Here is a 57,671-nt window from a genome sequence, read left to right as displayed (position 1 = left end):
TTGTAATTTAGTTTGAACTGAAAATTTTTATTCCAAATCGATGAATTCTGTATAAATGTTTTGTATTTTTAACAGGAAAATGAATAATATTAAAATCGTAAAAGATTAATATGATATTAAGGTTATTTTAAATGTTTATGGCATTCAATAGGAGTTACCATGAGATTTTAGGTCTGATATTTGTATTGAATAGCCCAATTAAATGACGAACTTTATTTATGAGAAGAAACACAACTTTGAAAAAATCATTTTTATACACGATAGTATTTGCCGTGCTTTTGGTTTCCTGCAAAAAAGAAATTGAAAAAGTAAGCGATGCTATTCAGGGAACTGCAGATTCTATTGTGGAAGAAGCTCCAGTTGTCGAGCAGGATTCTCTGGAAAAAGAACCTGTAGTAGAAAAAGAAGCTCTGCCCCCTCCAATGCAGGAAGATGGTTTTTATAATGCTTTTATTTTCCCAAAAGATAAAAAACTGAAAGACTCTTTGTTTTCTGTTTTTAATAAAAAATATACTGAAAAAGAGCGTTATGCAATTTTTGCTCTGAACAGATTAGACTCAAAAAATAAATGGAATGCGGATACTTTGGTTGTTCCTGCCAAAATAGATACAACGTTGATGGAATATTCACCGTTTCCTATGCAGCTTGATGTTTTGAGTCCGGTGAAAAAGTTTGTAGTCTTTTCTTATCCTATCCAAGCTTATGGAGTATATTCGAATGGAAGTTTGGTAAAATGGGGACCAACAAGTATGGGGAAAAAAGCGGCACAGACAAAGAGAGGTCTTACGTTCGCCAATTGGAAAAAGAAACTGGCAATTTCCACAGTAGACAGTGAGTGGAAATTACCCTATAATTTCAACATTTTTAATACAGACGGAATCGGATGGCATCAGTATGATCTTCCCGGTTATCCGGCATCACATTCATGTCTGAGATTATTGCTAAAAGATGCACAATGGTTGTATTCTTACGCAGATACATGGGTGTTGAATCCGGGTGGTGCAACAACGAAAGCAAAAGGTACCGCAGTTTTGGTGTATGGAGATTATAAATGGGGGGGAAGAAAGCCTTGGAGAAAGCTATTAGATGATCCAAATGCGAATAGTGTGTCTGTCGAAGAAATGACTAAAATGATAGAACCTAACATTGAAAAAATAGTAAAGGAACAGGACAACCGACAAGTTGTAGTAGACTCTATTAAAGCTGCAAAAGCTGTTGTGGAGCAAATGCCTTTAAATCCTAAAACAGAAGCTCCTTAATTAGTTTTTCTTTTCAAATTGTAAAGTAGATTCTTCAGCAAATCTTCTTAATTTTTGCATTTCTTCTTTGCCCTTATGCTGTCCAAATCTTGCTGCAGCATAGGTAAGCGCTATACAAAGCAACATCATGAAAGATGCATTGAGAGCCCACGGAAATTCGTGGCTATTGATTTGATTCTCCACATAATGCATGGTGAAAAAAGTCATCCAAAGAATTGAAAAAGAAAAATATAAAAACATAAAGAAAGTCCAAACTGCAGAACTAGGCCCAAAAACACCCCGTATTGCAGTTTGTTCATCTTCAATCTCTATTCTTAAAGATAATCTTGGCTTCCAGTAATTATCGTATTCCGTTTCTACCTGAATGGTAGCTACTTCATGATTAATATTTCCTGAAAATTCATCTTTGTGTTCACTAAGGTAGTTTTTAAGATTCTGAGCATACTCTTCTTTGCTGAGATGGGTAAACATTTTAAATCGGGGTCTGCTTCTTATTTTGTCTAAAGTAGTTTCTTCGGTATTCATATTATTCTTGTTCTTGGTATGGGATTGGATCTTCTAAATCGAAGCTTAAGGTCATTTCTTTATTGTTTCTTTGAATCTGCATGTTAATTGTTTTTCCTTCCTCAGATTTCATCATTTCCATTATTTTTTCCATCGTCATGTCTAGTGTTTTTCTTCCGTTTATGCTGATCAGTCTATCGTCTTTTTTTAATCCTGCTTTGTATGCCGGAGAATCTTTTCGCACGCCGGCAATTGCAAAAATAGGTTTTAGAACAAAATTATATTGCAGACTGTTGTTGATGACCTCAATACCTCCATTGGTATTTTCTCTGTTTTTTGTTGGAAGATTTACCAGATCTTTAGACCATTCCATACCATCTTGTCTAAAATCCAGCCCGCTCATATTGAAATGAAATGGATCATTAAAATTCTTGTTTTTTCTCAGATAGAGCTTTTGGTTTGCATAGTCGAAAGCAACCGTAAAACGCCTCATAATATCACCTCCAACAGACCCTTTTCTGTTTTCGACCATATTTACATGCTGGATGGAATATTCATCAGGCATTGCAGTAAGTGGTTTTTCAAACTTAAAATTTCCTAAATAAAAATTATGAATTCTGCTTCTTTTACCATAAATGTCCCCATTAAAGCCTCTTCCTAAAAAATCATCAATATTAGGACGGTTATATACGAAGTTTTTAATTAATGTAGGAAATAACCAAATGGCATCACTATTTCCGAGGTCTATTAATAATTTAGAATCTTTCTTTTCGGTGGTCATTTCTACCTCTGCAACGATATAGGGTTTGTTTTTTTCAACGGTAATATCAATTGCATCAAATTTTTTCACCTTTTTCTTAAATAGATCTTCATTATTATATATAGTGATTTTCTTTGAAGAATAATCAATAACAACTGGGTGATTTTTAAAAAAATGATATCCGATGATTCCGTTTACAGGAATTCCGATGTGGGATGAAATATTAAAATCCTGATCAGTGATTATATAAAGTGTAGATGTATAGTTGACATAGTCTTTTCCGATTCTTGCAATATTGCTGTCTGATCGAAAAGCATCGATACTTGCATTGCCCCCCAATCCTGAAAGTCTTATTTTTTCGAGATTGGGAAGTTTTAATTCTTTATTCTCAAGACTGAAAATGGAAGTTTCTGCAATTCCGGTATCTAAGAGAAAGGTTAATTCTACACCATTTATGTTGACCGGAATGAAAATTAAATTATTGATTAATTTAAAAGGAATAACAGTTTTTTCGGTATTCTGTAGTTCAAATGAATTCTGAGCATTTAGTAAAATGCTGAACCAAATCATTACTATAGAATACCAGAATTTCATATAATGAATTTAGTGAATTTATCCTTATCATAAATAAAAAACATTCTCAAATGTGAGAATGTTTGCTAATCGTTCATTTAGAACGGGATATTGTTGATGTTTTCTTAATTTATTTTGAGAAAAATTCCATCAGATCCATATAATTTTTTTGATTGACTCCATGTCCGCTCATATATTCTCTGAACGTGAAGTAGCAACTCAGATCATAAAGAAGATCGGCAGCTTTTCTTCCCCATTCTAACGGAATTACAGCGTCATCTGTTCCATGGGAAACGAAAAAGCGTAATTTTTCCAGTTTCTTCTTATCTTTTACAATATTGGTTAATATTTTCTCTTCAGGATAACTGCTTAAACAAGCTACATAATTGAACATTTCTGGATATCTTAAAGCTAAAGAGTAGCATAAAATTCCTCCTTGGCTGAAACCACAAAGATGCGTTTTGCCATCAACAAGTCCGTAATGATTGACAATTTTTAAAATATTTTCTAAAACCGACTGTAACGACTCTTCTGCTTGTGGAACATCGATGAAGTTTTCCGGGTTATTGAAGTCAATATCATACCAGGAAAAGCCTTCAAACTGTGTGGTTTTAGGAGCTCTGAAACTTACAATGATCCAATCTTTTGGAAGGGTTTCTCTAAAGCTGAAAAGGTCTTGTTCATTACTTCCGTATCCGTGTAGCATAAAAAGGATTGGGGTACTGGAAGTTATATTTTCGGGTTCTCTTACAATGTAATCTAAATTCATGAGGACAAAGATAAATAATTAATCAAATGGATTGAATTGGAAATCATGATTATATAAGTAAATTGGTTTCCAAGTAATTTTTCATAATTATATAAAAGCCCTAAAATCTTATTGGTGGGTTTTAATGATTTGATATTTTTTGGAAATCTTTGTTGGAAAATTTTCATAAAAGTTATTTTTATATTGATAAAAAGCCTATATTTGAAACATAAAAATTTATTTGGAGAAATGAAGCAATTTTACAAATCAAAAAATTTACTTAGACTTTCTTTTTTATTTGCTGTACTATTTTCAGTAATTGTAGTGGTTAATTCTTGTAAAGATGACGACGATGATGAATACGTAGATCACGTTGTTCAATTTGAAGCAAAAATAGTTCCTGGTGGAAGTACTCCTCCAACCGCTCCTATTCATATCTTTAAAACGATTGTTACTCAGGTAGGAACAAACCAACAGACTCAGTTTGATACTGAAGGGTTAACTTGGACAAGTGGAGAGTTTTTCGTGAATTCTAGTCAATCACAATTAAATTTGGCAGCTAATGCAGATCTTCCAAACCCTGATTCTAAGCTAACAGTTACCATCTGGATAGATGGAGAAGTTGCTGAAACAGCTACTGTAACAGGAAACGGAATTAAAAGTGCTGCTGTAGCTCACAGTTTCCTTGAATTATAAAAAATATTTTTTATATACATAAAAACCACCTTATTCAGGTGGTTTTTTATTTGTTAATCATATTATGCTGAATAGCCAGACTGATGAGTTCCGTAGAGTTTTTTGCCTGAAATTTCTGAAGTAGATTTTTCCTGTGAGTATCTACGGTTAACGGGCTTAAAAATAATTCATCAGCGATCAAAGCACTGGTTTTTCCTTCGGCGACTAATTTTAAAATTTCCTTTTCCCTTTTTGTTAACCTTGGAAGTGTAATTTCCGTATGGGATAGTTTATTGATAATTTGCTTGGTCTCGTTACAGAAAACAATATTTCCGGAAAGCGCACCTCTTAAACATTCTATAAGCTCATCTATAGAAGTGTTTTTTAGTAAATATCCACTCGCTCCGTTTTGGATACATTGCATGATAATACTTCTCTCAGATCGATTACTGAACATTATTACCGATGTATTGGGAGTTGTTTTTTTTATTTCATGGCAAAGTTCAATTCCGTTACAGTCGGGAAGAGTAATGTCTAAGAGAATAATATCTATAGTATGTTCCTTTATAAAATCAATGATTTCTGAACCTGTAGTGAAGCTTTGCGAAATATGAAAATACGACTGATTGCCAAGCATCATTTTTAAGCCTTCAATTACAATAGGGTGGTCATCTACAATGACAATATTTATTTTTTCAGTCTGCATGCGTATTAAGTTCAATGTTAATAGTTGTTCCTTCATTATCGGAACTGATTTCCATTTTTCCTTTCAGATAATCTACTCTGTTTTTGAGATTTCGAAGTCCAAGACTTTTCGTTTTTTCTGCACTGTTTTTTGCAAATCCTTTTCCGTTGTCTTCAATCGTAATGAAGAAGTTGTCCTCAGATTGTGAACATTGGAGTAAAATATTACTGGCTCCAGAGTGTTTTACTGCATTGGCTAAAAGTTCCTGTACAATTCTGTAAATATTAAGCTGAATATTAAGGGGTAATTTTTTCTCAATATTGATCGGCTGAAAATCAATATCAAGGTCTTTTCTGATATAAAAATCACAAAGATCATTTAAAGCAGTTTCCAGTCCGAAATTAAGTAAGGATTCGGGCATAAGGTTTCTGGCAACATGACGGAGTTCCCCCACAGAATTGTCAAGTTGTGACAAAATTCTGTAAAATTCTTTATCCTTTTCAGGATTGAGATGGTTGGAAGACCATGTTGAGAAATTAATTTTTACTCCGGCAAGCATTCCTCCCAAACCATCGTGAAGATCTCTGGCAATACGCTCTCTTTCTCTTTCTTCTCCTTCAAGTATCGCTTTAGTAAGGCTTAGTTCTTCTTTTTGTTTTATATCAGTGATTTTTTGCTGAAGATTGATTTCCTTTTGTTCAGATATTTTTTTGTTTTTTCGGTAGATAATAAAGAAGAAAATGAAAAAGATAATAAGAAGGAGTAATGCGAGGCTTAATCCCATCAAATAAGAGTTTTTCTTATTTACTTCCAGCTCTCTTTGTTTTTTTTCGGCATTCAGGTTTGCTATTTTTTTCTCTTTTTGTGCGGTATTAAACTTAGTTTCAATTTTATTGATCTCTAATTTTACACTTTCTGTATTCAGGCTGTCATTCAGTTTAGAATATTTTTGTTCCCACAGCAAAGCCTCCTTTGGATTTCCCATTTCTTGATTTAATAAAGAAAGCTGTTTGTAGATCGTTTTTTTATTATTGAGATCAGAAGCCAAAGATTGCTCTGCAAGGATATCTTCAAGCGTTTTCTTTGCTTCATCGTACCTTTTCAATTTTTTTAAAATATCATACTTATTGAAGTAGAACATCTGAGCCAACAAATTCTGACTGAATTTTGTAGAGTAAAAAATACCTTTCTGAATAACCGGTAAAGCTTCTTCATTTCTTTGTTTGGTGATTAGGTAAAGCGTTTTTCCATAATAATAAAAAGCATTGGCTGAAGATTCAGGGTAGGGCTGTATCAGTTTTTCGGCTTTATCGAGAAACTTTTTCGCTTCATCACCTTTCGCCTGATAACAGAAATTACTGGCTGAATTTAAGTAAGTATAAAACAATTCAGCAGAATAAGGATATGACTTTTCTAAGATTGCCAACGCTTTCTTATTATAGTTTCCTGCCTTCTCAAATTCTGCATTATAGGTAAGAATAATGGCAAGCTGAGTATATAGAAAACCTAGGCTTTTGTTGTTTTCATACTTCTCAACCAAAGGAATACTTTTCTCAAGGATTGTTTTCAGCAAAAACGGGTATCCTTCTTTATTTTTTTGTGTTACTCCGTAATTATACCATGCGAGAGCTTGTAAAAAAGCTGATTCTTCGGTTTTAAATTTGGATAATTCTTTAATAGAACGCTGATAAGAAAGTGCTGCTTTTTCTTTATCATGATCTAAGTTATATTGCCCCTCAAAATAATAATATTTCGCAAGAAGGTAAGGTTTGTTTTTAGTCAGTTTTTTTGCCTGTTCCAGATATTTCTTGCTGAGAGAAGAATCTGTATTTCTAAAATAATTAGATAAAAGAAAAGCAGATTCAGTAATAGACTGAGTATTTCCTTTAGCACTCACTACATTTTTTAAACTATCTATATAAGGTTTTTCATTGAGTGGAATGATCTGTTGAGCCTGTAACGTAAAAGATATTAATATACTTAAGAAAATAAGTAGCCTATTCATGAGTGTTGATTCGGTGGTTTGAAACGATAATTTTATAAAACGCCCAATTTACCTAAAAAAAACAGCATAAAAAATACCTTGTTTTAGGTATAAAAAAATACTTGTTTTTTAGGATTGATAGATTTTGCATCTACTGATAGCTTTGCAGGTATCAAATCACTAATTATAGAATATTTAACTAAAGTAGCAAAATTTAACAAAAAAACTTATGAAAAAAATGAAATTCGTTCATGTCTTAAAAGGAACTTTTCTAGCATTAATGGCAACTATGCTTATTGGTTTAGTCTCATCTTGTAAAAATGATGACGACGACGATATTCCGGGAGCCGGCAAATCTCATAAAGTTGTTTTTAAAGCAATAGCTTCCTCAGGAAGTGATATCGACGTTGCTGTTTATGGAATCGATGGAAATCCTACAACAGCATCCAGTCTTAGTGGAACCACTTGGACAAGCCCGGAAGTTACTTCTGAAGCCGGTGCTTACGGTGCAAATGTTGCGGTAGGTGCTACAGGAGTAAATGCATCATCTACTTTAAAAGTTCAAATCTGGGTAGATGGAGAATTGAAAAAAGAAGGAACATCTAGCGGCCAGGTTTTATCAGCTTCAGCTTCTTATACTTTCTAAAAAAATACATAAAAAATACAGAGTTTTTGATGAAAAAAAGCGGCGAGATTTATCTCGCCGCTTTTTGTATATATCTTTTGTAAAGATTAAATCACTTTTACAATGAAGTAGCTTTTCTTTCCTTTTTGTAAAAGAAGGAATTTTCCGTCAATTAAATCACTTTCATTAGCAGTATACACTTCATTTACCTTTTGTTTGTTGACAGAAATTGAATTTCCTTTCAATTCTCTTGCCGCTTCACTTTTAGACTTTAAAAAACCTGATTTTTCAGAAAGAAGATCTACGATATTTACTCCTAAAACATCATCTTTTGCCACTTCTTTTTGAGGAACTCCATCGAAAATTTCAAGGAAAATTTCTTCATCAAGACTTACAAGATCTTCAGCAGTTGAACGTCCAAAAAGAATTTCAGAAGCCTTCAATGCTTTTTCATATTCTTCTCTTCCGTGAACCCATACTGTTACTTCTTCAGCCAATTTTTTCTGAAGTTTTCTTTCGTGGGGAGCTGTTTTATGTTCTTCAATTAAAGCGTCAATTTCTTCTTTACCTAAGAAAGTATAGAATTTGATGAATCTTTCTGCATCGGCATCCGTAGCATTCAACCAGAATTGGTAGAATTTATAAGGTGAAGTTTTCTTTTTGTCTAACCAATAGTTTTCTCCACTCTCAGATTTTCCAAATTTAGAACCATCTGCTTTGGTAATCAAAGGAACGGTTAATGCAAATGCCTCTCCCTGAGCTTTTCTTCTGATTAATTCAGTTCCTGTCGTGATATTTCCCCACTGATCAGAACCTCCCATCTGAAGCTTGACATTATTATTCTGGTATAAATGTAAAAAGTCATACCCTTGAATCAATTGGTAAGTAAATTCCGTAAAACTCATCCCATCTGCACCGGATTCTCCTGAAAATCTTTTCTTCACAGAATCTTTCGCCATCATATAATTTACGGTAATATTTTTCCCTACATTTTTCGCAAAATCAAGGAAAGAAATATTTTTCATCCAGTCGTAGTTGTTCACCAATTCTGCCTTATTGGTTTCATTTCCTTCAAAATTTAAAAATCTTGAAAGTTGGTTTTTCAAACAGTCAACATAGTGAAGAAGGGTAGCTTCATCCAACAGGTTTCTTTCTGCAGACTTTCCTGAAGGGTCACCAATCATTCCTGTAGCACCGCCAACCAAAGCAATTGGCTTATGACCGTGCTGTTGAAAATGTGCCAAAATTTTGATCTGAATAAGACTTCCGATATGTAAAGAATCTGCGGTAGGATCAAAACCGATATAGGCTGTTGTCATTTCCTTATCCAGTTGCTCATCCGTTCCGGGCATCATGTCGGCAAAAAGCCCGCGCCATTTCAGTTCTTCAATAAAAGAGTTCATTATTTTCTGCTTTAAAATTTAATGTGCAAAGATAAGAAATTCAATAGGAAAGGAATAAATACTGAGCATAAAATGTACAGTTCTTGATAATATATATTTAAATAATCAATCTGAAACCGATACATCTGCATTTTTGCGGATATGGAACAAATCAGTTATATTTGTTAGTAATGAACGACGAACAATTATTCCTGCTTATTGCTAAAGCTAAAGAAAAAGACCAGAAAGCTCAGACCAAGCTTATCAACATCTTTTGGGTTGATACTTTTTCTTTTGTGATGAAAAAGGTAATGGATGAAAATGATGCAGATGAAATCACGGTGAATGTTTTCTCAAAAGTTCTGTCTAAACTGGATATGTACGATCCTCATTTTCAGTTTAAAACCTGGGTGTTGACGATTGCTCAAAATACAATCATTGATTTTTGGCGAAAAAAGGCAAGAGAAAATCAGGATCCGACGGAGAATCTGGATGAAGTAAAAAACCAGTACGCAAAATCTCCTGAAGAATTAATGATCTCCGATGAAGAGCAAAAGAAAATCATTAAAACAATCGAATCTTTAGACGCCAATTATCAGGATATTATCCGATTAAGATTCTTTGAAGAAAAAAGCATTAAAGAAATTGCGGAAGAACTGGGAATTTCTGTTGCCAATACCAAAGTCCGCGTGATGCGTGCAAAAAAAGTCTTGGCAGAATTGCTGAAAAACAATGAGTTTGAGGATAATTAATGAGAAAGACTCTTATAATAAATCGAGGTCTTATTAATCCATTCAGATTGTCATTCCGTAGGAATCTAGGCTTATTTACTAGCTATTAAATTTAAATGGCTGCTTAGATTCCTACGGAATGACAAAGGAAAAGTCGAAATTTTACTTTTAATTACAAATAAACTTTTTCCTTAGTTTTAGGAAGCACAATTTCTATTCTTTCCTTCTCATTTCTATTTTGAAGATTTAATTTTATTCCTTTTTTAATAAAGACTTCTTTTTTAGAACTTCCATATTCCTTCGTATTTTCAACTTCCTTATCAAAATTGATTTGTCCTGTTGAGAGATTAAAATCAACATCCGTCCAGTATTCTTCAGGTTTTCCGCTGCTTGATGAATGACCTATCAGTTCAAAATGCCCGTTCTGAAACCTGTATTTATCCGTATATCCCCATTTCCAGCTGCTTCCTCCGGCTTGGGTAATCAATAAAATTCCTTTTTCAATCTGAGTATCCTGATAAGGGTCGCCCATCATTCCACCTTCGCCGCTTTTAAGAACAGCATTTATTGATTTTTCTAAAATGGTCCACTTTCCGTTTACTTTTTGCAGAATTTGAATTTCACGGATGGTTCCGAAATCGGTGCTGTCTTTGGTATTGTAAATAATAACTTTTTCAGGAATTTTGTCACCGTCAAGATCACCATCAACGGTTTCCATGATTGTTGAACCTTGGGGTTGGAATTCTTTTTGTGCAAAACAAAATGTTCCGAAAACCAAGGATAGGATGCAGAATGTCGTCTTCATAAAATATTTTGAGTTTTAAAATTACAAAATTATCTGTTTCATCAATGTCGGTCTTTGATTGTTTCGATAAAAAAATCACTAACTTTGAACCTCAATTTGAGAAATAAATGGAAAATTTAGTTCAAGATACTACCGTTCAAAAACCAAAATGGATTCGTGTAAAACTTCCTACCGGAAAGAATTACAGAGAATTAAGAACCTTGGTTGATAAATATAAATTAAATACGATTTGCCAGAGTGGAAGCTGTCCGAATATGGGTGAATGTTGGGGAGAAGGAACAGCGACTTTCATGATCTTAGGAAATATCTGTACAAGAAGCTGCGGATTTTGCGGGGTAAAAACCGGAAAGCCTATGGATGTGAACTGGGATGAGCCTGAAAAAGTAGCACGTTCTATCAAGTTAATGAAAATCAAACATGCGGTCCTGACTTCTGTTGACCGTGATGACTTGAAAGATATGGGTTCTATTCTTTGGGGAGAAACTGTAAATGCAGTAAGAAGAATTTCTCCGGGAACCACAATGGAAACATTGATTCCTGATTTTCAGGGGATTACAAAACACCTGGACAGAATGGTAGAAGTTGCTCCTGAAGTGATTTCTCACAACATGGAAACGGTAAAACGTTTGACAAGAGAAGTAAGAATTCAGGCGAAATATGAAAGAAGTCTTGAAGTGCTGAGATATTTAAAAGAAGCAGGTCAGAGAAGAACAAAAACCGGTGTAATGCTTGGTTTAGGTGAAACCAGAGACGAGGTTTTTCAGACGATTGAAGATATCAGAAATGCGAATGTAGATGTCATTACTTTAGGACAATACTTACAGCCGACAAAGAAACACCTTCCTGTAAAAAAATTCATTACTCCGGAAGAGTTTGATGAGTTTGGAGATTTTGCAAGAAGCTTAGGGTTCAGACACGTTGAAAGTTCACCTTTAGTAAGAAGTTCTTACCACGCAGAAAAACATATTCATTAAAAAATACAATCGCTTCAGAAATGAAGCGATTTTTTATTCATATAGAGTTGGCTTAATACTGCATCCTTGTTATTCTGAATAAAGTAAAGCGTAATGAAGAATCTGTAAAAAAATCTTTAGATTACTCCTTTGTCGGAATGACACTTATATAGACTCAACAATATTACTCAGATGTTTTTTCTTGAATTCTGAAGGCGTTTTTCCTGTATGATGTTTGAATAATTTATTGAAATAAGAAAGACTTTCAAATCCAACATGAAAACAAACTTCCGTCACGGAATAATCTTTTAACAAGAATATTTGCGCCTGATTGATTCTGTAATTATTGACAAAATCGGTAAAGGTCATATTGGTTTGTTTTTTAAAATAGCGACAAAAAGCGGGAGTGCTTAAACTTACTGTTTGCGCGATCTCATTTACATTTGGCTTTTTATCATAATTCTCGTGAATATAACTGTAAATTGTTCCCATTCTGATTTTATCATTCAAGAACCATTTTATTCGGGTGTCTTCGCTATTCAGTTCCTTTACTTCGGTAGAATGGGCAAGAATCTGTAAAATTTCCATCAAACCTATTAAAGATTCGAAAGTATTTTTATCCTTAATGCTGTGAAGCTTTTCCACCACGGTTTGTTTTGTTTTTCCTGAAAAAGAAAGACCAAGATGAGATTTTTCCAATAATTTTTTGATCGTTTCGAATTCGGGAATGCTAAGAATGAGATCATGGAGAAAATTTTCTCTCATCTGTAAAACCAGCTGTTTACATTCGGTTTGAATTCCATAATCAAAGTTAAGATGGGGAACATTGGATCCTATTAACAGCAGATCACTGTCTACAAAGCTGGAAATATCTTTACCTACGTGACGGATTCCCTTTGAAGCTTCTACATAAACAAGCTCAATTTCAGGATGATAATGCCAGAAGAAGCAGTTTTTAAGTGAAGGAGAAAAAAGCTTGAAAGACTTATCTTTTTCAAATTCTATTATTTCTTTCTGAATTTTCATTTTGTCCTGATTTGATTATTTAAGAGTATAAAATTAATAAAAAAGGTTAATATGGAGCAAATTAATATCATCAGAGTGGAGGTGAAAACCATATTTTCTGTCGATTTTTGCATTTTCAAATTAGAATCGGGTGTTGTCATCGGTTCTTTCAAAAAATTCAAAAAAGGTTTAGATATATGGGATTGGATAAAAGAATTTTGCCGCTTGCGATAGGAGGGTTAGGAATCGGGACTACAGAGTTTACGGTAATGGGCTTACTTCCTGATATTGCAAAATCACTTCAGATTTCTATTCCTGAAGCAGGACATTTAATTTCTGCTTATGCGATGGGAGTTGTAATTGGAGCGCCTATTTTAATTGGGTATTCTGTAAAATTTCCTCCTAAAAAAGTGTTGATTGCATTGATGGTAATTTTTACCTTGTTTAATGCTTTATCAGCAATCGCACCTGATTATACAACGATGTTGATTATCAGATTTCTGTCCGGATTGCCACATGGAGCATTTTTCGGGGTGGGAACGGTGGTTGCCGCTAGAATGGCGGGGAAAGGAAAAGAAGCCTTCTATATTTCTTTAATGTTTACCGGACTTACAGTTGCGAATCTTGCGATGGTTCCGTTGGTGACTTATATCGGTCATACCTTTCACTGGAGATGGTATTTTGCAATTGTTGCGGTAATTGGATTATTAACGTTAATCTCTCTAAAACTCTGGCTTCCTGTCCTGGAAAGAAAAGAAGACAGTCACTTTTTAGAAGAACTGAAATTCCTTAAAAGCAGACAGTCATGGCTGGTTCTGCTGATCACAGCAATAGGTTTTGGAGGATTGTTTACATGGTTCAGTTATATTACGCCTTTAATGACCATTGTAGCAGGAATTAAAGAAAGTCAGATGGCTTATGTAATGGTTCTTGCAGGAGGAGGAATGGTGGTAGGAAATCTGGTTGGAGGTTATATTTCCGACAGAATGAGCCCGGAAAAGACGTGTATACTATTGATATTTTTAATGATGTGTGCTTTGGCAGGTGTATTTTTCTTTTCAAACAACCAAACCACAGCATTAATCTTGACATTTGTTTGTGGAGCTTTATCCATGTCGGTTTCGGCGCCGATCAATATCATGATGATGAAAGCAGCGCCTAAAAGTGAAATGATGGCGGCAGCGTTTATGCAGGCAGCGTTTAATATTGCAAATGCGATGGGAGCTTTCTTGGGAGGTATTCCTTTAGAAAAAGGGTTGTCATTTAATTATCCGTCATTGGTAGGAGTGGGAATGACATTCATCGGATTGATGATTGCTTTAAGATATAAATACTTGTATGGTTCACAACAGCGAGACGAAGATGATCTTGCTATGGAATGTGTACCGTCTGATAAATAAAAAAAGAGAAGCAAATTTTGCTTCTCTTTTCTTTTATGGTAGATCATGCTTCTACTTCGTTGCCATTTTTGCACCAATATAGGGCATTGTACAGGTTTTCTTTTGGAAAAGATTTGAATTCTCCGGGCATCAGAACACTGAAAATATCTGTGAAATTCTGAATTCCTTTTTCATCGGTGACAATGGCGGCTCTATTCCAATTAATTAAATTTTTTAATCCTAAAAGCACATCTTCAAACCAGGCTCCTATCGTAAAATTATCAATATCTGTATCTAAATAAAGCAAATAATTCAGTTGATGAAAATGCTCTACTTTGGCTTTTACTATGGGAAACACAAGGTTTTCAAAATCTTCTTTCGTTACTTCTCCTGTTACATTGAATGCTGCAACATTTTCCGGAGCTTCTGGGATAATCGTTATCATATTGTTATTATTTAGTGATTTGATGTTGGATTTTAACAACAAAAATTAAACCATTATTTAATTTTAATAAAAATGAAAAGGCTTGATTGTTGATACTATAAAGAAAAAATAATCTTGTGGATCTTAAATCAAACGAACCTTTCTGGCTTTTAAAAAATGGATTGCTACAATCGTATCCTTCATTGAAATCTGATGAAGAATGTGATGTTTTAATTATCGGTGGCGGAATTACGGGAAGTTTAATTGCCCATCAAATGGTAAAAGACGGTTATAAAACAATTCTTATTGATAAACGGGAATTGTGCAATGGAAGTACTTCAGCAACGACTTCAATGCTACAATATGAAATTGACATTCCTCTTTATGAATTGATCGGACAAATAGGAGAGAAGGGAGCTGTAGAAAGTTATAAAGCCTGTTCTGATGCTATTGATAGGATTGAAAAACTAACCAAAGAAATTAAATCTGATGCCGGATTCAAAAGAAAGGAATCTCTGTACTTTGCTTCAAAAAAGAAAGATACGGACTGGTTAAAAAAAGAATTTGTGGCCAGAAAAAATGCAGGTTTCAAAGTGAAATGGCTGGAAGCTGATGAGATTGTAAAAAGATTTGGTTTTGAAAATACATATGGCGGGATTTTATCAAAACAGGGCGCAAGTATTGATGCCTTTAAGTTTGCTCATGAATTATTCGAAGTGAATACCCGAAAAGGACTGAAGATCTATGACAAAACTGAAATGATAAGAGTGGAATATCATAAAGGTTTTAATATTATCACGGTAGATTCAGGTTTTAAGATTAAAGCAAAGAAAATAATCTATTGTATTGGCTATGAAAGCAAAAATATGATCAAAGAAAATTTTGTTGACCTGAAAAGTACTTATGCGATTGTTTCGGAAGTGGCACCGGAAAAGTATAAAAATATCGGAAACACGTTGGTTTGGAATACAAATGATCCATACATGTATATGCGTACCACAGATGATGACAGATTGCTGATTGGAGGAGGCGATGAAGATTTTTATGATGCGAAAAAACGGGATGCTCTTTTAAATAAAAAAGAAAAAGAAATTCTCAGAACCTTAAAGAAAATAAAACCCGATTACCAGTTCTATACAGATTTTGTCTGGGCCGGAACTTTTGGCGAAACAAAAGACGGACTTCCGTATATCGGAACCCATGAAAAGTTTAAAAATTCCTATTTCGTGCTTGGTTTTGGAGGCAACGGAATTACTTTTTCTGTAATAGGAATGGAAATGGCTTCCCTGTTTCTGAAAGGTAAAAAACATCCGCTTTCAAAGTATTTTCAATTTAAAAGATAGGTTTCGGCGGCGGCAAAGCCGCCGAAACTTTAAAGCCTGCAGATTCGGCAAGATCTCTAACATTATAAACTATATCCGTTTTTCTTAGCCAGTTCAAGAACCGATTTTTCTATGGCTTTTCCAAGATCATCAGCATCTGTGTTTCCTCTTTTTTTCATCTCTTCATCAATGAAAGTCTGACGTTTCTTAGACAATTCTTCAATTTCTTTCTGGATTTTTTCACGTTCGGCAGATTTTGCAGCAACAGCTTTGGTGATTTCTTCTTTGCTCTTACCTTTCAGCTCTTTCGGAAGTTCCTCTGCTTTTACCGATGACATGAAATTAGCATCCTTTTCAGCACGGTCTACCAGATCCCAATGATCATTTTTGTAAGCATTTTTTTTAGATTTGGCAACCGCTCTTTCTACCCCATTAGAAACAGATTGGGCTTCTGCATTTCTGTCCTGTGCAGCCTGCTTTACCTTGTATTCTGAACCATGACTTCCGTAATAGATATAGGTGTCATTCAGCTTCGTATTGCATTCTGAAATTTTGATATCATAAGGCGTTTCAATATAAATTACCTTTCTGTCACTGTCGATATTAAAGTATTTTCCGTCTCCGAGTGAAGCTCCGTTTTGCCAGAAAGTCTGTATACCTTCATTTCTGTCACCACAGAAAATCGTATTCGTGTAAATATTCTTTCTTTTTGCACTTGAGATCACCTCTTTGTAATTAATCTTTCCTTGATCGAAAGATTCATTTCCGGCAATATAGATCAGCTTCATGCTTTTTTCATTTCCATCCCAGTTAAGGTTCATGGCAGCATCACGAATGACCGCTCCACAATACTCACTTCCTCCATTAGTTCTTAAAGCAAACAGTTTTTCAGAGATTAGATCCAAATCCTGGGTAAGCGGTGCAACCTGACGGATATAATTTTCATCCTGAAGTCCGTCATTTCCGTATTCGTACAAAGCAATCTCAACTTGTGGAGCCTTTCCGCTGTATTTCAGGGTAGTCAGCGTATTTACAATATTCCATAATCTGGATTTCGCCTGATCGATTAATCCATCCATACTGTTTGAAGTATCCAAAAGCAAAGCGACCTGGATTTTATTCTCTTTACTTACTGCTGTTGAACCTTGATTGTTCTGAACAATGGTACGTTGTGAAGGCTCTTTACATCCTCTTATTGGTGAAGTCTGTGCATTTAAAAAAGCAACTGTTCCAATGGTTAATGCTAACGTTTTAATAGGTATCATGATTTTGTGTTTAAAGAATTTCGTATTTTGTTTTGATGCTGTATTTTAGCTTGATGTTTTCGATGTTTTCAAAAGAATAATCGATTCCTGTATCTGCGGCTTCCAGTTGTATATTGCTTACTCTTGCAGCTTTGTAGGAAGCTGGAATAACGGTATCGCTTGTATAATCTTCAATTTCTACGATTTCAAGAGGAGCTCCTGTTTTTTTGTTGATACTTTCCAACAGATAATCTGCTTTCTCTTTGGCAGCTTTTAACGCATTGATCTTTACGGTTTTTCTGAAATCGGCGATCTTTGTGTTTTTAATTTCAGCAATACTGATATTGCTTACCCACTTTTGATTAAGGTTTTCAAACAAATTGCCCATGTCGGTCGCTTTGTTCACTTTAAACTGAAATCCTTTTGCAAAAGTCTTTTTAAAATAAATATTCTGATACATCGATTTGAACTTGATGTCTTCGTTTTTTACCCCGTTGCTTTTTAGGATTTCAAATAATTTTTTTTCGTTGGTGGCAAGATCATTCTTGTTGTCGCCTTTTATTCCGATACTGAAAATAATTTCATCCGGTTCCACTTCCATTTCTGCAACTCCGGTTACTTCAATGGCATTTTTCTTTACTTCCTGTGCATTCGCAAAACTTGCTAGTGTAAAGAATCCGATCAATAAAAAATGTGTAAGTTTCATAATGTCCTGTTTAAATTTCTAAAGTAAAATTACCCTAAACAGAAACTGAAATTTGGCAGACTTGGTGAACTGAGGTTTTCACTTGGTGAAAGAAATAAGAATGAAAGTAAAAGCTAATCCACCAAAATATGGAATCTATCCTGTAATGCATTCATTCCCTTACCGTCAACAGCTTTAGCCTTTATGATCCGATCATTAAAAGAAAAAATAATCGTATTGTCTTTCTGATTTTTCATGAGTAAATGTTTTGAAATATGATGTTGATCATCTTCAATAATGATGTGCTGATCAAATGAAATCTCATAATGAAACGAAATCATCTTGTCTGAAGATTTTTCCATGAAGATCAGATAATGATCCTTGTGAAAAAAAAGATATTTATAGGAAGTGTCAGATGAGGTGACTTTGTAGGCTCCTGTTAAACCCAAAGAATCTTTTTTGCCTTCCGAATTCAAATCATTATTAAAATAGGGTATTGCGATTTTGATGAAAATAAATCCTAAAATCAGAACCTTAAAAAAAGTTGTATAAGGTAGAAATAAAGGACGGTCAAAAAAAGTTTGATCCCGGAAACAGATCATGGTAAGAATAAGTTTCCATCCGTTTTTTCTTACGAGAAAAATGCTCATTCCAAGTAAGATCAGTGAAAAGAATTTCACAGAAATATCAAAGCTGATATTGATGATAGATACCTGAATGAAACAAATGACAGTCAATAATAATCCTGAAAACCGGGATCGTCTGAATAATAATAAAATGCCCGATAAAAGTTCGATAGAACCTATGATTGTGTTATACATCTTAGATGTTCCCATTGTACTCCAAAACAGAATGTCTTTATCCAGATTTCCCAGTCGGGTAAACAAAATATTAGATTCAGGTTCTGGAAACTGGGTTTTAAAAATCTTATCGATACCATATTTGATCAGAATTACAGCAAGATACATTACACATACATATTCTGTAATCGATAAAAAACGACTGATCCAGTTTTTCTTTATCAAACAGCTGAAAATAATGGAAGTAAACAGGAGAATAATCAACAATACCAACATCGAATAACTATCCGAACTGAAATCGAGTCTTACATTCTTTTTACTGGAAACTATTTTTAGTAAAAATTGAGTGCTCCTTCTGAAAACAAATTGAGTGAATTTCCGTTGAAAATCATTTAAGAAATTCAACGGAAAAAAAATAATAAACTGCCGAAAAAAAACACCGATAAAAGTATTTATTTTCTTTGCCATTTGTAATTTAGGTATATGGTGATAATCTTAACGGGATCTTCTATAAACCACTACAAAAGCCAATACTGCAACGCTTATCACAAGATAATACAGCATATCTACTTTAGATTTAACGCTATTTATTTTTGCGGTTTTTACAGTCTTTTTAGCGGGAAGAGGCTTATACTGTTTTGTTTTTTTGTCATACTTTAGAAAGACAGTGCTGTCGAGATCGTTCTCAAAATTATAATTTCTCTTGAGTAGGTTCTTTACACTGTCTATATTCTGGCTGGAAAAAATAGGATGATTATATACCGTATCTCTTCCGGGGTTCCATTTTTCGATATTGGAAGTTCTTTTGTTTTTACGGAGTACCGAAGTTACAATCACGCTTTTCTTATCATCAATGATAATTACACTGTCTAATTTTGAATTGATAATATAGGGTTCCGGTCTTATTCCGAGATTTGAATAATTGGTATTGTAGCTGTCCTCTGCAATACTTTTTTCGAAATATTCCATATTTCCGCTATGGCTTTTATATGAAATTAATTTGGTTTGAGCGAATGAATGACCACTCAAAAGTAACAGGGTAAAATGAATTAAAAAAGATAGATTTTTCATAAGTAGTGAGATTAAATGATGTCACAAACTTAGTTTCATAATCAAAAGAAGAAGTTGTAGACTTGGTGAAACGGAGCTTTCACTTGGTGAATTACAGGAAATAAAAAAACAGTTCGGAAAGAACTGTTTTATCGGTTGGTAAGAATAATCGATTTACCGTGTCGGGTGACGAGTTTCTTGACGTCGGAGAACAATTTTGTCTTGATAATAAGTTCATCCTGATGTTCCGAAATAGTGTAGGTGTTTGAAGTGAAAAGAGCATCATTAATATAATGCTCAAATAATTTCGTAGAATCAGAATGGTTGACGGAATAGAAATCAACTTTGTAATCATCAATTCCCGTTTGGTAAAACTTATAAATGATTTTTTCATTGAGATCGCTGGAAATGATCTTGGTTTCAATGAAATCACTTTGTTCAAGAAACGAACAATTCTGTAAGAATAATACAGGTAGTAAGAAAATGTAAAAATGTTTTTTCATATTTGATGGGTGTGTTTACAAATTTAATTAATCTTAATGTATTGATTGTTAACGGTATTTGAATTAATGTTAAGGTTTTGAAACTGGATTGTTAAATTTGAACTATAGCACAAACTTAGTCTCAGAATGAAGGCAGGAAAAGGCAAACTGGGTGAAAGGTGAATTTCACTTGGTGAATAGTTTTTGGGCAAACTCTATATATGTATATCTTTGTTTTATGAAAATGCTTCGACTTTTTATTATTTTTTTGTTCATGATTGTTGGGAATACAATGTATTCTCAAAACAAAGAACGTGCTGTTGAAGAAGTTCAGTCAGAAAGTAAAAAATTGAAAAAAGCATTTAGCAGTCGGGATGAAAGCGCACAGGCAGATTCTTACTACAATATTGCAGAAACCTTTTTCAATGACGGAAATTTTCCGAAAAGCGAAGAATATTACATAAGAGCTAAAAATATCTATGAAAAGCTTAATGACAAACCCAATATTGAAAAAGTAAGCCGAAAATTGGCTCAGTCGCAGGAAAAACAGAACAAAATTACGCCTGCGATCAATAATTACAGTAGAGCAGCCCAAATGAGTTTTACCGAGAAAAGTAAACAGGTAAATTCCAACGATGCGGCAAGACTTTCAACGAATTCTCCGGAAGAGAAAGCGGCAGTAATTCAGAATAATATTCAGATTAACGAAAAGGAGAAAGATAAAGGAGATTTGGCGGCAAATTACAGCCAAATGGCGGATGTGAATATTGAACAGAAAAATATCCCGAAAGCCGAAGAAAATTTGAACAACGCTTACAAAGTCTCAAGACAAGCAGCACCGCAACAGGCGTTGGAAATCAGTCAGAAACTAACAGATTTGTATGTCGGAAATAAAAATTTCGACAAAGCTATTGAAGCTAAAAAAGAAGTCTTAAAAGAAGCTTTTGTAAAAGACAATTCTCAGGAAAAAGTAAATCAGATTCAAGAGCTTGCAGACATTTATATCAAAAAAAATGATACCGATGAAGCTATTACTTTATTAAAAAATGCGTACAAAATTTCCCTTGAAAAAGGTCATACGCTGGAAGCTCAAAAAAGTGTAAAAAAACTTGATAGTTTATATAATATTTCTCAAAATACAGACGCATCGGTTCTGTTGTACAGGGATTTTTTAGGGAAATTACCCGATCTGGTTTCTAAGGACAGAAGTCTGGTTGATCAGAAAGTACTGGAAGATACAGAAGAAAGAATCTCTCAGCTTGAGAAGGAAAAAGAGCTGAAAGATGAGCTAATCCGTAAGAAAAATGTTTTCAATTATAGTTTGATTGGAGCTTTACTTGTTTTAATAGCATTGATTGTTTTTATTTTTAGAACTCTGAAAAAAGTTCAGATTAAAAACAAAAAAATTGCTTTGCAGTCGCTCAGACGAGAGATGAATCCGCATTTTATCTTTAACAGTCTGAATTCTGTGAATCATTTTATTGCAACCAATAATGAATTGGAAGCCAATCAATATTTAACCAAGTTTTCAAAGCTTATGCGAGGTGTAATGGAAAATTCTACGGAAGATTTTATTCCCTTTCAGCAGGAACTGGATTTGCTTCAAAACTATTTGGCATTAGAAAAAACTCGATTTTCAGATAAATTCGATTACGAAATTGAGGTCGATGAAAGTTTAAATACCCAAAGTCTTAAAGTTCCCGGGATGTTAGTACAGCCTTTTTTGGAAAATGCGGTTTGGCACGGATTACGATACAGAGAAAACAAAGGTTTTTTAAAGCTAAGCTTCAAAAAAGAAAAGGAATATTTAAAAATCACCATCGAAGACAACGGAATCGGGATTGAAGAAAGTAAAAAACAAAAAACACAACATCAAAAAAATCGCGAAGGTCGCGGAATGAAAAATACCTTGGAAAGAATCACTCTTTTGAATGATCTATACCATCAGGAAATTCAGTGTAAGATCACTGATAAAAAGATTGAACAAGGAGTTTTTGTGGAAATTTCGTATAAACTGATTAATAAGTAGTTTAAAGTCTGCAACCTATAATCTACCACCTATAACCTAAAAAGAATATGAAAATAAAATCCATAATCGTAGACGACGAAGCTATTGCAAGAGATGTTTTAAGAAATTATCTCACAAAATACTGTCCGCAAGTTGAGATTTTGGGGGAGGCAGAAAACATTAAAGAAGCCGTTCCTTTAATTGCAGAAAAGCAGCCTCAATTGGTTTTTCTCGATGTAGAAATGCCTTTCGGAAATGCTTTTGATGTATTGGAAGCGACAAAAGATTTTTCTTATGAAACCATTTTCATTACAGCGTTTTCCCAATATTCTTTACAGGCTTTGAATAAATCGGCGAGTTATTATATTTTAAAACCCATCGATATTCAGGAACTGATCTTAGCCGTAAACAAAGTAGCCGAAAGTTTGGAAAGTAAAGAAGAACTTAACCGAAATAAAATTCTTCTTGAAAATCTTAAGCTAAAACCCGAAAAACAGCAGCTTATTCTTCCTACTTTACAAGGTTTTGATGTGGTGAAAACAGAAGATATTGTAAGACTTCAGGCAGATGGAAACTTCACTCAGGTTTATCTTACAGACGGTTCCAAGAAAATGGTATGCAGATTTCTGAAACACTTTGATGATCTGTTGGAGAATCCTTTTGTCAGAGTTCATCGTTCACATATCGTCAATACCAGTTTTGTGAAATCATATCATAAAAGCGGAACAGCAACGCTTTCTGACAATACAGAGATTGAAGTTTCAGGAAGTTTTAAAGACAATTTTCTGAAAGTTTTTTCATAATTTTTTTGTAATGTTTTCCCTTAGAATCTTAGCTGAGTGAAACGTCTTTGCGACTCAAAAATTATTAATGATCAAGAAAAGTCCTTGCGCTCTTTGTGTTAAAAATAAAAGTAATCCAATTGAAAACTTGTAAGGCATCATTTTTGAACTTTTCATCATAACCACACAAATTTTGTTATTATGAAAACCTTTCAAAAAATTGCTATTCCGGTTTCAATAGGCGTTTTAGGCTTTATTCTTTTCAAATCATGCTCTGTAGGAATTCCTAAAGGAGCAACTGCCGTTAAGAATTTTGATGAAGATCGATATCTTGGAAAATGGTATGAAATTGCCCGTTTCGATTACAAATTCGAAAAAGATATGGATAATGTAACGGCTACTTACTCTAAAAATCCAAACGGAACCATTCGTGTAGATAATAAAGGGTATGATTATGTCAAAAAAGAATGGAAGGAATCTATTGGTGAAGCCAAATTCGTAAAAGATGCATCAGAAGCACGTTTAAAAGTTTCCTTTTTCAAACCGATTTGGGCTGGTTATAATGTGTTGGATATTGATGATAACTATCAATATGCTCTAATTGTGGGAAGCAGTTTGAAATACCTTTGGATTTTATCCAGAACCAAAGAAATTCCTGAAAGCATTCGCCAACGCTTTTTAGAAAAAGCGAAAAAATTGGGGTACAATACCAACGAATTAATCTGGGTAAAACATAATTAGTTCATTATAAAAAATTCCCCTTCTTTGAAGGGGTGGATTTTTGCGAAAGCAAAAAGACGGGGTAGTTTCATTATACTGTGAAACAACTCAATTCATATATTTTGTCATTCTGAACGAAATAAAATGAAGTGAAGAATCTGTTTCAATTACAGAGATTCTTCAATACGCTTCGCTTCTTTCAGAATGACAAAATAAGCTCCTAATTCAGCGCTTTATACTCTTTCCATTCCTCAAAACGATGATCGATGAGCTGTTTCATGAGATCATAATTTTCGTAGGTATCTTCAATATGATAAAAAGTTTCATATTCATAATCATATTCCTCGGCTTTCGTATCAAAAAGATTGATGAAATCATCAGCAAATGAACTGAACTTATTTCCAAAATCGGTGTCATCTGCATAATAATCTTTGGCAAAATGATTTCCCAGATCATTTAAATCATCTTCGGAAAACTTTTCATCCAAGGTATTCATTACAAACTCTGCACCTGTAATTTCCCTTCTTTTTAATTTTTCTATTTCCTCATTTGCGTCTTCCTTCAATTCATCGGAGATTAAATCGTGATTAATGCACCAGTTCAGAAACATTCCTGTATGGGTTGCTCCGTTTTTTTCAGGAAGACCTTCAGGAAAATCACCACCATAATGCCATGAAGCATCATCATATTTAGACATACTCTATAATTTTCGCCAAAAATAGAAAAAATCAATTTATATTGCCCGTGATATAGAATTTTCCGTCATTTGTAAAAAATATTTTTTCGAAAATACATATGGAAAATGCTGTTCTGATTACTATTGGTGACGAAATCCTTTCCGGTAATACGATTGATACCAATTCTAACTTCATTGCTACTGAACTTAAAAATATAGGAATTAAAGTTTCTCAGATTTTCACCATTTCAGATGAAATAGAAACGATTAAAAATGCTATTGCATCAGCTTTTGAAATGGGTGATTTAATTATCACTACAGGTGGTTTAGGCCCTACAAGAGATGATAAAACGAAGAAAGCGATCGCCGAATTTTTCAATGATGAAATTGCGTTGGATGAGGCAACTTTTAATCACCTTAAAAATTATATGGAAAGACGCGGCCGTCTGGAAATTCTGGAGAGAAATCGCGAACAGGCTTTTGTTCCTACAAAATCTACCGTTTTCCAGAATCATTTTGGAACCGCTCCTTGTATGATGATGGAACAGGATGGGAAACTATTGTTCAGTTTACCGGGAGTTCCTTACGAAGTGAAACCTCTGATAAAAGACCAAATTGTTCCTTTCTTACAGGAAAAATTTAAACTGAATTATATTTCAACAAGAATTATTTCTGTTGTTGGCATTCCAGAGAGTATTTTGGCAGATACCATCGAAGATTGGGAATTGGCTTTACCTGAAAATTTAGCTTTATCTTATCTTCCGGTTGGAACTCGTGTGAAATTGAGACTGACAGCAAATGGAGAAAACGAAACACTGTTACAGGAGCAACTGGAAGAAGAAATTCAGAAATTATTGCCTTTAATTAAAGACAATGTGATTGCAACTTCCGAAGATAAAATTGAGAAAATTCTTGCAGAGATTTTAACAGAGAGAAAGCTGACAATTTCTACGGCAGAAAGCTGTACAGGAGGTGAATTGGCAAAAATGATCACTTCAGTTTCAGGGAGTTCAAAATATTATTTTGGAGGAATGATAGCTTATGCAACCGAAAAGAAAATTGAGATTTTAAAGGTTAAAAAAGAAACGGTAGATCAATTTACAGTCGTGAGTGAGCAGGTGGCTTCGGAAATGGCAAAAGGTTGTCAACAATTATTCAAAACCAATATTTCACTTTCTACTACAGGAGTTGCAGGACCGGGAAAAGGAGAGGACGGAAAAGACATCGGAACTGTTTTTTATACCATCAGAATTGATAATAAAGAAATAACTTCAAAATTATACATGCCCCATCTTGAAAGACTGGATTTCATGAATTTTGTTTCACAGAAAATTATTCAGGACTTGGTAGGACTTTTAATTTCTGAATAAAAACAGATAAGTAAACTGAATAAAATCAATGGTTAAGAAGGTTTTTGAGAAAACAAAAATTCTTAGTAACAAATTGGAAAAAAAATATACATATTGTTAAATTGTAATTAGAAATGAAAAAATTAACACTTTCTTTGGCTTTATTAGCAGGGATTGGTTCACAGACAGTGAGCGCTCAGGCTACAGACAAAGGCTTAGACCTTAGCTTGATGGATAAATCAGTTCGTCCACAAGATGATTTTTATAACTACGTGAGCGGAACTTGGATGAAAACTGCCAAAATTCCTTCTGATAAACCAACTTGGGGAAGTTTCAACAAATTGGCTGATGACACAGACAATAACTCGATGACCATTCTGAACTCTCTTTTGAAAGATAAGTTTGCTGATGGAACAGAAGGGAAAAAGATTCAGGATTTGTACGCGACATATATGAATATGGCGAAGAGAAATGCTGATGGAATCAAGCCTATTCAGGAAAATATCAAGAAAATTGATGCAATTAAAAACCTTGCAGATCTTCAAAATTACCTGATTTCCGTAACAAAAGAAGGTGAAAATACTCTATACGGATGGGGAATTGATGCAGATCTGAAAGACTCTAAAATGAATGCGGTTTATTTGGGTAACCCATCTCTTGGTTTAGGAAGAGATTATTACCAGAAAGTAAACGAAAAAAATACAGAAGCTATTGCAGAATATACAAAGTATGTAGCTTCTATGCTAAAAGAATTAGGATACAAAAATGCTGATGTAGCTGCAAAAGGGATCGTAGATTACGAAAAAAGTTTAGCAAAAACTTACCTTACGAACGAGCAGAGCCGTGATAATACCCTTCAGTACAACCCAAGAACAATGGCTGAACTTTCAGCGTTGGTAAAAGGAGTTGATCTTCCGGCTTACCTTAAAAAAGTGGGAGTAAACACAGATAAAGTAATTATCGGGGAAATCGGTTTCTATAAAGATTTTGATAAATTAATCAATGCTCAAAACCTTCCTGTAATTAAAGATTACCTGAAGTTCCACATGATTCACGGAAGCGCTTCTTACCTAAGTGAAAAATTGGGAGACATGAAATTTGCTTTCTATGGTAAATATTTAAGAGGTCAGCAGGAACAAAGAGCTCTTAACAAGAGAGGATATGAATTAATCAACGGAACGTTAGGAGAAGCTTTCGGTAAATTATACGTTGAAAAATATTTCCCTGCTGAAGCTAAAGCTCAAATGGTTGAGTTGATCGACTATTTAAAGAAAAGTTTTGCTGTTCACATCAACAACTTAGCTTGGATGTCTTCTACAACGAAAGTAAAAGCAATGGAAAAACTGAACAAGTTTACAGTGAAAGTTGCTTATCCAGACAAATGGAAAGACTATTCTAAATTGAATATCGTTTCTGAAGCTAAAGGAGGAAGCTTATACAGCAACCTTCAGAACATCGGAGAATGGCAGTATAACAAAGACTTAGCAAAAATCGGAAAAGCAGTAGATAAAACAGAATGGGGAATGACTCCACAGACTGTAAATGCTTACTACAACCCGGTAAACAACGAAATCGTATTCCCTGCTGCAATCCTTCAGCCGCCTTTCTTCAATCCTAAAGCAGATGCTGCAATTAATTTCGGTGGAATTGGTGCAGTTATCGGTCACGAAATGAGCCACGGATTTGATGATTCAGGAGCACAGTTCGACGCAGACGGAAACTTGGTTGACTGGTGGACTCCAGAAGATAAAGCAAACTTTGAAAAAGCAACAAAAGCTCTTGCTGCTCAGTATGATAAATATGAGCCGGTAAAAGGAACTTTCGTAAACGGAACTTTCACAAACGGTGAAAATATTGCTGACTTAGGTGGGGTAAACATTGCTTATGATGCATTGCAAATGTATCTTAAAGACAAAGGAAACCCAGGTTCAATCAGTGGTTATACACAAGATCAGAGATTCTTCTTAAGCTGGGCAACCGTTTGGAGAACTTTATCAAGTGAGAAATATATGATCAATCAGGTGAAAACAGATCCGCACTCTCCTGGATATTTCAGAAGTTTCGGTCCTATCATCAATGTTGATGCATTCTATAAAGCATTTGACGTAAAACAAGGAGATAAACTATACAAAGCTCCTTCAGACAGAATTAAAATCTGGTAATCATCGGATCAATACTATTCAAAACCGCTCAGAAATGAGCGGTTTTTTTATGAATGATAATTGATAAAGCATAAGCGATCATTAAGAGCATAATTTATCATTAATAAACTATTCGTATATTTGGTAAGTTTGTGTAAAATCAAAAATTATCTTTAATGAAAAAGCTAAATATTGGAATACTTGCCTTTTCTGGTTTGGTATTTTTAAACTCGTGTGGTACGACAAAAACTGCCGAAACTCAAAAACCTGAAGCGATGAAAGAAGTAGTTGTAAATCCGGTGAAAAAAGAGGAAGTAAAAGAAGAAGGACTCAATTTGTCTTATATGGACAAAGCTGTTCGTCCGCAAGATGATTTTTTTAGCTATGTGAACGGAAATTGGGTGAAAACCACTCAGATTCCTTCAGATAAAGCGAGTTGGGGTTCTTTCAATGCCTTGAGAGAAAATGTGGATGATGCTTCTTTGGATATTTTAAACAAAATTTTATCCGAAAATTATACAGCAGGTTCTGAAGGACAGAAAATTCAGAACTTGTACGCTTCTTTTATGGATACTGCTAAAAGAAATGCAGACGGTTTAGCTCCTATCAAAGGAGATTTGGCAAAAATTGATGCCATTAAAAACCTGAACGATCTTCAAAAATATCTGTTGGAAGCTACAAAACTGGGAGACAATTCTTTCTATGGATGGAGAGTAGGAGCAGATATGAAGAATTCTACTATGAATGCAGTATATCTTGGCGGTCCGGATCTAGGTTTAGGAAGAGATTACTATCAAAAAGTAAACGAAGCCAACACGAAAACATTAGCCGAATATCAATCTTATGTTGGGAAACTGTTCGGAGTTTTAGGATATAAAAACTCTGATGCTGCAGCAAAAAATGTAGTGGATTTTGAAAAGAAATTGGCGAATTATCTATTAACGCTTGAGCAAAACAGAGATGCTAATTTAAGATACAATCCAAAAAATGTATCAGAGCTGCCTGCGTTGGTTAAAAACATCAACCTTCCGAAATATTTAAAAGACGCCGGAGTAAATACCCATAAAGTAATCGTCGGCGAATTGAAATATTATCAGAATATGGATTCGTTCCTTACACAGAATAACCTTCCTTTAGTAAAAGACTATCTGAAATACCACCTGATCAACGGGAATGCAAGTAATCTTGATGATAATTTAGAGCAGATCAGATTCGATTTCTATTCTAAATATCTTCAGGGGCAAAAAGAGCAGCGCCCGATGAATAAAAGAGGACTTTCTCTTGTAAACGGAGTTCTTGGCGAAGCTTTTGGGAAATTATACGTTGAAAAATACTTTACGCCTGAGGCAAAAGCTCAGATGGAAACCTATATCGACTATCTTTTGAAATCATTCAAAAAACATATCAATGATATGGACTGGATGTCTCCTGAAACAAAAGTAAAAGCTCAGGAAAAACTGTCCAAATTCACGGTAAAAATTGCTTATCCTGACAAATGGAAAGACTATACTCAGTTAAAAGTAGAATCTCCAAAATCAGGTGCCACTTTATATTCCAACCTACAGAACGTTTCAGCTTGGCAATATCAGAAAAACTTAGACAAAGTAGGAAAACCAGTTGACAAGACAGAATGGGGAATGACTCCGCAAACAGTAAATGCTTACTATAACGGTTCAAATAACGAAATCGTTTTCCCTGCTGCGATTCTACAGCCGCCTTTCTACAATCCGAAAGCAGATGCTGCAGTTAATTTTGGAGGAATTGGTGCCGTTATCGGTCACGAAATCTCTCACGGATTTGACGACAGTGGTTCAAGATTCGACGGAGATGGTAACTTAAATAACTGGTGGACGGATGCAGACCGTAAGAACTTTGATGCAAAAGTAGGTCAGTTGGCAGCACAATATAGCAGCTACGAACCGGTAAAAGGAAGCTTTGTAAACGGTAAATTTACAAGTGGTGAAAATATCGGAGACTTAGGAGGAGTTGCTGTAGCTTACGATGCGCTTCAGATGTATCTTAAAGACAAAGGAAATCCGGGATTAATTAGCGGATTTACCCAAGATCAGAGATTCTTTATGAGCTGGGCAACTGTTTGGAGAACCAAAGCTACGGAACAATATATGGTGAATCAGGTGAAAACAGACCCACACTCTCCGGGAATTTTCAGAGCATTTGGTCCGTTGGTGAATCAGGATGCATTCATTAAAGCATTTGATATAAAACCAGGTGATAAAATGTATAAAGCGCCAGAAGAAAGAATAAAAATTTGGTAATATAACCAAGCAATTGTTAGAAAGAAAAACGCATCAGAAATGGTGCGTTTTTTGTTTATTTTTCATAGTTTAGTGACTTCATAAAGTGATAATAATAAGATACTTAATGATAAGAGTTATTAAATATTTCAAGAAAAAATCTTAACAAAATTTTGTATGTTACAGTTTTTTTTTAAATTTAAACTTTGGATTGGACAATTGTTTGATTCAGATAAAACCAATTCACACCAAAACAGAAAATCTCAAAATATTAATAATATGGCAATGTTTAATTATGGTGTTGGCGGAAACGAAGTAAAAGTAGACGCTAATGAAGCTATTCAGGAAATACAGGAAAATAAATCTCTGATAGTAAGCCAGCTTACAACCGACGAATCTTATACCCCTGAAATTGTAACAGGATTAAAAACTGTGGATGATGTCTTCAAACATTTCCAACCTTCTGTAAATGTACAGCATGAAACAGAAGACGGCAATATAGTGGAAGAAGAATTCCGTTTTCAAAATCTTGCGGATTTCACTCCCAAAAATCTTACTCAGAAATCAGATTATTTGCAGCAGCTCAGCATGGAGCAGGAGCAATATAATAAAATTGTTCGCCAGCTAAAGACGAATAAAATTCTGCGTAACATGTTAGAAAATGATCAGACAAGAGCTGCATTTGTGGAAGTGTTGAAAGAAGTGGCACAAGAACTTGAAAAATAATTTTAAAGACTTTACATTACATCATGGATAGTAAATTACAGGCAGCTGAAAGCCAACAACAAGGACAACAGCAACACGCGGGACAACCAAAAGGAAATCCTCTTGCCGAGCTCAATAAAATAGGAGGCTTCGGTTTTGTTGAATCTGTTGTAGATGGCATCGCCAACATGAATCCTACAAGAAAAGCTAGGAAAGAAATCTTCCTTAACGATAATAACAAAGGAGACGAAAGAAAAGAATTGCTACAAAAGATCAACCTTTGGGTGAATCTTTTAGAAGGCAACGAGTCTGCAGATAAAATGGCAGATACCTGCAAAAATAAAGCACAAAACGCAGATCAAAGCCTAAAAACAAATCTGAAAAATACATTAGATGCTGTTCGATTATTAGAAACTAATTACAGAACGGTTGCTCAGTTTTATAAAAATACAGAGCTTGATAAAGTAGATAATGTAAGCATTGTGAATGCAAGCTTAGATCAGGTTTCAGACTTAGATAATCCGTTATATATTGATGCGATTGCAGAAGAATTTAAGAACTATTACGACCGTTTAGATCTTAGAGATAACTACTCAATTCTTGCGATTCCTGGGTATTTGGGATCAAACAAAGTGATTGAAAAGTGGGCGAAAATCTGTAACGAAAACAAGGTAATGATGGTTACAGACTTTGCAAACCTTGACAAACCGGACGATGTGGTAGATTTATTCCATTCTGCAAACCTTACAGGAGGCGAATTGCACAGAAGTAACGTGATTATGACGTGTAACTGGCTTGTTGGTCGTGGAAAAGCAGAAGAAGTAGGCGAAGAAGAAAATGTAGAACTTCCACCTTCAACTTCATTAGCAGGGAAAATTCATAAAACACTGATGTCTCAGGTTGCAGCAGGTAAAAAACACGGGAATATCAACGAAGTAGATGCTGTAAAATTCGAGTTGAAGAAAAGTGAAATTTCTCAGTTAGAAAAAATGGGATTGGTTCCTATGGTCAATGAATACGGTAAAATCATGGCGTTCTCCGCAAAAACATTATTTACAGGAGATAATATCGGGCTTCAGACCTATTCGGTGGTTCGTGTATTCGACTATGTAACTAAAGTTTTACTGGATTTCTTAAACAGAAGAGCTTTTGAAAACTGGAATGCAAGAAACGAAGACGATTTGAGAAGACAAATTGTGACTTTCCTAGACGGTATCAAAGGACCGGATAAACTGATCGAGAAATTTAAAATTGTTCGTTTTGAGCAAGACAAAGTAAACAAAGACAGAGTTTGGTTAGATATTCGTTTGACGCCTTATTTCCCTACCAAAAGTTTCGTTATTAAACTAGACGGACACAAAGGAGATGACGGAAACGAATGGGATGCTGAATACTCACAAGAATAATACAACAACACTTAATAATTGATGAAAAACCGATGCTATACAAACATCGGTTTTTCTATATCAAACCACCAAAAATCAGATGAATATGAAAATGATAAGCTTTTTATCAGTATTTTTCATAGCACTTGTCGTGAGCTGTGAAGAAAAACAGCCACAGATTGAACATAAAGTCGATCTTTTTGCAGATGAAAGACAAGAAGGCAAAGCTTATGTCATGAACGAAGACGAATGTTTTGACGCTAGTGAAATAGTGATTGCTACATCAAAAATCAAACTTACAGACAACTCTTCAGGTCGTGGAAAACCCATTTTTATTTATAAAGTTGATTCCGGAACTGTATTAAAAGCAACACGAGATTCAGTAATCACTTATCCGCTTCAGTTTTTGTCTAATCAAAAATTAGTGCTAAAAAAAGATTCGGCAATCTATGTGTATCTGAAAAAACTTGAAGGCTTTCGATTTATTGCAGAAGAAAAACACCTTAAATATCAGTGGGTGAAAGGAGCTCCCATTTTTGAAGTCAAAAAATAAAGTATCTTTGCCACCATAAAAATGAGCAGGATTTTTGGAAAAGAATAGCAATAGTTCAGACTTTCAGCATATCGGTAATACGCTTCTTCGTTGGTATAAAAACAATGCAAGAGATTTGCCTTTCAGGAAAACAACAGACCCTTATAAAATTTGGATTTGTGAAATCGTTTTTCAGCAAACCAGAATAAATCAGGGGCTAAATCATTACAATAATTTTATCAAAAGATTTCCGGATGTAAAAACATTGGCAGAAGCTGATGAAGATGAGGTTTTACTACATTGGAAAGGATTAGGATATTATTCAAGAGCGATCAATATTCATAAGGCTGCCAAACAGATTATGACCGATTATCAAGGTGTTTTCCCTTCCGAGTATGAAGGAATTTTGAAACTGAAAGGAGTAGGGAAATATACTGCTGCTGCGGTTTCAAGTATTTGCTTTAACGGAAAAATGCCTGCAGTTGACGGGAATTTTTATAGAGTTCTAAGTCGTTTTTTCGCTGATGATTTCGATATATCCAATTCTAGGGCTTTCAATTACTTTTCCGAACTGGCAACTTTAATTATGCCTGAAAAAGTCGGAGATTTCAATCAGGCCATGATGGATTTAGGCTCAGAAATCTGTAAGCCTAAAAATCCTCTTTGTGGAGAATGTCCTGTAGACACGGATTGCATCGCTTTTTCTTTAGATAAAATTTCTTCTTTTCCAGTAAAAACAAAAAAAGTAAAAGCAGAAAATCTTCAATTAACCTATTACTTTGTTCACAGAAACGGGGAGTTCTTAATTCAGCAAAGAAAAGATGACTTTATCTGGAAAAAGTTGTTTGAATTTTTACCTGAAATTTCTGAGGAACTGCAATCTTTCATTAAAGGAGTAAAAAATATTAATCATAAGCTGACCCATAAGAATTTATCGATAGAAATTTTTGATGTTGAAGTAACTTCAACATCCGTTTGGGAGGCTCTGAAAGATTCAAATCAGTATTTAATTTCTGACTTTGAAAACTTCCACGAAAAGTCGTTTCCAAAACCTTTGGAAAACTATATTCAAAACTCATTGAAAGACTGAAATTTGTCTTTCAAAATCTGAAATCTAATTTGTACTTTTGCAAAATGATTAAAAACATCATTTTTATTTTTATAGCCTTAGTTTTAGTGTCTTGTGGAAAAGACTCTGTTCCCAAACCATATGGAGAACTTCGTTTGGAGTATCCTGCTCCAAAATATCAAAAATTTGAGAGCAACTGTGCATACACTTTCGAATATTCAGATTTTGCTAAAATTACCGATGCTAAAAAGCCTTGTTGGTATTATCTGAACTATCCTAAAATGAAAGCTAAGGTATTTATAACCTATTTTCCGATTAAAAATGATTTCGTAGATCATTTGAAAGAAGCAGAAAAAATGGTGTATGAGCATACGGTGAAAGCCAGCTCTATAGACACAAAATCATTTGAATATCCTGAGAAAAAAGTCTTTGGTAATTTTTATGAACTGAAAGGGCAAAGTGCTTCCAATCTGCAGTTCTACGCTACAGACAGTACAAAACATTTTGTAACGGGGTATCTTTACTTCAATACAAGACCAAAACCCGATTCTTTGGCTCCGGCTGTAAATTATATCAAAGAGGATATGAAGCACTTGCTGGAAACATTCGAATGGAAAAATTAAAATTCTTAAAATTTACATTAAAACATATATGAAACTTTTAGTTGTAGGAAGTGTTGCATTTGATGCAATTGAAACACCATTTGGTAAGACAGATAAAATATTAGGAGGTGCAGCCACTTATATCGGAATCACATCTTCTATTTTAGGAGTGAAATCCGGAATCGTTTCTGTAGTAGGAGGAGATTTCCCTCAGGAATATCTTGATATGTTTACAAACAGAGATGTAAATATCGAAGGACTTGAAGTCGTAAAAGAAGGAAAAACATTCTTCTGGGCAGGAAAATATCATAATGATTTAAATACTAGAGATACTTTAGCTACTGAAGTAAACGTGTTGGAGAATTTTGATCCTAAAATTCCGGATTCTATGCAGGATGCTGAGATTTTATTATTAGGAAACCTTCACCCGGGAGTTCAGTTGTCTGTTCTTGAAAAAATGAACAAACGTCCAAAACTGGTAATTCTTGATACGATGAACTTCTGGATGGATTCTGCTTGGGATATCTTGATGGATATGATTGCTAAAACAGACGTAATTACAATCAATGACGAAGAAGCAAGACAGCTTTCAGGAGAATATTCTTTAGTAAAAGCAGCTAAAAAAATCCATACAATGGGTCCAAAATATGTGATCATTAAAAAAGGAGAGCATGGTGCTTTACTTTTCCATGATAACAATGTTTTTGCAATTCCTGCGTTACCGTTAGAAGAAGTATTCGATCCAACAGGAGCGGGAGATACTTTTGCAGGAGGTTTTGCAGCTTACCTTGCTAAAAAAGATAAGATTGATTTTGAAACGATGAAATCTGCATTAATTGTGGGATCTGCAATGGCATCATTTACTGTTGAAAAATTCGGAACTGAAAGAATTCAGGAAGTAAGCGAAGCAGATATGTTCAGCAGATTGAGACAATTCAAAGAATTAACAACTTTTGATGTTGAACTACAATAAATAAAGCTTTTTAAGAAATATTTATAATAAAAAATTTAGTCTAATTGATTAAGAATTCTAAATTTGCAACTTGTTTAAAATAGTAAAATGATAAATAAACTAAAAATCACTTTTCTTTTTGGGATTTTCGTGCTGATGTTTTCTACAAATGTGACGGCTCAACTTAAGAAGGGTCAGTTAATAGACGGTATTGCAGCGGTAATTGGAGATGAGATCGTTCTGGAATCTGATGTAGAAGAGCAAATGAATTATGGAAAGCAGCAGGGAGTTGCCAACGTAGATAAATGTGAGTTTTTGGAGAACTTAATTAATAATAAACTTTTAGTATATGAAGCTAAAAGAGATACATTAATAGAAAATAGATCTGCAGCTTTAAAAGAAGGGGCAAATGCAAAATATCAGCAGTTACTTTCTCAGTTCCCGGACGAGAAAACAATGTTGGCAGCTTATAAGTTTAGAAACGGTTATGAGATGAAAAACGTAATCGAGAAGATAGATACTGACCAATATTACGGACAGGCTAAATATCAGAGAATTACAGAAAAAGCTGACGTTACGCCAAATGAAGTGACTGACTTCTATAATATGTTCAAAACACAGTTGCCGGAAATTAAAGACGAAGTGTCTTTAGGGCAAATCATGATGTATCCTAAATTAACGGAAGCTCATAAAGAAGATTTAATCAAAAGACTTAAAAAAGTAAAACAAGACATTCTTGGAGGTGAAACTTTTGAAAGTCAGGCAAGAATATACTCTGAAGATCCAGGTTCTGCACCGAATGGAGGATTGATGAAAAACATCTATAAAGGTCAAATGGTGAAGCCTTTCGAAGCAGCAGCATTAAACCTGCAGGAAGGGGAAATCTCAGATCCTGTAGAATCTGAATTTGGTTACCACATTATCCAATTGGTGAAGAAATCAGGTAAAATGTATGAAGCAAGACACATCTTATTGATGGCTACTCCTACAGACGAAGAAGTTGCTACAGCTAAGAAGAAATTAGACAGTATCAGAACTCTTATTGCAGATGGAAAAATTAGCTTTAAAGATGCTGCGTTCAGATTTTCAGATGACAAGAGAACTAAATTTAACGGAGGATTGGTTCCAGGAGCAGATGGTTCAAGTAAAATTGAAAGAGAAAGCATTCCGGGAGTAATTACTTATGAATTAGCTGGTCTTAAGAAAGGAGATATCACTACAGCTTTTGAAGATGACGAAAACAAAAGAAAAGTAGTGAAAATCATCAAAATTGAAGATGAAATTCCTACTCACAAGATTACTTTAGAAACAGACTACGACAGAATAAAACAGATGGCTCTTAATAAAAAGAAAAATGAAATGATTGAGAAGTTTGTCAATTCCAAATTGCCGACAACCTTTATTTCAATAGATGGCCGTTACGATTCTTGTAGTTTTAAAGGAAACTGGAAAAAAGAATCTCTTAAAAAATAAGTAAAAAACCTTCAGATTTTTCTGAAGGTTTTTTTCTGCAAAAAAGTGCCGAAACACTTTGCAGAAGCCTTGTTTTTAGTATTTTTACAACATGAGCAATTTTATAGATTTCAATTCGGCTAAAAAACTTCACGAAATGCAGCAAAGTCAAAATAGAATTACACAACTATTTAATATACAATATCCTATTATTCAGGCAGGGATGATTTGGCATTCCGGTTGGAGACTTGCTTCTGCGGTTTCTAATTGCGGGGGATTGGGATTAATCGGAGCGGGAAGCATGTATCCTGATATTTTAAGAGAAAATATTCAGAAATGTAAACAGGCTACAGATAAACCATTTGGTGTAAACGTTCCTATGCTGTACCCGAATTTGGATGAAGTCATTCATATTATTTTGGAAGAAGGAGTGAAGATTGTCTTTACCTCAGCCGGAAACCCGAAAACCTATACAGAAGCCCTTCAAAAAGAAGGATTGAAAGTTGCTCACGTAGTTTCGTCCACAAAATTTGCTATGAAATGTGAAGATGCAGGAGTAGATGCCGTAGTTGCTGAAGGTTTTGAAGCCGGAGGTCACAACGGAAGAGATGAAACCACAACGTTTTGTTTAATTCCAAATGTGAGAAAACATATCTCAAAACCATTAATTGCAGCTGGTGGAATTGCATTAGGTTCTCAGATGAAAGCAGCGATGATTCTTGGTGCAGATGGTGTTCAGATTGGGTCTCGCTTTGCCGCAACAACTGAGGCAAGTGCCCATGACAATTGGAAACATAAAATTACTGAACTTCAGGAAGGAGATACCCATTTAACATTAAAAGAACTGGCGCCTGTAAGAATGGTGAAAAATAAGTTTTTTAATGAATTGGAAGATATCTATAACGTAGGAAGAAACAAAGAGTCTCTGATCGCTTCTCTGGGTCGTGCAAGAGCTAAGAAAGGAATGTTTGAAGGTGATATGGAAGAAGGAGAGCTGGAAATAGGGCAGGTTTCCGCTTTAATTGATGATATTCTTCCTGTAGATGTTGTATTTAGAAATTTATTAAAAGAATTTGAAGAAGCAAATAATCCAAGCTTATAGAGCAAGCCAAATAGTAGTTAATTAAATAACAAAAAGCATAAAAATCTTAACCATTAAGAACTTTAAGAGGTTTAGAGTATTAAGATCAGCCTGCTGCTTAAGAAGATCTATAGATTTCTATCTTAACTCTGCTTAAAAATTTAATTCTCCTTAATGGTTAAAATAAAATTTAAAGTTTCTAAAAAATGGAAGGGAAAATAGTTGATGTAAACGGTAAAAAACTTTATATAGAATACAATAATTCATTTGAAAAAAGGCCTACTATTGTCTTTTTACATGACTCTTTAGGATCTGCACAACTTTGGAGGGATTTTCCTGCAAAATTATCCGAAGCTACTCAATGTAACGTTTTGGTCTATGATCGTTTAGGATATGGGAAATCTTTTCCGATGCCAACTCACGAAAGAGAAAACAATTACATGGAGACAGAATCAGACATTCTGAATGATCTGTTAGATGAATTAAAGATCAATGATGTTATTCTTTTCGGACATAGTGATGGAGGGACTATCGCATTGATTACAGCTTCAAAATATCCAGAAAAGATTAGAGCTACCATTTGTGAAGCCGGACATATTTTCGTGGAAGATGTGACGGTAAAAGGAGTGAAAGATGCTTTAGAAGCTTATCAAACGACCAATCTTCCGGAACGTTTACAAAAATACCATGGTGATAAAGTTGAAATGATCGTAAAAGCTTGGACAGAAATTTGGCTGAGCGAAAAATTCAGGAGCTGGAACATTGAATATCTATTGAAAAATATCAAAAGTCCGTTACTATTTATTCAGGGAGAAGCCGATGAATACGGAACATTGGATCAGGTTGAAAAAACAATTTCGCAAGTAAGCGGAAGTGCCGAAAAATTCATTATTCCCAATATTGGACATACTCCGCATAAGGAAACTCCGGATGTTGTTTTGAATAAAGCACTCGAGTTTATTGACGAAATCATTAGTCGCTAAAATAACCAATTGAAAAGTTTCAGGCATAAAAATTCCCCTTCTTTGAAGGAGATAATTATAAATTATCAATTTCCCATTGGATATTTTTCTTCGCCTGTTCCTCATATTTTTCCATGAAATAATCTGTTTTAAAAATGTTTTCCATTGCTAGGAAATGTTTCAGAACCTTTTTTCTTCCCGGCTTATAAAGAAAATCAGGATAAATAGAATATTCCTTTCTGATCTTTTGAGTATAATTCATATAAGTTTCCCAATTTTTTCCAAGAACAGAAAGATCAGCATCCAGAAGATAATTTAGATCCTTATCTTCAGAAATTTGATGAGTTTTAGTAGCTAAAATTTGGTGATAAACTTGAGAAATATCTTGCTCTTGAAAGCCTAATTGTTGAAGTCTTACTTTCGCAAAATCGGCGCTTTTTTCCTCATTAGATTTTGAAGAAGCATCATAAATAACATCGTGATAAAAAACAGAGAATGAAATGTTTGAATAATCTGAAATATCGTTCTTTATAAAATCAAGCTCAGAAAACATATTCTCCAGATGATCAAGATTATGATAATGTCTGCTTTTTTGAGAATAATTTTTTTCAATCTCAATCCACAGCTTTTCAATAAGTTTTTGATCCTGAGTAAACGGTAAACAATTTTCTGAAAACCTTTCTTTCAAATTCATATCTGCGTTTTTTATATAAAAAAAGGAACTTTAAAAAGTTCCTTGATTTGCTTCAATTGTTGCTTTTAGGTCTGCCCAACCGCCACCATTGTAGCCGTCTTGTAACCCTTGAGTAGTTAAATATTCTAATGCTTTTCCGCTTCTGTTTCCGCTTCTGCAGAATAGGATAACCGGTTTTTCGATAGAAAGAATTTCATCCTGTCTGTCTTCTACCTCTCCCAAGGGGATGTTTTTTGCACCATCTATATTACCGTCCATTTCCAATTCCATTGGCTCACGAACGTCGATCAATTCATAATTTCCTGATTTTATTACTTCTGCTAAAGACATAATTACTAATATTTTAGAGTTAAAAAATATAAAATGGATGTTTGTAAAGATGCATACCTTTGCACAATCATCCAAAGTCAAAACAAATTTATAAAATAATCTTAGTTTTGCAATGCGAAATTATGAATTCAAATGCCGAAAAATATTCACAGCTCATTAAAGCCAAAGCAAAAAGTTTTGGTTTTCAAAACTGTGGAATTTCGAAGGCTGATTTTTTGGAAGAAGATGCTCCGAATCTTGAAAAATGGCTGAAAAATAATTTCCATGGAGAAATGAAATACATGGAAAATCATTTTGATAAAAGGCTGGACCCCAGATTATTGGTAGAAGGTTCAAAATCTGTGATTTCCCTTTCCTATAATTACTTTCCCGAAGAGAAAATTTCGGCATTAGAGAATTTTAAGATCTCAAAATATGCGTATGCAGAAGATTACCATGAGGTGATTAAAGAAATTCTTCGTGATATGGTGGCTGAACTGCATGACGAGATCGGGGAGTTCGGATTTCGTGTTTTTGTAGATTCTGCACCGGTGTTGGAAAGAAGTTGGGCAAAAAAAGCAGGAATAGGCTGGGTAGGGAAAAATGCCAATTTAATTACCAAGCAAAGCGGCTCATTTTATTTTTTGGCGGAAATTATCTGTGATTTGGAACTCGTACCGGATCATCCCGTTACCGATCATTGCGGAAGTTGCCGAAAATGTATCGATGCCTGTCCTACCAACGCTATTATTTCTGAAAAAATCATTGATGGAAGCAAATGTATCTCGTACGCAACCATAGAATTGAAAAATGAAATTCCGGATTATTTTAAAGATAAAATGGATGACTGGATGTTCGGTTGTGATGTGTGTCAAGATGTTTGCCCATGGAACCGATTTTCAGCTCCCAATGCACAAACTAAGTTTCAGCCGAATGAAGCTTTAAAAAACTTTAAAAAAGGTGAGTGGAAAGAACTTACTCAGGAATTATTCTCCGAAATCTTCAGGAAATCACCTGTAAAGCGGACAAAATATGCAGGTCTGAAAAGAAATATTGAGTTTTTAGACAAATCTTCAGAGAAAAAATAGGGTGTTTTTTGGTGACAAATCCTCGTTCGGAATTATTGAGTTCCAAAACAAGGAGAGTTGTTCGGCCATGCCTTAAAATTTTATATCTTAAGGAGGTGGAGATTTATGGGTGTAAAAGCCCTTCTAAAAAAGAAAAATTGACTTCCGGGGAGTAAATCTCACCAAAAATCAACGTCTTTTTTGTACTCTTTTAGGGGCAACTTTTACTCTAACTTTAAATCTCTTTTGGGATTTGGAAGATTTGTGCATATTTGTGATATTTTGTACTTAAATTTAATCAAATTTTCATTTAAAAACAAATATATTTACCAAACTTGAATGTTAAATTTCATTAATATAAAGCATGAATGTAAAAAAAATGATAATCCTGTTATTAAAAATACTTGGAACTGTTTTAGGAGTTGTTATTCTTTATGTTGTTTTAGGATATCTCCTGCCTTTTATTGAGGTTTCTGCAAAAGATGACAGGCAAAAGAAAGAAATACCGATATACATCTATACCAATGGAGTTCATACTGATATTGTAATGCCTGTAAAGAATGATATGAAGGACTGGAGCGTGATGCTTCCTTTTAATAATATCAAATCGAAACAGACAGATTATAATTATATAGGAGTCGGGTGGGGAGACAAAGGTTTTTATCTTGATACGCCTACTTGGGCAGATCTGAAGTTTTCTACGGCTTTTAAAGCTGCATTCTGGCTGAGCGAATCGGCAATGCACTGTACGTATTACAGAGAAATGAAAGAAGCCGCAGACTGTAAGAAAATCATGATTAGCAGAAACCAGTATCAGAAATTAATTCAGTTTGTGGATGGCAAGTTTGATAAAGATGAAAATGGTAAGTCTATTGTAATTCCTACCGATGCAGTGTACGGAGATAATGATGCTTTTTACGATGCCAAAGGAAAATACAGTTTCTTGTATACCTGTAACACTTGGGCAAATGATGCACTGAAGGCTGCGGAACAGAAAGCCGCATTCTGGACACCTTCTGATTACGGTATATTTCTACATTATAAATAAAGAACAAATGCTTCCGGAAACGGAAGCATTTTATTTTTCTAGCGCTTATAATTCCTGTTCAAGGATCGCTACGATTTTATCAATCACATCCTGTTTTTGGGCTTTCTTCCCATAAGTAGGTTTAGGTTCAGCAACAATGTTTTGTTGTTTCCTGTCAAAAAGAGCATAAAGATCCAGATCCGGATGGGTTTCAATATACCATGCTAAAAAATTAAGAGGCATTGCATTCTTTCCCGAGAAATAAAGCTGTATAGATTGTGGTGTCACCCCATAAGCAGCCGCAATCTCCTTCATGGTTTCTCCTTTCTCTTTGCTGTATTCTCGTATCTTCTGGTATATTTTCATATTAGGTAAGTTTTTTTCAATCAAAACAATTGTATATTGTAAAAACAATGAATTATTGTTTATTTTGATATATAATTGTATATTTGTCTTGCAAATTAATTTGCGGTAAGACACAAAATTACGAAAAAAGGTTAAACAAAATTATTTCATTCATGGGCAAATTGGCGACCACTCACAATCAGAAGATGATTGATGAAAAATACGATTTCATTGAACAATGGTTACCGGCACGTTATACAAGTTCAGTGAATCTTATTCTAAAAGAAGATGCGAGAACGCCTGAATATATAAGACAGGTGAAAAATGAAAAAATGTACGACGAAAAAGTAATAGACGCCCTCTACAAAGTAGCCCTCCTCAATAAACTACAAGTGGAAACCTGAAATTGATCTCCTCCCAAATCTTATCAAAAATACTCATCTCCCCCAAGTAGTTTTATTGATAAGTACATCCTAATATATACAAAGAACTTTTTTTGAGTTGCATGGCTGTTATTATGTAGCCGTAAAACTCATATCTATTCAGTTTTAATTATAACACAATATGAGCTATGGAAGAAAATACAATTGTAATTACAGAATGTTTCAAATGTGGAACACGATATCAAAACCATTTTAACGCATCACCCTGTTGCAAATCCATCATGATGAAAGTAAATGAAAAGGGGGAGCGTACAACAATAGCATACCTAAATTCCTTTTCTATCCCCAAACCAGAGGAACCCAAAGAAGAAATAAAATAAAAAAAAATAATTTTGGGCAATAAAATGAAGCCTTATGTGTTTTTAAATAGGTTTAATATGAAAAAAATAAAAATTGAAAAAGTTTGCAAAAAGATTTGATCGTTTGGTAGGGAAAACAAAGAGAGAAATCATCACAAAATTTGGAGAAAGCTATGTGTATTCGGATGATGGTCTATATTACACACTCAATCGAACATGGTTTACAAAAGGAATTACTTTATCTGTGAAATTTGATACACAGGAAAAGGTAGAGAAAATTGATATTCTTGAAAATGACAAAGCTATACTTCCTTATATTTTTAGTTTATCAGATTCGTACAATCAATACAAAATTTTGGATAGTACGAACCAGATAGGAAAAAAGGAGTTGAATTAGTTTGATGCCTATCAATTTTTATAACTGAACACAAAAATAAAAACCTCTGATCTTTCGGAGGTTTTTTTGTGCTTACAACCAAAGGAATTTAGCTTTCTATACCAAACAAAAATCCCTTTCCGAAAAAAGAGAAAAGGGATCCAACAGCTAAATTAAAAAAAGTTTATACAATAAACAGAGACGCGATGGCTTGTGCATCACTCCCTGTTAGAATTTCATCATAAGAGGCAGATCCTGCCGCAGCTCCGAACTTTGTCGAAGTATTGAAACCAGCCTGGTTGATATTATCTTCCCCTGCATACACAGGATTGGTTGCAGAAGGCATATTTCCACCATTGGCAAGCTCTATCCAGCCTTTGTTGGCTCTCATTCTTCGTACTTGTGAAGCATGTCTTGCTTCCACAGAATGTATTTGTAAGGCAGCTTGAAGAACTACTTTATTAGACATTACATTTCCAGCCTGTCCTTTATAGGCTCTTACTCCGGTGTCTTCAAAAGCCTGAGCAAGAATTAAAAACTGACTGTAATCCGTAAAAGGAGTAAAATTTCCTCCTGCTGTAAAATCAAAAGTAGGTTTTGCTCCCGGAGTTACCCCTAAAGAAGTCAATGTATTTTTTAAAAAGGTAACGTGGGCAGATTCATGCTTTGAAATCTGCATAAAAACAGCTCTGTCCGCAGTTGGGATCAAGGTTCCTGCAGCCAAACCCATAGCGTAATATTCATTTTCCAGATATTCCAGTACTAAAGCTAATTGTAAGGCATCCGTTAAAACAGATTTAAAAAATGTAGTATTCGTAGTTGACGCTGTAGTTTCTGCTTTTGCAGGAGTTGTCATTAATGCGCCCAATCCAAAAGGAACAGCTGCAACGGCTGCTTTTTTTCCGAATCCTGAAATATCAGTTAAGGTATCTAATCTTGATGCTTCTTTGGTGAAAAATTTATCATCAGAAAGCTTATCTAGTAATTTAAGAATGTTCATAATGTAATTTTTTGAAAATGAATACGAGTTAATTAATTCCTTGCTCTTTCCATGTGAAAGGAGTTTTGATAAATCCTCCTGCAACTGCTACAATATCTTTAGGCTCTTTGGCAAGATCCAGTCCGTTGGCATCAATCACATCATCGCCTGAAAAAGCTGCTGTTCCGGGATTAATCAGATTTCTTATGGCAGAAGCATGTCTCGCTTCTACAGAAACTATTTTCCCGGCGATAACCAAATAATCAGGATTTGTAATGTATTTTCCGGCACCGTTGTAGGCTGCAACTCCCGTATCTTCCAACGCTTTTGCAGTGGCAAGCACAGAATTTCGGTCATTAAAATTTACATTAGGATACTGAAACTCCAGGGTCGGCAAAACATTGGATGTCGCTCCACTGATGGCCGCTTTAAAAAAATCTCTGTGAATCACTTCATGATGGTAAAGATCTGTGAAGATCTCCATTTCTACGCTGGAAATTCCAGAATAAAAGTTGTTCACTACTTTAGTATAAAAATCGGCTTCCAGCTGTTCCAGTGCATAGGCGTAATTCAAAACACCTACATCACCCATTCCTAAATCGAAAACATTGGTGTTTTCCATGAAATCATACTCGTTATCATCACAACCAATAAGTGTAAGTCCTGCTATTGCTAAGCCTACACCGCTTAGTTTCAAAAAATTTCGTCTGCTTGTATCAAGACTTGCGCCCTGATTGGAGACATTAATGGTTCTTTTCATAATATTATTCTTTTAGTGTTAGGTAAATTTTATGTCTACAATGTGTTTTTACTGAGTTAAAAAGAAAAACAGCATAAAGATTATGCTGTTTGAAAAACTTAAAAATTATGGCATCAACACTGTATCAATCACATGAATAACTCCGTTAGATTGGTTTACATCCGCTATCGTTACTTTTGCGTCATTTCCTTTAGCATCTCTTACATAAAGATTTTTTCCTTTTGTCCAGAAAGTAAGATCTTCACCTTCAACAGTTTTCATCATTGCTTTTCCGCCTTTAGCTTTTACAGCTGCCCAGATTTCTTTAGCGTTGTATTTTCCGGCAAGAACGTGATAGGTTAAAATTTTAGTCAACGTAGCTTTATTCTCAGGTTTTACTAAATTCTCAACCGTTCCTTTAGGAAGTTTTGCGAAAGCCTCATCGGTAGGTGCTAAAACGGTGAAAGGCCCTTTTCCCTGTAACGTTTCTACAAGTCCGGCTGCTTTTACGGCTGCTACCAATGTTTTGTGATCTTTAGAATTTACTGCATTCTCAATAATATTTTTAGAAGGATACATGGGGGAGCCACCTACCATTACTGTTTTTTCTTTCATATTCTGTGCTGAAACATTTCCACTGAAAGCAAAAGAAAGAGCTATCATTCCTAAAACTGCGATTTTTGATGTTGTACTCATTGCTGTAATTTTTTAATTGTTATTGAATTTGATTTTGTTCTTAAAACCATTTACGAGCTTGGTTTTGATTCGGTTTTAAAATTTTAATTAAAAAATCACAATGTTTTGAAAATCAGTTTATTAATTTTTTTTAAGTTGAAATAAATAATTTGTAATTAATAATTTCTTAATGTTTTGTTTAAATTGTTTGAAAATTGAAATAATTTTAAAAATTTGTTTGCCATTAATTTTATTTCATTACATTTGGATTGAAAAATATCCATTATTAAAACAATTTATTCCGAAGAGCAGCTCATCGTTTTACTGAAAGAAAAAAACGAAACCGGTTTTCATTATTTATATGATAATTATTCCGGTGCGTTGTATGGGGTGATTCTTCGAATTGTTCATTCTAAAGAATATACGGAAGAGATTATTCAGGATGTTTTCGTTAAAATCTGGAATTCCGTTCATCAATACGATTCTTCAAAAGGAAGATTTTATACCTGGATGATCAATATAGCAAGGAATACGGCGATAGATTACTTAAAATCAAAAGGTTTTCAAAACGAATTGAAAAACCAACCGCTTCCGGATTTCGTATATAATTCTACAGAACTTTCAACGACTAATAATTCATCGGATTATATTGGGTTTACTAACGTGCTTGAAAGTCTGGAAGTTGACAAACAGGAACTTATCGATCTCGCCTATTATCAGGGATATACTCAAAATGAAATATCCGATAAACTGAAAATACCGCTGGGAACGGTAAAAACCAAGATGCGGAATGCTCTGATGAAATTAAAAGATTTGCTAAAAGATTATCAATAAATTGAACACTAAAGAATACATATCATCCGGAATTATAGAATCTTATATTCTAGGTCTTGCTTCTCCCGAGGAAGCAGGGATTTTGGAGTGTGTGATGAAGAACAATGCAGAAGTAAAGGCAGCTTTTGAAGAAGCGCAAAAAACCTTGGAAGACCTTGCGACTGCACAGGCAGTGACACCTCCGGCAGATTTAAAATCAAAGATTTGGAATAAAATTCAACAGGAACAAACTGTTGAGCCAATACAATCTGCTGTTTCTACCGATATTCCTGCTGCAAAACCACAGGAAGAAATTAAAATTCAAGGAAACAATAACTGGAAAGCATTTGCGATGGCAGCTTCGGTATTGTTTTTAGTAAGTGTTGCCGGAAATCTTTTCTGGATAAACGACCAGTCTAAAACAAAAGCAGAAATTGCAAAAATGCAGACTGAGAAAAAAACTCAGGATTTTGCGATGCAGAAAATGAATCAGAAAATGGAAATGATTTCCAATCCTGATATGAAAATGGTAATGCTGAAAGGGGTGGAAAAACATACTGATTCCAAAGCTATGGTTTTCTGGAACACCAAAACAAAAGAGGTCTATCTGAATGCTGAAAGTCTACCAAAAGCTCCGGAAGGAATGCAGTATCAGCTTTGGGCAATCGCAGACGGAAAACCCGTGAGTGCCGGAATGTATACGGAAGATAAAGACAGTAAAATTGCCCTTGCCAATATTCCTAAAGCTCAGGCTTTTGCTATCACATTAGAAAAGCAAGGGGGAAGTAATGTTCCTACTATGGAAAATATGTATGTGATGGGTGGAGTGTAGATTATAATTTATTACATTTTAATTATAAAAATAAACCACTGCAATTAAGCGGTGGTTTTCATTTTATAAATGCATTCAGAATTATTTTTTTGTATTTAATTATTCTGAAAGCTTAAAAGTAAATTCGTTTCTAGGATCGCTTTTATAAGCGTTCTTTTGGGTAGTTGGTGAAATTCCAAATAGGGGAGAATAGGTTTTCACTTTGACAGTTTTGTTATCGGGATAGAATTCAATAATTCTAAGCCAGCCGTCGCCTCCGTTACCATCGCGGTGACCACCACCTTCGCTTTGCATATCAAAAAGCATTTGATTTACGTTTTTCCCAAAGCTGTTAGTGTCGGTACGGAACCCTTCACCGGAAATATGACCGCTTAGTACCAACTGCATATTTTGAGACGGCTGTATCAGCTTTTCCCATATCTGTTCTCCATTATTAGATTGCGGAAGTACGATAGATTTAGATTTTTGAGGAACATTATTGACTAAAAAGGGCTCATACATGAACCATGAGTTTTCTTTATCCGTTCGTTTGTCTTTCTCACTCAGGAAAGCATGGGTTATTAAGATGGATCTGTGGTTTTTGTATTGAGGCATCTCCAAGACTTTTTTAGCCCATTCTAAAGTTTTATCTCGTGGTGCAAATTCAAGGCTGACAAATAAGTAGTCCAATCCATTTAATCCTTTTAGTTCCAAAACCGAATTTTCCATGCTTGGAGCACCGGCATCATTGAAAAAGTTTTGTGCTAAATGTTTTTGGTTTAAATTGTTAAAGTTGGAAGGGAAAAACTCATTATAACGAGAAAATCTTCGTCCTTCATTATTGATGCTGAAGTCATGATTTCCGGTGGCAGCTACATAAGGAACTTTTCCATTCAGCCTTCCCATGATAGACTGGATTGCTTTCCATTGGTCGTCTGCACTTTGATCGCCGTCATATCCCTGATTAAGAATATTATTGTGTTCCACCAAATCACCAACCTGACAGACCATTTTAATATTAAGGGTCGAGATATTATCCTCGATCCATCGTTCCATCAAATCTAAAATAGGTTGATTTTGGTTCCATTTCACATAGTTTTGGGTATCCGGAATGAGGATGATACTCCATGATTTTTCATTGTCTAGTTTTGGAGCCTGAAATTTTTCTTGTGCGAAAAACACTGCAGAAAGCAGTAATAAGAGTAATGATATATTCTTTTTCATAAAATTCTTTTATATAGCTTAATATCCTGGGTTTTGTTTTAATGAAGGATTGGCGTCCATTTCCGATTGCGGTATCGGCCAATATTCATCTTTGTTTACTTTGTAGACTACCTGTTGCGTGGTAAAATAGGTGGAAGCTTTTGGATGATTGTAGACGGGATTGGCGCTTTCATCAAAACTTGAAATTGCAGATTTTGTCCAGTTGTTTGCGTTACGGTTCAGGTATAAATATCCGTTCATTACAGTGTTGGCAATTCCCCAACGTCTTATATCGTACCATCTTAATCCGTCATTCGCCAATTCTACTTTTCTTTCATATCGAAGGGCTTTTCTCAGTTCAGTTTGCGAAAGACCATTAGTTAAAACCGGCATTTTTGCGCGTGCTCTAATTTGATTAATCACATCATAAACGGAATTATCTAACTCATTCAGTTCAATTTTTGCTTCTGCATAGATCAGCATTAATTCAGGTAATCTGAAAATTCCAACATTTAAATCTGAATTTCCACTTACGGAGGTAGAATTAAAGTCTGCAATATCAACAACTTTTCTCCATAAGTAACCGCTGAATGAGCGATAAGCATTGGTAGCATCTGCATTGGCAACCTGAGTGGGAGCTCCACCGTTTACAACAGTCCAATAGTTGTTTACTTTTGAAAAAGCTGTGTTAGGTTCAAATTGATATCCGAGGTATCTAGAATGCGGTCTTACAGCATACATATCAAGACGGGGATCTCTGTTTTTGAACGGGTTTGTTTCGTCATATAATGGAGATTCTGTTATAGACAAACCGTCGGTCATTTCATAAGAATCAATAAGATTTTGAGTAGGTCCCCAATAGCAAACTCCTTTACCCAAACGGGATGCTGAATAATACTGTTGATTATGCAGATATCCTGGGACATTGATGTTATATTCTGCAACCCAGATCCATTCTTTACTCCCCGAAAAACCGCTATGTCCAAATATATTACTAGGATCAGGTTCTCCTACGGTATGGTCTTTACCTGCATAGTTCACGGAAGAATTAAAAGCCGTTAAACTATGAACTCCTGCTGCCAAATCTAGTGCCTGTTTTGAAGTCGCTGCTGCGGCTGCATATTGTTTTGAATAAAGTTCAACTCTTGCTTTCAACATTAAGGCTGCAATACGCGATGCACGTACATTTCCAAACTGCGATTGTGATATTGGAAGCTGTGGGGCAACTGCTCCAAGTTCTTCGATAATGAATTTCTGAATTTCTGTAATTGGTGTTCTTGGAACATTTGCATTATCAAGGGTTACTGTTGATTTTACCAATGGAACATCCCCATAAAGCTCAATCAGTTGAGAATAACAATAAGCACGAATAAATCTTAATTCTGAACCGAGCTCTTGCTTTTGTGCCTCGGTAAGCCCCGGAATATCATTTAATTTGTCTAATACGGCATGACATCTTGCAATTGTTTTATAATGAATTTCCCAAGGTTTTATAGCTAATGCATTGGTCGTGGTGATAGAACTTGTGATAGGAGAGGTATAGTTGGTTCCCGGTCTTGCATATCCGATATCTGTGATATTATCCATCACATGCCAAATAGGAGTACTGGCTGCATCTAAAGTGCTTAAGTTTCTATAAGCGGCAAAAAGCCCCATTTTGCCTTCTTCGTAAGAAGCTGGAAAAGTTCCTGATGTGGGACCGTTCAGAGGTTGTAAATCCATATCGGCGCTTGTACACGCAGTGATGATGAATAATAACGATATTTTTATAAGGTTTTTCATTGTTTTGTAATTAGAATTTAACGTCAATACCGAAAGAGAATGTTTTTACTTGTGGATAATAGTTTCCGCCTCCCAGGGAAACACCATCAGTACTTCCTGCGTTATAATTTATTTCAGGGTCATATCCTTCGTAGAATTTTGTAAAAGTCAACAGGTTTTGTCCATTGAGATAAATGTAAACACTCGTGAGGAATGTGTTATCAATAAAGGATTTTGGCAGTTCATACCCAATCTGTACATTTTTAAGACGGGTGTAAGCGGCGCTTCTCATCCACATAGTGGAGTTTTGTGTATTATTGGTAGAAGTAAGGGAAACACGCGGATATTTGGCATCAGTATTTTCAGGAGTCCAGTAATCAAGTTGCCAAGGTTTCACGGCACTTGAGTTAACTGCAGGAATTGAGTAGTGTGAATCTAAGTAACCATCTGCTTTTCCAACTCCCTGAATTAATGCTGATAATTTGAAGCCTCTCCAAGAAAACCCCATATTGAAACCATATGTATATCTGGGAACTGTACTTCCGATGATAGCTCTGTCGGCATCTGTAATTTTTCCGTCTCCAATAGGATTGCCATTAGCATCAAAAGCTCCGGCAATATCTTTGTATCTGATATCTCCCGGTTTTAGAGTTCCAAACTGTGTGGGACCTGCATCAATTTCTGCCTGATTTTGATATAAACCGTCAGCAATAAACCCATAAATGGAATTTACAGAAGAACCCACTTGCTGACGAAGTATTGTTCCTGAAGACTGGCCTTTCATATCAAGGATTTTATTATTAACATCGGAAAGATTGAAGCCCAGATTCATTTTAAAATCTCCCCATTTTTCATTGTATTGTGCGCTTATTTCCCAACCCTTATTGCTTACTGTTGCAGCGTTTTGTATCGGAGGTTCTAAACCTGTAAGTTGAGAGGTGTTTAATCGTAAAAGAATTCCGTCAGTTTTTTTATCATACATATCAAAGGTCAGATCTAATTTCTTCCATAAGGATACATCAAGACCAACTCCGGACATGGTGGTTTCTTCCCATTTTAAATCAGGATTAGACATGATCAATTGCTGTATCGTTTGATACACCTGTCCGTTCATAGAAGTACTTCCCAATGATAACGGTTCTGAAAAAGGATAGTAAGAAGAGCTGATATTCTGATTTCCTAGTTTCCCCCAAGAACCTCTTAATTTTAATTGACTGATGGTTCCTTTTAAATTTTCGAAAAAGTTTTCTCTTGAAACAACCCAACCCGCAGAAAAGGACGGGAAAACCGCCCAACGGTTTTTGCCAATAAATCTTGACGTTCCATCATATCTTACATTGGCTTCAAATAAATATTTTTGATTGTAATTGTAATTGAATCTGCCAAAAGCAGAAACTAATAACCATTCGTATTCTGAACCTCCGTTATCTTTCGTTTCATTGTCCGCACCGGCATCTAAGACTTCATAATTATCATAGAGAAAATCTCTTCTGTATCCGGATAGTATTTTTTCATCATACGTTTCTCTTGAAGCGCCGGCAAGAAGTTCAAAACTGTGTTTCCCAAATTCTTTTTTTGCATTTGCCTGAAACTGATACGTCCCATAAAACTGACGTCTTGCAGATTCTGTAAGTTCAGTAAAAGTATTGGCTGCACCAGCTTCGGATCCGTCTTCATAATAGGTATTTACACTTTTTCTGAAAAGATGGATATTGGTAGTGACATATCTTGGAGCGACAAGTCCTTTTAACGTTAACCAACTCGTAGGTTGATAAGAAACATTTAAATTTCCGAAAAATTCCAGATTATTTTGCTTGCGATTTCCTCCGTCTTCGATGAAACCGACCGGATTTATTTTTACCCATCCATCAGAATAATTACTCCCATAATAGATCGGGATATTGGTAGGCATTCTCCCGAGATAGTTCCAGATCGTGGCCTCGTCAGCAATTTGTTTTCTGTCTTTGTTGACTACCGATAGATCTAATTTGATATTCCACTGATCATTTGGAGTAATATCCATATTATTACGGAAAGTAAACCTTGTAAAATCGGTGTTTTTTATAATACCTTCCTGTTTTGCATACCCAAATGATGGAGTTACACTTATAATTCCTGATTTTGCAGACAGTGAAAAATAATGGTCCTGTAAATATCCGCTTCCCTGAAGAATAGCCTTTTGCCAGTCATAGTTGCTCGGGTTTTTATTATAAGCAGTCAAAAAAGTATTGATTGCTTCGTCACTGTAGATTTTGGTACCGTTGTCATTCATACTTGCATCGTTGAACACCTTCATATAAGTAAGCCCATCGGTAACTTTTGGGATTGCCGTAGCCATTTGCCATCCTGTATATACTCTGTATTGTGCAGTAAGCTTATTCCCTTTAGCACGTTTTGTGGTCACAAGAATGACACCATTGGCTGCTCTTGAACCATAAATGGCAGAAGAAGCGGCATCTTTAAGAACAGAAATAGACTCAATCATGTTAACATCAATGTCGTTCATATTTCCTGCAACACCATCAATGATAACAAGCGGATTGCTGTCAGATCCTCCGAAACTGTTGATTCCTCTGATTCTGATATTTCCGGCATCACCACCGGGAGCTCCTGTTTGTGTAGTAACGGTGACACCAGCTGCAAGACCCTGTAAAGCATTCCCTGCCGATAATACAGGTTGCCCCTCGGTTACTGAACCTTTTACAACAGATACCGAACCTGTTATTATTGATTTCTTTTGGGTGCCGTATCCAACCACGACCACTTCTTCTATTTTTTTCTCCTGTTGGTTCAGAGTGTCTTTTTTGGGCTGTATATCATTTTCCACAAAAGAAGCACTGGCTGATTTTCTTAGAGTTATCGTGTTATTCTGAATTTGGTAATCTAATGGAATGCTCTTTTTTAAATATTCTAAACTTTGCTGTAATGAAGAGTAGTTGATTTTGCTCTCATCTACCCAAATATTTCTAAAATCTGAAGCAGAATAAAAAAACTTCGTTTTGGTAGATTTTTCTAATTTTTTAATTATCTGGACAAGAGGAACCTGCTTTTGAGTATTGGTTATAGGCAGGTTAGCCTGGGTTTGTGCATAATTATACACCGGTAACCCTACAGCTACGAGTAAAGCAATAGAAATTGCAGTTTTTTTCATAAATTTGATGAGTTAATTATTATTCTTTAGCGAATTTTGAATTAATACAAGCACTGATAACGCCACATTATTAGTGCTGTTTTATTTTAATAGAGGATTATTTCTTGGTCATTCTTGAATGTTGTTTTTAGGTTAAAAGGATAATTTATAATCGAAAGAATTTCTTTAAGATTTCCTGAAAAAGAACCTGATACTTGGTTTTTAGCAATTTTTCGGGGATAGGTAATGTGAGTTCCATACGTGTTTTCTATTTCCACTATGGCATCTTCGAAGGTTGTATTTTCAAAGGTGAAAGATTTTGCCGTGCTTATTGCGTAATAATGGAAATCACTTTTGGTAGGAGAAGTGCTCCAGTTTTCATTCGGCAGAAGATAAGTTAGTTTTCCTTTGTGCTCTATCTTTACTTTACCTTCAAGCAGCTTTACCTTTTTTTCATCCGATCGCTGATCGACGGAAAACTTTGTTCCCAATACCTCAACACTAAAATCACCTGCATTCACGATGAAAGGTTTGGATTTGTCTTTAGCAATAGAAAAAAAACCTTTCCCTTGAAAGGTTACCTTTCTGAAGCGTTCTCCAAAATCTTTACTTAGGGATAATGTACTGTGAGGTTCTAAAGTAATCATACTATTATCAGATAATCTGAAGGTCTTAGATGACTCATTGGTTCGCAATACGAGTACTGTTAACTCACTTTTCGTTTCTTTTATAGCAACATCTTTATAGAAAAACAGGATTCCAAACAAAGGCAGCAAAACAGCAGCAACAGTTCCCCAATAGTATTTTTGTCTACGCTTGCTCCTAATTTTCCCTTCTATTCCTCGCCATATTCTGGAATCTGTTGCAGAATCCATTTCCTGTTCCTCAGCAGAGACAGTCTTCCAGGTTTTTTCAAAATGTTTTTGAGAATCTTTCATACAATTATACTTACGCAGTGATATAAAAATATCCACCCCTAAGAGGTGGATTTAATAATTTGTTTATATGAGTTAATATTCCGTTAAAATAGATTTAGATTGGTCTTTATGTATCGGATAACTTTATTGACCTGTTTTTCTACAGCTGTTTTTGAGATGTTGTTTTCTTTTGCAATCTGAGAATAACTTATTTTTTCCAGTTTATTTTTATAAAAAAAAGTTTTGCTTCTTTCCGGAAGTTCTTCCAGCAGAATCTCTATTTTTTTCAATTGTTCCTCTTTAAATTCATGATCTCTCTTTTCTGAATCGGCTGCATCTTTTATCAAACTTTCATCAGTGTAAGAGAAGAGCATTTTATTCTTTCTGTAATAATTGGAAACTTCCTGTTGGGCGGTTTTAAAGATGATGGCTTCTAAATTTTGTGGATTTCTCAGAGAGGAAGAATGTTTCCAAAGATGTACAAAAGTCTCCTGAACAACATCTTCAGCATCTTCCATACTTGAAATAAACTTTTTGACAAAAAAGTATACTTGATGTTTGTAATCTAAATATATTTTTTTAAAATGTTCCATTAGTAAGAACCGAACGGTTTCAGTAAGTCACAAAAATACTCAATTGGAAACGGGTCAATATCAAGTATATATTAATTTTAAGCCAGGGTATTTTAAATTATTCTTTCTTTGCTTAGTCATGAAATCTAACTTTTAAAAAGTATATTTATAAAATATTGCAGAGAAATACGCAATTTTAATGAAATGAAAAACTTTAATGATTTAACAACCTACAATAAATATCTGAATCTTTCCACACCTTTACATCCACTGATGGACAGTAGAGTTTGTAAACAAGCGATTCCGAATTTTCCGAAGACGAGTAAAGAAATTCAGGTTGATCTTTTTAAAATATCATTAAAGAAAAATTTCACAGGAGATATTAATTATGGAAATAATAAATATCACACAGAAAATGGTTTAATGCTGTTCAGCGAACCCGGACAAGTGGTTTCCTGGGATAGTCTTACCTTTTGGGATGGCTATGCCTTTGTTTTTCATCCGGATTTGATCAAAAAAAATCCTGTTTACAATAAAATCAAGCAGTATAAATATTTCAGCTATGAAATAAATGATGCTCTTTTTATGACCGAAAAAGAAGAAGAAACAATCACCTGGCTTTTTACAAAAATACATTATGAACTGCTTGAGAATAAAAACAATGCCAATATCGATGTGATTTTATCGTTGCTGAATGTGATTCTTACCTATGCAGAGCTTTTTTACGAAAGACAGTTTAAAGAAAGATCTTTAGATACCATTTCCGTCACTTCAAAAATAAAAACGCTTTTACAGGAGCATTATCGTGATCTTTCAAAGCCGGTTCAGAACATTCCGACCGTTTCCCAAATTGCAGAAAAACTTCATCTTTCTTCCAATTACCTTACCGATCTTGTACGTTCAGAAACAGGGAAAAGTACAATCAGTATCATCCACGATTTTGTCGCTGAGCAGGCAGAGATTTTATTACTTCAAACCGATTTGAATATCAGTGATGTTGCATTCCGGTTAGGATTTGGTAATGTGCCTTATTTTTCACGGTTTTTTAAAAAGGTTAAAGGGGTTTCCCCAACAGAAGTCAGAAATCAGAGAAAAGGATAACGTATTCCCCGATTTGTGTTAAAAATCAAAAGTCTGTCCGATTAATTTTGAACAGACAAATAATTTGTGTCTTAAACATTCCATCATTTAAAATTATTACTATGATTTTTACAACACAGAAAATAACCGAAAGCTATTGGAAAATAGCTATCAATCATCCTCCGGTAAACGTATTCGACCCAGAATTCTCGGTTCAGCTAAGAACATTAATGGATGAATTGGAAGCCAACGAAAACCTGAAAGTGGTGGTTTTTGAAAGTTCCAACCCAGAATTTTATGTTGCTCACGCAGAACTGGTCAATATTTTTGATTTTCCAAAAGGTGAAGGAAAAACTGGACTTTCAAAATCTTGGCCTGATGTTGCTAAACGTCTCGAACAGGCTCCGTTTGTAAGTATTGCATCGATCAGAGGAAGAGCGAGAGGGTTGGGTAGCGAATTTATTCAAGCTTTTGATATGCGTTTTGCAAGTAAGGAAAAAGCATTTTTCGCACAACCAGAAATCGGAATCGGTTCTTTTCCTGGTGGTGGTGGATTGGAGCGTCTTCATTTGTTGACAGGTAAAGCCAGAGCTTTGGAGATTATTCTGAGTGGCGATGATTATGATGCCCAAACTGCCGCTGATTATGGTTGGATTAATCGAGCATTTCCGGATAATGAATTGGATATTTTCGTAGAAAACTTGGCAAAAAGAATCGACTCATTTGATTTGAAAATCATCAAGAAAATAAAGGCAACGATGAATGAAAGGGTGATTATTCCAAAAAATGAACATATTATGGAAACGCAAATAGCCTTCTTCGCATCATTAACAGAACCTGAAGCAAGAACCAGAATTAAAAAACTGTTAGACCAAGGACTACAAACTTATGGCGATGTTGAACTAAATCTTGGAAAATATTTATAATTAAATGAAAGCATTAATCATCAACGGTCATATCAAATGGCCACAAATTGCAGAAGGAAATCTCAACAAAACGATTTTCGAAAAAAGTAAAACTATCTTTGAGGAAAAAGGCTACGAAATTCTCGAAACAGTTATCGATAATGGCTACGAAATTCCACAGGAAATCGAGAAATGGGTAAACGCAGATTTTCTACTTCTTCATTTTCCGATTAATTGGTTTGGAATGCCTGCTAAAACAAAAGATTATATCGATAAAGTTTTGATGAGCGGTTACGGAAAAATCTACGCCGGAGATGGTAGAAATAATGGCGGAAATTACGGTTCAGGTGGACTTCTGCAAAGCAAAGGAATGATTGTCAATACCTGGAATGCGCCCGAAGAAACGTTTGGAAACTCAGGTCAGCTGCTTGAAGATTTCTCAATGGAAAAATTTACAAAGCCTTTCACGGCAACGCTTCAGTTTCTAGGCGTTCAGCCATTGCCAACTTTTGCGTTCTATGATGTTTTTAAAAATCCAAATATAGAACAAGAGCTATCTTCATTTGAAACACATCTGAAAAATAATATTTAAGCTTAACTTAATAAGTCGGAAGAAAACTCTTCCGATTTTTATTTTTTAAATTTGATAATGACTAATAATCTTATTGAACCAAATTTTTAAATTCAATTAAATATGGAAAAAATCAATCACTATAAAAGTATCGTAGAGTTGCACGAGAAAAGCGGTTTTGAACCTCCGAAGAATCCTCTTTTGAGTTT

58 protein-coding genes (1 of these 58 only partly in view) are annotated in these 57,671 nt (G+C 34.8%); 32 read left to right on the top strand and 26 right to left on the bottom strand.

The genetic code is table 11. The annotated features are described in order from the left end of the window. Positions 1-218 precede the first annotated feature (218 nt). Positions 219-1,259: a L,D-transpeptidase gene (locus tag RM51_RS18490; protein WP_052248573.1), complete on the top strand. Its 1,041-nt coding sequence runs from the start codon at positions 219-221 to the stop codon at positions 1,257-1,259. Here the strand turns inward: RM51_RS18490 and RM51_RS18485 are convergent, their stop codons facing one another. The 3 genes from RM51_RS18485 to RM51_RS18475 form a co-directional block, all read right to left on the bottom strand. Continuing rightward, positions 1,260-1,784: a hypothetical protein gene (locus RM51_RS18485; RefSeq protein WP_039373054.1), complete on the bottom strand. Its 525-nt coding sequence runs from the start codon at positions 1,782-1,784 to the stop codon at positions 1,260-1,262. Between the two features lies 1 nt (position 1,785). Next, positions 1,786-3,117, bottom strand: coding sequence for a PDZ domain-containing protein (locus RM51_RS18480; RefSeq protein ID WP_039373052.1), 1,332 nt, complete (start codon positions 3,115-3,117; stop codon positions 1,786-1,788). Between the two features lie 109 nt (positions 3,118-3,226). Further along, positions 3,227-3,865, bottom strand: a complete 639-nt coding sequence (locus RM51_RS18475) for an alpha/beta hydrolase (protein WP_039373049.1) — start codon at positions 3,863-3,865, stop codon at positions 3,227-3,229. A 228-nt stretch (positions 3,866-4,093) separates the two neighbouring features. On the opposite strand from RM51_RS18475, the gene RM51_RS18470 reads away from it, so the two are divergent. After that, positions 4,094-4,540, top strand: coding sequence for a hypothetical protein (locus RM51_RS18470; RefSeq protein ID WP_039373046.1), 447 nt, complete (start codon positions 4,094-4,096; stop codon positions 4,538-4,540). A 46-nt stretch (positions 4,541-4,586) separates the two neighbouring features. On the opposite strand, the gene RM51_RS18465 is transcribed toward RM51_RS18470, so the two are convergent. Continuing rightward, positions 4,587-5,225 (bottom strand): response regulator transcription factor, encoded by a 639-nt coding sequence (locus tag RM51_RS18465; RefSeq protein WP_039373044.1) that lies wholly within the window; start codon positions 5,223-5,225, stop codon positions 4,587-4,589. Then, positions 5,215-7,209, bottom strand: coding sequence for an ATP-binding protein (locus RM51_RS18460; protein WP_039373041.1), 1,995 nt, complete (start codon positions 7,207-7,209; stop codon positions 5,215-5,217). Before RM51_RS18460 ends, RM51_RS18465 begins: the two co-directional genes overlap by 11 nt. A 208-nt stretch (positions 7,210-7,417) precedes the next feature. Here RM51_RS18460 and RM51_RS18455 point away from each other — a divergent pair, with 208 nt between their 5' ends. Beyond that, a complete protein-coding gene (locus RM51_RS18455) occupies positions 7,418-7,834 on the top strand; it encodes a hypothetical protein (protein WP_039373038.1) in 417 nt (138 codons plus the stop codon). Between the two features lie 86 nt (positions 7,835-7,920). Here the strand turns inward: RM51_RS18455 and tyrS are convergent, their stop codons facing one another. Then, on the bottom strand, positions 7,921-9,216 hold the full coding sequence (tyrS, locus tag RM51_RS18450) for a tyrosine--tRNA ligase (RefSeq protein WP_039373036.1): 1,296 nt from the start codon (positions 9,214-9,216) through the stop codon (positions 7,921-7,923). Between the two features lie 170 nt (positions 9,217-9,386). Here tyrS and RM51_RS18445 point away from each other — a divergent pair, with 170 nt between their 5' ends. Then, positions 9,387-9,947, top strand: coding sequence for an RNA polymerase sigma factor (locus tag RM51_RS18445; RefSeq protein WP_039373034.1), 561 nt, complete (start codon positions 9,387-9,389; stop codon positions 9,945-9,947). A 151-nt stretch (positions 9,948-10,098) separates the two neighbouring features. Here RM51_RS18445 and RM51_RS18440 read toward each other — a convergent pair whose 3' ends face one another. After that, a complete protein-coding gene (locus tag RM51_RS18440) occupies positions 10,099-10,731 on the bottom strand; it encodes a hypothetical protein (protein ID WP_039373032.1) in 633 nt (210 codons plus the stop codon). A 107-nt stretch (positions 10,732-10,838) separates the two neighbouring features. On the opposite strand from RM51_RS18440, the gene lipA reads away from it, so the two are divergent. After that, positions 10,839-11,705, top strand: a complete 867-nt coding sequence (gene lipA / locus RM51_RS18435) for a lipoyl synthase (protein ID WP_039373030.1) — start codon at positions 10,839-10,841, stop codon at positions 11,703-11,705. A 144-nt stretch (positions 11,706-11,849) separates the two neighbouring features. Here the strand turns inward: lipA and RM51_RS18430 are convergent, their stop codons facing one another. Next, positions 11,850-12,710 carry an AraC family transcriptional regulator gene (locus tag RM51_RS18430; RefSeq protein ID WP_039373027.1) on the bottom strand — a complete coding sequence of 287 codons (861 nt, stop codon included), beginning with the start codon at positions 12,708-12,710 and terminating at the stop codon, positions 11,850-11,852. A 176-nt stretch (positions 12,711-12,886) separates the two neighbouring features. On the opposite strand from RM51_RS18430, the gene RM51_RS18425 reads away from it, so the two are divergent. After that, entirely contained in the window at positions 12,887-14,089 is a 1,203-nt protein-coding gene (locus RM51_RS18425; RefSeq protein WP_185095020.1) for an MFS transporter, read from the top strand. 43 nt (positions 14,090-14,132) lie between these two features. Here the strand turns inward: RM51_RS18425 and RM51_RS18420 are convergent, their stop codons facing one another. After that, on the bottom strand, positions 14,133-14,513 hold the full coding sequence (locus RM51_RS18420; protein WP_039373130.1) for a SpoIIAA family protein: 381 nt from the start codon (positions 14,511-14,513) through the stop codon (positions 14,133-14,135). Between the two features lie 116 nt (positions 14,514-14,629). Here RM51_RS18420 and RM51_RS18415 point away from each other — a divergent pair, with 116 nt between their 5' ends. Continuing rightward, positions 14,630-15,835 carry an NAD(P)/FAD-dependent oxidoreductase gene (locus RM51_RS18415; protein ID WP_039373026.1) on the top strand — a complete coding sequence of 402 codons (1,206 nt, stop codon included), beginning with the start codon at positions 14,630-14,632 and terminating at the stop codon, positions 15,833-15,835. 62 nt (positions 15,836-15,897) lie between these two features. Here the strand turns inward: RM51_RS18415 and RM51_RS18410 are convergent, their stop codons facing one another. The 5 genes from RM51_RS18410 to RM51_RS18390 all read right to left on the bottom strand — a co-directional run bounded on the left by RM51_RS18410 (position 15,898) and on the right by RM51_RS18390 (position 20,096). Then, the gene (locus RM51_RS18410; RefSeq protein WP_039373023.1) at positions 15,898-17,079 is read right to left on the bottom strand and encodes a vWA domain-containing protein; all 1,182 of its coding nucleotides are present in this window, start codon (positions 17,077-17,079) and stop codon (positions 15,898-15,900) included. A 10-nt stretch (positions 17,080-17,089) separates the two neighbouring features. Next, positions 17,090-17,764, bottom strand: coding sequence for an SIMPL domain-containing protein (locus RM51_RS18405; RefSeq protein ID WP_039373019.1), 675 nt, complete (start codon positions 17,762-17,764; stop codon positions 17,090-17,092). Between the two features lie 113 nt (positions 17,765-17,877). Continuing rightward, positions 17,878-19,011 (bottom strand): hypothetical protein, encoded by a 1,134-nt coding sequence (locus tag RM51_RS18400; RefSeq protein ID WP_131667103.1) that lies wholly within the window; start codon positions 19,009-19,011, stop codon positions 17,878-17,880. A gap of 27 nt (positions 19,012-19,038) precedes the next feature. Further along, a complete protein-coding gene (locus RM51_RS18395; RefSeq protein ID WP_131667102.1) occupies positions 19,039-19,512 on the bottom strand; it encodes a hypothetical protein in 474 nt (157 codons plus the stop codon). 230 nt (positions 19,513-19,742) lie between these two features. Then, complete coding sequence (locus RM51_RS18390; protein WP_039373011.1) at positions 19,743-20,096, bottom strand: hypothetical protein; 354 nt, start codon at positions 20,094-20,096, stop codon at positions 19,743-19,745. Positions 20,097-20,349: 253 nt separating this feature from the next. On the opposite strand from RM51_RS18390, the gene RM51_RS18385 reads away from it, so the two are divergent. The 3 genes from RM51_RS18385 to RM51_RS18375 all read left to right on the top strand — a co-directional run bounded on the left by RM51_RS18385 (position 20,350) and on the right by RM51_RS18375 (position 23,606). Next, positions 20,350-22,104: a tetratricopeptide repeat-containing sensor histidine kinase gene (locus tag RM51_RS18385; protein ID WP_228375833.1), complete on the top strand. Its 1,755-nt coding sequence runs from the start codon at positions 20,350-20,352 to the stop codon at positions 22,102-22,104. A 47-nt stretch (positions 22,105-22,151) separates the two neighbouring features. Further along, positions 22,152-22,886 carry a LytR/AlgR family response regulator transcription factor gene (locus tag RM51_RS18380; protein WP_039373009.1) on the top strand — a complete coding sequence of 245 codons (735 nt, stop codon included), beginning with the start codon at positions 22,152-22,154 and terminating at the stop codon, positions 22,884-22,886. Positions 22,887-23,066: 180 nt separating this feature from the next. After that, complete coding sequence (locus RM51_RS18375) at positions 23,067-23,606, top strand: lipocalin family protein (protein WP_039373007.1); 540 nt, start codon at positions 23,067-23,069, stop codon at positions 23,604-23,606. Positions 23,607-23,805: 199 nt separating this feature from the next. Here RM51_RS18375 and RM51_RS18370 read toward each other — a convergent pair whose 3' ends face one another. Then, complete coding sequence (locus tag RM51_RS18370) at positions 23,806-24,282, bottom strand: DUF7832 domain-containing protein (RefSeq protein WP_039373005.1); 477 nt, start codon at positions 24,280-24,282, stop codon at positions 23,806-23,808. A 98-nt stretch (positions 24,283-24,380) separates the two neighbouring features. On the opposite strand from RM51_RS18370, the gene RM51_RS18365 reads away from it, so the two are divergent. The 12 genes from RM51_RS18365 to RM51_RS18310 all read left to right on the top strand — a co-directional run bounded on the left by RM51_RS18365 (position 24,381) and on the right by RM51_RS18310 (position 38,767). Then, positions 24,381-25,631: a CinA family nicotinamide mononucleotide deamidase-related protein gene (locus tag RM51_RS18365; protein WP_039373003.1), complete on the top strand. Its 1,251-nt coding sequence runs from the start codon at positions 24,381-24,383 to the stop codon at positions 25,629-25,631. Positions 25,632-25,744: 113 nt separating this feature from the next. Next, positions 25,745-27,772: a M13 family metallopeptidase gene (locus RM51_RS18360; RefSeq protein ID WP_039373001.1), complete on the top strand. Its 2,028-nt coding sequence runs from the start codon at positions 25,745-25,747 to the stop codon at positions 27,770-27,772. A 155-nt stretch (positions 27,773-27,927) separates the two neighbouring features. Beyond that, a complete protein-coding gene (locus tag RM51_RS18355) occupies positions 27,928-30,027 on the top strand; it encodes a M13 family metallopeptidase (RefSeq protein ID WP_039372999.1) in 2,100 nt (699 codons plus the stop codon). Positions 30,028-30,183: 156 nt separating this feature from the next. Continuing rightward, positions 30,184-30,732: a type VI secretion system contractile sheath small subunit gene (locus RM51_RS18350; RefSeq protein ID WP_084111225.1), complete on the top strand. Its 549-nt coding sequence runs from the start codon at positions 30,184-30,186 to the stop codon at positions 30,730-30,732. Positions 30,733-30,755: 23 nt separating this feature from the next. Further along, on the top strand, positions 30,756-32,117 hold the full coding sequence (locus RM51_RS18345) for a DUF5458 family protein (protein ID WP_039372997.1): 1,362 nt from the start codon (positions 30,756-30,758) through the stop codon (positions 32,115-32,117). A gap of 85 nt (positions 32,118-32,202) precedes the next feature. Further along, the gene (locus RM51_RS18340; RefSeq protein ID WP_131667101.1) at positions 32,203-32,649 is read left to right on the top strand and encodes a hypothetical protein; all 447 of its coding nucleotides are present in this window, start codon (positions 32,203-32,205) and stop codon (positions 32,647-32,649) included. Between the two features lie 34 nt (positions 32,650-32,683). Further along, positions 32,684-33,718 carry an A/G-specific adenine glycosylase gene (mutY, locus tag RM51_RS18335; RefSeq protein ID WP_039372992.1) on the top strand — a complete coding sequence of 345 codons (1,035 nt, stop codon included), beginning with the start codon at positions 32,684-32,686 and terminating at the stop codon, positions 33,716-33,718. A gap of 44 nt (positions 33,719-33,762) precedes the next feature. Continuing rightward, complete coding sequence (gene gldD, locus RM51_RS18330; protein ID WP_039372990.1) at positions 33,763-34,320, top strand: gliding motility lipoprotein GldD; 558 nt, start codon at positions 33,763-33,765, stop codon at positions 34,318-34,320. A 28-nt stretch (positions 34,321-34,348) separates the two neighbouring features. Then, entirely contained in the window at positions 34,349-35,272 is a 924-nt protein-coding gene (locus RM51_RS18325) for a PfkB family carbohydrate kinase (protein ID WP_039372988.1), read from the top strand. An 87-nt stretch (positions 35,273-35,359) separates the two neighbouring features. Beyond that, a complete protein-coding gene (locus tag RM51_RS18320; RefSeq protein ID WP_039372985.1) occupies positions 35,360-36,724 on the top strand; it encodes a peptidylprolyl isomerase in 1,365 nt (454 codons plus the stop codon). A 91-nt stretch (positions 36,725-36,815) separates the two neighbouring features. Beyond that, complete coding sequence (locus tag RM51_RS18315) at positions 36,816-37,805, top strand: NAD(P)H-dependent flavin oxidoreductase (RefSeq protein WP_228375832.1); 990 nt, start codon at positions 36,816-36,818, stop codon at positions 37,803-37,805. A gap of 185 nt (positions 37,806-37,990) precedes the next feature. Next, the gene (locus RM51_RS18310) at positions 37,991-38,767 is read left to right on the top strand and encodes an alpha/beta fold hydrolase (RefSeq protein ID WP_039372984.1); all 777 of its coding nucleotides are present in this window, start codon (positions 37,991-37,993) and stop codon (positions 38,765-38,767) included. A 55-nt stretch (positions 38,768-38,822) separates the two neighbouring features. On the opposite strand, the gene RM51_RS18305 is transcribed toward RM51_RS18310, so the two are convergent. Both RM51_RS18305 and RM51_RS18300 read right to left on the bottom strand, forming a co-directional pair. Beyond that, positions 38,823-39,440: an HD domain-containing protein gene (locus tag RM51_RS18305; RefSeq protein ID WP_052248571.1), complete on the bottom strand. Its 618-nt coding sequence runs from the start codon at positions 39,438-39,440 to the stop codon at positions 38,823-38,825. 30 nt (positions 39,441-39,470) lie between these two features. Then, positions 39,471-39,770: a rhodanese-like domain-containing protein gene (locus RM51_RS18300; protein WP_039372981.1), complete on the bottom strand. Its 300-nt coding sequence runs from the start codon at positions 39,768-39,770 to the stop codon at positions 39,471-39,473. A 122-nt stretch (positions 39,771-39,892) separates the two neighbouring features. Between RM51_RS18300 and queG the strand changes: the two genes are divergently transcribed. After that, positions 39,893-40,837 (top strand): tRNA epoxyqueuosine(34) reductase QueG, encoded by a 945-nt coding sequence (queG, locus tag RM51_RS18295; protein ID WP_039372979.1) that lies wholly within the window; start codon positions 39,893-39,895, stop codon positions 40,835-40,837. 358 nt (positions 40,838-41,195) lie between these two features. Beyond that, positions 41,196-41,864 (top strand): TIGR02117 family protein, encoded by a 669-nt coding sequence (locus tag RM51_RS18290; RefSeq protein ID WP_039373120.1) that lies wholly within the window; start codon positions 41,196-41,198, stop codon positions 41,862-41,864. A gap of 45 nt (positions 41,865-41,909) precedes the next feature. Here the strand turns inward: RM51_RS18290 and RM51_RS18285 are convergent, their stop codons facing one another. After that, positions 41,910-42,209 carry a helix-turn-helix transcriptional regulator gene (locus RM51_RS18285; protein ID WP_039372977.1) on the bottom strand — a complete coding sequence of 100 codons (300 nt, stop codon included), beginning with the start codon at positions 42,207-42,209 and terminating at the stop codon, positions 41,910-41,912. A gap of 152 nt (positions 42,210-42,361) precedes the next feature. Between RM51_RS18285 and RM51_RS18280 the strand changes: the two genes are divergently transcribed. Further along, positions 42,362-42,592 carry a hypothetical protein gene (locus tag RM51_RS18280; RefSeq protein WP_039372974.1) on the top strand — a complete coding sequence of 77 codons (231 nt, stop codon included), beginning with the start codon at positions 42,362-42,364 and terminating at the stop codon, positions 42,590-42,592. Between the two features lie 432 nt (positions 42,593-43,024). Next, complete coding sequence (locus RM51_RS18270; protein WP_039372969.1) at positions 43,025-43,327, top strand: hypothetical protein; 303 nt, start codon at positions 43,025-43,027, stop codon at positions 43,325-43,327. Positions 43,328-43,490: 163 nt separating this feature from the next. On the opposite strand, the gene RM51_RS18265 is transcribed toward RM51_RS18270, so the two are convergent. From RM51_RS18265 to RM51_RS18255, 3 genes are all read right to left on the bottom strand, one after another. After that, positions 43,491-44,306 carry a ferritin-like domain-containing protein gene (locus RM51_RS18265; protein WP_039372966.1) on the bottom strand — a complete coding sequence of 272 codons (816 nt, stop codon included), beginning with the start codon at positions 44,304-44,306 and terminating at the stop codon, positions 43,491-43,493. Positions 44,307-44,334: 28 nt separating this feature from the next. Then, positions 44,335-45,045 (bottom strand): ferritin-like domain-containing protein, encoded by a 711-nt coding sequence (locus RM51_RS18260; protein WP_039372964.1) that lies wholly within the window; start codon positions 45,043-45,045, stop codon positions 44,335-44,337. Positions 45,046-45,150: 105 nt separating this feature from the next. Next, positions 45,151-45,720, bottom strand: a complete 570-nt coding sequence (locus RM51_RS18255) for a fasciclin domain-containing protein (RefSeq protein WP_039372962.1) — start codon at positions 45,718-45,720, stop codon at positions 45,151-45,153. 255 nt (positions 45,721-45,975) lie between these two features. Here RM51_RS18255 and RM51_RS18250 point away from each other — a divergent pair, with 255 nt between their 5' ends. Next, a complete protein-coding gene (locus RM51_RS18250; RefSeq protein ID WP_316932336.1) occupies positions 45,976-46,533 on the top strand; it encodes an RNA polymerase sigma factor in 558 nt (185 codons plus the stop codon). Position 46,534: 1 nt separating this feature from the next. Then, the gene (locus RM51_RS18245) at positions 46,535-47,344 is read left to right on the top strand and encodes an anti-sigma factor (protein ID WP_039372957.1); all 810 of its coding nucleotides are present in this window, start codon (positions 46,535-46,537) and stop codon (positions 47,342-47,344) included. Positions 47,345-47,443: 99 nt separating this feature from the next. On the opposite strand, the gene RM51_RS18240 is transcribed toward RM51_RS18245, so the two are convergent. The 5 genes from RM51_RS18240 to RM51_RS18220 all read right to left on the bottom strand — a co-directional run bounded on the left by RM51_RS18240 (position 47,444) and on the right by RM51_RS18220 (position 54,927). Continuing rightward, on the bottom strand, positions 47,444-48,547 hold the full coding sequence (locus tag RM51_RS18240) for a metallophosphoesterase (protein WP_039372954.1): 1,104 nt from the start codon (positions 48,545-48,547) through the stop codon (positions 47,444-47,446). A gap of 18 nt (positions 48,548-48,565) precedes the next feature. Next, complete coding sequence (locus RM51_RS18235; protein WP_052248568.1) at positions 48,566-50,308, bottom strand: RagB/SusD family nutrient uptake outer membrane protein; 1,743 nt, start codon at positions 50,306-50,308, stop codon at positions 48,566-48,568. Between the two features lie 10 nt (positions 50,309-50,318). Beyond that, positions 50,319-53,438, bottom strand: coding sequence for a SusC/RagA family TonB-linked outer membrane protein (locus RM51_RS18230; protein WP_052248567.1), 3,120 nt, complete (start codon positions 53,436-53,438; stop codon positions 50,319-50,321). Positions 53,439-53,524: 86 nt separating this feature from the next. Further along, on the bottom strand, positions 53,525-54,355 hold the full coding sequence (locus tag RM51_RS19235) for a FecR family protein (RefSeq protein WP_052248566.1): 831 nt from the start codon (positions 54,353-54,355) through the stop codon (positions 53,525-53,527). 83 nt (positions 54,356-54,438) lie between these two features. Next, positions 54,439-54,927 (bottom strand): RNA polymerase sigma factor, encoded by a 489-nt coding sequence (locus tag RM51_RS18220; protein WP_039372952.1) that lies wholly within the window; start codon positions 54,925-54,927, stop codon positions 54,439-54,441. 183 nt (positions 54,928-55,110) lie between these two features. On the opposite strand from RM51_RS18220, the gene RM51_RS18215 reads away from it, so the two are divergent. The 4 genes from RM51_RS18215 to RM51_RS18200 all read left to right on the top strand — a co-directional run. Continuing rightward, positions 55,111-56,007 (top strand): helix-turn-helix domain-containing protein, encoded by an 897-nt coding sequence (locus RM51_RS18215; RefSeq protein WP_039372950.1) that lies wholly within the window; start codon positions 55,111-55,113, stop codon positions 56,005-56,007. A 101-nt stretch (positions 56,008-56,108) separates the two neighbouring features. Then, complete coding sequence (locus RM51_RS18210) at positions 56,109-56,912, top strand: enoyl-CoA hydratase/isomerase family protein (protein WP_039372948.1); 804 nt, start codon at positions 56,109-56,111, stop codon at positions 56,910-56,912. Positions 56,913-56,916: 4 nt separating this feature from the next. Next, positions 56,917-57,483, top strand: coding sequence for an NAD(P)H-dependent oxidoreductase (locus tag RM51_RS18205; RefSeq protein ID WP_039372946.1), 567 nt, complete (start codon positions 56,917-56,919; stop codon positions 57,481-57,483). Between the two features lie 102 nt (positions 57,484-57,585). Further along, on the top strand, positions 57,586-57,671 hold the 5' portion of the coding sequence (locus tag RM51_RS18200) for a helix-turn-helix domain-containing protein (RefSeq protein WP_084111217.1). 823 nt of this gene lie beyond the right edge of the window; only the first 86 of its 909 coding nucleotides appear in the window; the start codon lies at positions 57,586-57,588; its stop codon lies off the right edge, out of view.

Origin of the sequence: Chryseobacterium taiwanense (assembly GCF_000813825.1) — a bacterium.
Lineage (GTDB): Bacteria > Bacteroidota > Bacteroidia > Flavobacteriales > Weeksellaceae > Chryseobacterium > Chryseobacterium taiwanense.
Note: the sequence above shows the minus strand (reverse complement) of the source record. Positions and strands in the feature narration are given on the sequence as shown.

What these genes read in the sequence shown, in the direction of transcription:
- RM51_RS18340 (WP_131667101.1), top strand. Translation starts at nt 32,203, where the DNA reads ATGAAAATGATAAGCTTTTTATCAGTATTTTTCATAGCACTTGTCGTG.
- RM51_RS18350 (WP_084111225.1), top strand. Translation starts at nt 30,184, where the DNA reads ATGTTACAGTTTTTTTTTAAATTTAAACTTTGGATTGGACAATTGTTT.
- RM51_RS18260 (WP_039372964.1), bottom strand. Translation starts at nt 45,045, where the DNA reads ATGAAAAGAACCATTAATGTCTCCAATCAGGGCGCAAGTCTTGATACA.
- RM51_RS18490 (WP_052248573.1), top strand. Translation starts at nt 219, where the DNA reads ATGAGAAGAAACACAACTTTGAAAAAATCATTTTTATACACGATAGTA.
- RM51_RS18205 (WP_039372946.1), top strand. Translation starts at nt 56,917, where the DNA reads ATGAAAGCATTAATCATCAACGGTCATATCAAATGGCCACAAATTGCA.
- RM51_RS18360 (WP_039373001.1), top strand. Translation starts at nt 25,745, where the DNA reads ATGAAAAAATTAACACTTTCTTTGGCTTTATTAGCAGGGATTGGTTCA.
- RM51_RS18305 (WP_052248571.1), bottom strand. Translation starts at nt 39,440, where the DNA reads ATGAATTTGAAAGAAAGGTTTTCAGAAAATTGTTTACCGTTTACTCAG.
- RM51_RS18370 (WP_039373005.1), bottom strand. Translation starts at nt 24,282, where the DNA reads ATGTCTAAATATGATGATGCTTCATGGCATTATGGTGGTGATTTTCCT.
- RM51_RS18380 (WP_039373009.1), top strand. Translation starts at nt 22,152, where the DNA reads ATGAAAATAAAATCCATAATCGTAGACGACGAAGCTATTGCAAGAGAT.
- RM51_RS18460 (WP_039373041.1), bottom strand. Translation starts at nt 7,209, where the DNA reads ATGAATAGGCTACTTATTTTCTTAAGTATATTAATATCTTTTACGTTA.
- RM51_RS18290 (WP_039373120.1), top strand. Translation starts at nt 41,196, where the DNA reads ATGATAATCCTGTTATTAAAAATACTTGGAACTGTTTTAGGAGTTGTT.
- RM51_RS18265 (WP_039372966.1), bottom strand. Translation starts at nt 44,306, where the DNA reads ATGAACATTCTTAAATTACTAGATAAGCTTTCTGATGATAAATTTTTC.
- RM51_RS18465 (WP_039373044.1), bottom strand. Translation starts at nt 5,225, where the DNA reads ATGCAGACTGAAAAAATAAATATTGTCATTGTAGATGACCACCCTATT.
- RM51_RS18405 (WP_039373019.1), bottom strand. Translation starts at nt 17,764, where the DNA reads ATGAAACTTACACATTTTTTATTGATCGGATTCTTTACACTAGCAAGT.
- RM51_RS18235 (WP_052248568.1), bottom strand. Translation starts at nt 50,308, where the DNA reads ATGAAAAACCTTATAAAAATATCGTTATTATTCATCATCACTGCGTGT.
- lipA (WP_039373030.1), top strand. Translation starts at nt 10,839, where the DNA reads ATGGAAAATTTAGTTCAAGATACTACCGTTCAAAAACCAAAATGGATT.
- tyrS (WP_039373036.1), bottom strand. Translation starts at nt 9,216, where the DNA reads ATGAACTCTTTTATTGAAGAACTGAAATGGCGCGGGCTTTTTGCCGAC.
- RM51_RS18455 (WP_039373038.1), top strand. Translation starts at nt 7,418, where the DNA reads ATGAAAAAAATGAAATTCGTTCATGTCTTAAAAGGAACTTTTCTAGCA.
- RM51_RS18445 (WP_039373034.1), top strand. Translation starts at nt 9,387, where the DNA reads ATGAACGACGAACAATTATTCCTGCTTATTGCTAAAGCTAAAGAAAAA.
- RM51_RS18375 (WP_039373007.1), top strand. Translation starts at nt 23,067, where the DNA reads ATGAAAACCTTTCAAAAAATTGCTATTCCGGTTTCAATAGGCGTTTTA.
- RM51_RS18420 (WP_039373130.1), bottom strand. Translation starts at nt 14,513, where the DNA reads ATGATAACGATTATCCCAGAAGCTCCGGAAAATGTTGCAGCATTCAAT.
- RM51_RS18430 (WP_039373027.1), bottom strand. Translation starts at nt 12,710, where the DNA reads ATGAAAATTCAGAAAGAAATAATAGAATTTGAAAAAGATAAGTCTTTC.
- gldD (WP_039372990.1), top strand. Translation starts at nt 33,763, where the DNA reads ATGATTAAAAACATCATTTTTATTTTTATAGCCTTAGTTTTAGTGTCT.
- RM51_RS18400 (WP_131667103.1), bottom strand. Translation starts at nt 19,011, where the DNA reads ATGGCAAAGAAAATAAATACTTTTATCGGTGTTTTTTTTCGGCAGTTT.
- RM51_RS18315 (WP_228375832.1), top strand. Translation starts at nt 36,816, where the DNA reads ATGAGCAATTTTATAGATTTCAATTCGGCTAAAAAACTTCACGAAATG.
- RM51_RS18425 (WP_185095020.1), top strand. Translation starts at nt 12,887, where the DNA reads ATGGGATTGGATAAAAGAATTTTGCCGCTTGCGATAGGAGGGTTAGGA.
- RM51_RS18280 (WP_039372974.1), top strand. Translation starts at nt 42,362, where the DNA reads ATGGGCAAATTGGCGACCACTCACAATCAGAAGATGATTGATGAAAAA.
- RM51_RS18220 (WP_039372952.1), bottom strand. Translation starts at nt 54,927, where the DNA reads ATGGAACATTTTAAAAAAATATATTTAGATTACAAACATCAAGTATAC.
- RM51_RS18345 (WP_039372997.1), top strand. Translation starts at nt 30,756, where the DNA reads ATGGATAGTAAATTACAGGCAGCTGAAAGCCAACAACAAGGACAACAG.
- queG (WP_039372979.1), top strand. Translation starts at nt 39,893, where the DNA reads ATGAATTCAAATGCCGAAAAATATTCACAGCTCATTAAAGCCAAAGCA.
- RM51_RS18285 (WP_039372977.1), bottom strand. Translation starts at nt 42,209, where the DNA reads ATGAAAATATACCAGAAGATACGAGAATACAGCAAAGAGAAAGGAGAA.
- RM51_RS18480 (WP_039373052.1), bottom strand. Translation starts at nt 3,117, where the DNA reads ATGAAATTCTGGTATTCTATAGTAATGATTTGGTTCAGCATTTTACTA.
- RM51_RS18300 (WP_039372981.1), bottom strand. Translation starts at nt 39,770, where the DNA reads ATGTCTTTAGCAGAAGTAATAAAATCAGGAAATTATGAATTGATCGAC.
- RM51_RS18240 (WP_039372954.1), bottom strand. Translation starts at nt 48,547, where the DNA reads ATGAAAAAGAATATATCATTACTCTTATTACTGCTTTCTGCAGTGTTT.
- RM51_RS18470 (WP_039373046.1), top strand. Translation starts at nt 4,094, where the DNA reads ATGAAGCAATTTTACAAATCAAAAAATTTACTTAGACTTTCTTTTTTA.
- RM51_RS18215 (WP_039372950.1), top strand. Translation starts at nt 55,111, where the DNA reads ATGAAAAACTTTAATGATTTAACAACCTACAATAAATATCTGAATCTT.
- RM51_RS18385 (WP_228375833.1), top strand. Translation starts at nt 20,350, where the DNA reads ATGATTGTTGGGAATACAATGTATTCTCAAAACAAAGAACGTGCTGTT.
- RM51_RS18475 (WP_039373049.1), bottom strand. Translation starts at nt 3,865, where the DNA reads ATGAATTTAGATTACATTGTAAGAGAACCCGAAAATATAACTTCCAGT.
- RM51_RS18390 (WP_039373011.1), bottom strand. Translation starts at nt 20,096, where the DNA reads ATGAAAAAACATTTTTACATTTTCTTACTACCTGTATTATTCTTACAG.
- RM51_RS18325 (WP_039372988.1), top strand. Translation starts at nt 34,349, where the DNA reads ATGAAACTTTTAGTTGTAGGAAGTGTTGCATTTGATGCAATTGAAACA.
- RM51_RS18255 (WP_039372962.1), bottom strand. Translation starts at nt 45,720, where the DNA reads ATGAGTACAACATCAAAAATCGCAGTTTTAGGAATGATAGCTCTTTCT.
- RM51_RS18210 (WP_039372948.1), top strand. Translation starts at nt 56,109, where the DNA reads ATGATTTTTACAACACAGAAAATAACCGAAAGCTATTGGAAAATAGCT.
- RM51_RS18365 (WP_039373003.1), top strand. Translation starts at nt 24,381, where the DNA reads ATGGAAAATGCTGTTCTGATTACTATTGGTGACGAAATCCTTTCCGGT.
- RM51_RS18310 (WP_039372984.1), top strand. Translation starts at nt 37,991, where the DNA reads ATGGAAGGGAAAATAGTTGATGTAAACGGTAAAAAACTTTATATAGAA.
- RM51_RS18320 (WP_039372985.1), top strand. Translation starts at nt 35,360, where the DNA reads ATGATAAATAAACTAAAAATCACTTTTCTTTTTGGGATTTTCGTGCTG.
- RM51_RS18440 (WP_039373032.1), bottom strand. Translation starts at nt 10,731, where the DNA reads ATGAAGACGACATTCTGCATCCTATCCTTGGTTTTCGGAACATTTTGT.
- RM51_RS18230 (WP_052248567.1), bottom strand. Translation starts at nt 53,438, where the DNA reads ATGAAAAAAACTGCAATTTCTATTGCTTTACTCGTAGCTGTAGGGTTA.
- RM51_RS18410 (WP_039373023.1), bottom strand. Translation starts at nt 17,079, where the DNA reads ATGATACCTATTAAAACGTTAGCATTAACCATTGGAACAGTTGCTTTT.
- RM51_RS18355 (WP_039372999.1), top strand. Translation starts at nt 27,928, where the DNA reads ATGAAAAAGCTAAATATTGGAATACTTGCCTTTTCTGGTTTGGTATTT.
- RM51_RS18485 (WP_039373054.1), bottom strand. Translation starts at nt 1,784, where the DNA reads ATGAATACCGAAGAAACTACTTTAGACAAAATAAGAAGCAGACCCCGA.
- RM51_RS19235 (WP_052248566.1), bottom strand. Translation starts at nt 54,355, where the DNA reads ATGAAAGATTCTCAAAAACATTTTGAAAAAACCTGGAAGACTGTCTCT.
- RM51_RS18395 (WP_131667102.1), bottom strand. Translation starts at nt 19,512, where the DNA reads ATGGAATATTTCGAAAAAAGTATTGCAGAGGACAGCTACAATACCAAT.